This is a genomic window from Natronobacillus azotifigens, from assembly GCF_026805325.1.
Lineage (GTDB): Bacteria > Bacillota > Bacilli > Bacillales > Amphibacillaceae > Natronobacillus > Natronobacillus azotifigens.
The window spans coordinates 1-57671 of record NZ_JAPRAT010000018.1; the positions used below are offsets into that span (position 1 = coordinate 1).

A 57671-nucleotide genomic window follows, 5' to 3' on the forward strand; every position below is an offset into this window, starting at 1 on the left:
TCAATTCTGTCCGAATCAACCACTATTTCGGACAACCTAGTCTTACTTTTACTCAATTCTGTCCAAATCAACCACTATTTCGGACAACTTTGCCTTACTTTTATTCAATTCTGTCCGAATCAACCACTATTTCGGACAACTTTGCCTTACTTTTATTCAATTCTGTCCGAATCAACCACTATTTCGGACAACCTTGCCTTTCTTTTATTCATTTCTGTCCGAACCTCTCTTGCGTGTACTCAAATCCGACTTATCCTGCTCTTTCTCTATCTTAACGACTCTCACCATTGCTTTTCAAACCTTATAAAAGCTCTTAACCCTTGGTATATCAGCAAAAAACTTATACTTTTCTGGATAAGAAAAACAATAAGAAGCTTCTTCTGTGACGGACTGATGGTGACAAGCTGGCGTTTATTTGTTGAGAAGCAACCATCATCCCCTAATGTAGGAACCCAATTTTTTGATCCTTATAGAAAAAACACAACAATTGATACACTGTACTGGAGGCAAAAATCTTCCCTATACAACAACAAAAAAACAGTCCAATTAGCTGAAAATTGAACTGTTTTTTGCTTTGCCTGTTTCTTACTATGTTTTTTATCGTTTTTCTTCAATGATCGATTGGTCAATCATTTGAATGGTTGGTATCCCAACAATAGCTAAACTAGTGTCGAGATCGGAGAGTAAATTCTTCAATACGTCCGTAACTCCGGCCTCACCATTTGCTAAACCATACACATAAGGGCGACCGAGTAAAACGGCATCTGCTCCTAGTGCTATTGCCTTAATAATATCAGACCCTCGTCTAATTCCGCCATCTACTAATACAGGAATTTCCCCATTAACCTCTTCTACAATGGCAGGTAGTGCGGATAAGGAGCTTCTAACTCCATCCAGCTGTCGTCCACCATGATTAGAGACAATGATTGCATCAATGCCAAATTGTACAGCTTTTGCAGCATCATCTGCTCTCAAAATGCCTTTTAATAGAATGGGAAGCGATGTTTGTTCGCGTAACCATGCAAGCTTCTCCCAAGTCAGATTTTGTTTTAATAAAATGTTTCGAATGACAGGGATTAATTCGCTATCCTCTAACAAATCATCTGAATTGTACTTTGCTTGAAAAACTGGATCGGATACAAAATTAGCCATACCAGCTCCTGTTTCCATAGGGAAATAGCCGTTATGCAAATCTTTTTCTCGCCACCCTAATAAAGGGGTATCAACGGTTACGACAATCGCATCATAGCCGACCGACTCTGCACGTTTCACCAAACTTGTTGCCACGTCATCATCATTTGGCCAATATAATTGAAAATAATGAGGGGTGTCTTGCATTATCTTACTAACCTCTTCTAGAGCTACTGATGACACGGTACTTGTTATATAGGGAATATTTAATTTAGATGCACTGGATGCCGAAGCACGCTCTCCATCGGGGTGTACTACGGTTTGAAAACCAACAGGAGCTAACAAAAATGGTGCAGCTATTTTTCTGTTTAATAGATTAGTAGACAGATCCCGTTCTTCAACGTTCGTTAAGACATAGGGAAGTAGGTCCCACTGTGAAAAGACTTCCCGATTTTTTATTAACGTTTCTTCCGCACCAGATCCACTCTGTACATAATCAAATGCGCCTTTTGTTAATTTTGTTTTGGCTAATTCTTCCCATTGTTCATATGTAAATGGTTCAGAACTTGGCTCTAATTTTAAGATGGTCAAAGATGTCGCCTCCTAATTAGTCCTTCTTCGGTTTCGTAGCTAAAGAAATCCTAATGACTGAATATCATTAATGGTGTCTTACCAAGAAGTGATCAGCGAACCCTGAAACGTTTCTTCTACAAATTGCGCTACTTCTTCTGATTGATAAAGTCTAATTAATGTCTCAAGAACTGCGTCATCTTTATTTTCTTCTCTCACTACAATTATATTTACCCATGGTGAGTCAGCAGCTTCAATATAAATCGAATCTTCTGTTGGAACATAGCCATGTTCAATTGCAAAGTTAGTGTTGATCGCAGCAACCGCTAATTCATCCAATTGACGAGGAATTTGTGAAGCTTCTAATTCAATAAAGTCTAAGTTTAATGGATTATCAGCAATATCAAGCACGGTTGCTTGATCTGCAACCCCTTCTTCTAATGTTATTAATCCTGCTACTTCAAATAACATTAATGCTCGCGCTCCGTTTATCGGATCATTTGGTAAACCGACAGAATCGCCTTCTTCAAGTTCAGTGATATCAGATATTTGTGTAGAATAAATTCCCATAGGAGCATTAACGGTTGTTGCAACTTCTACAATATCTAGATTACGGTCCGACTTAAAATTATCCAAGTACGGTTTATGTTGAAAACTATTTACATCAAGATCACCTTCATCCAACGCAATGTTTGGCATTACATATTCCGTGAATACTTCAATATCAATAGTCAAGCCTTCAGCTTCTGCTAACTCGGCAACTTTCTCCATAATTTGTTCATGCGGACCAGCAGTTACCCCAACTTTTAAATGCTCTGATGATAATTCTCCAGAAGTATTTTCTGCACATGCGGTTAACAAACTAGCCACAAATAACACAAGTGCAAATGTGATGATTTTTTTCATTAGCCGCCCCCGCCTTTTTCTTCTATATTATATCTTCTTGCTTCCATCTTTAAGAAATTTTATTGTCTAACTCCTAATTAATCCTTCTTCGATTTCGTAGCTAAGATATTTCCTAAACTCTGAATCGCTTGAATCAAAATAACTAATAAGACAATCGTTACATACATCACATTTGGTTGGTAACGCAAGTGACCAAAGCGATAAGCAACGTCACCTAATCCACCAGCACCAACAAGTCCAGCCATTGCTGTTGCTCCAATTAAGCCGATCGTCGCAATGGTAAGACCTAAAATAATCGATGGTTTTGCTTCTTGCACCATCACATGCCAGATAATATGCCTTGTCTTAATGCCCATTGCTTCATAAGCTTCTAGTACTCCCTTATCTACTTCAAGTAATGCAGATTCCATCAGGCGCGCAATATATGGTGCAGTGTACACAACAAGTGGAACAATAACTCCTCTTACCCCCATCGAAGTACCGACAATAGACCGAGTGAACGGTAACAGGAAAAATAATAAGATAATGAACGGAATCGAACGAAGGACGTTAATAACAATATTGAGAAATTGATAGACATACTTATTATCCCAACTCTTATTGGGACGTGTAAGAACCAACAATACACCTAAAGGTAGACCAAAAATAACAGCGATTAGGAAGGAAATAGACACCATTTGAAAGGTTTCAATCGTTGCCTCCCAAATCAGGCCTCCCCAACGGTCATAAAATTCGATGATATTATCCATTGTTGCTCACCTCACTAACTTGGACTCCCTGTTCTACAAGATAGGCTAATGCCTTATCCGTTTCATCTTTTGGCCCCTGAATGTGGGCAATCAATTTACCGAATGGTTTATCTTTTAATTGCACAATATTACCTGACAAGATATTGGTATGCACGTCAAACTTTTTCGAGATTACAGATAAAGCGGGTTGATCAGCGGATGTACCAACAAAGGTTAGGCTAATGATCGGACCTTGTTTTTGTAAATCATCAAAAATTTCACTTGGGAACTCACTTGGAAATAAACTACTTACAAAACGCTGTGTTGTTTGTTGTTGCGGTGCAGAATAAATATCGATGACATTGCCTTGTTCAATTACCTCACCATTTTCCATAACTGCTACACGATCACATATTTTCTGAATCACGTGCATTTCATGTGTGATTAACAAAATCGTAATACCAAATTCCTTATTAATTTTCAGTAATAGTTCTAAAATGGAATCCGTTGTTTCTGGATCAAGTGCACTTGTCGCTTCATCACTTAACAACACATCCGGTTCGTGTGATAATGCACGTGCAATCGCCACACGTTGCTTTTGACCACCAGAAAGCTGATTAGGAAAAACATTTTTTTTATCTGCTAATCCAACGATAGATAAATATTTTTCTACGCGTTCATTGATTTCTGATGCAGCTAAGCCTGTAAGCTTTAGTGGAATGGCAATATTATCGTAAACTGTCGCTGTTTTCAATAAATTAAAGCCTTGAAAGATCATGCCAATATTCTGTCTTGCCTGTCTCAATTGATCTGTTGACATTTCGTTCAAATGTTCGCCATTAACAAAAACCTCACCAGAAGTTGGTTTTTCTAATAAATTCACACATCTTACCAACGTACTCTTCCCGGCACCACTATAACCAATCACACCAAAAATCTCGCCTTTTTTTACGTGAAGGGTGACATCTTGTAATGCCACCACTTCTTTATTTTTTTTGGACGAAAATGTTTTTGAAATATTTTTCAACTCAATCATTGTCATTACTCCTTACCGTGATCCATCATTGCTTTTCAGCTTACCATAGCTTCCTTCGCTATGCTAATTACCAAGAAACAACGATCGAACCTTGGAATGTTTCTTCCACAAATTGTGCCACTTCTTCTGACTGATACAGCCTAATCAATGTATCAAGTACAGCATCATCTTTATTTTCTTCTCTTACTACGATTAAGTTAACCCATGGTGAGTCAGAAGCTTCAATGAAGATAGAATCTTCTGTTGGCACATAGCCGTGTTCGATCGCAAAGTTTGTGTTAATCGTTGCTACTGCTAATTCATCCAACTGACGTGGAATTTGTGATGCTTCTAATTCAACGAAATCTAAATTTAATGGGTTATCCACGATATCAAGCACGGTAGCCTCAGCTCCAATGCCTTCTTCTAAAGTGATTAGTCCTGCTGCTTCAAATAGCATTAGTGCTCTTGCTCCATTTGTCGGATCATTTGGTAAACCAACGCGATCTCCTTCTTCAAGCTCGGAAACATCAGCTATCTGACTAGAATAGATCCCCATTGGGAAGTTAACCGTAGTTGCAACCTCAACAATATCTAAATTACGATCAGACTTAAAGTTATCCAAGTAAGGTTTGTGTTGGAAACTATTTACATCAAGATCTCCTTCATCCAATGCGATATTTGGCATTACATATTCCGTAAACACCTCTACTTCAATAGTTAAACCTTCATCTTCTGCTAATTCTGCGACTTTCTCCATGATTTGTTCGTGTGGACCTGCAGTTACCCCTATTCTTAAATGATCTTCTGATAATTCTCCGGAAGTGTCTCCTCCGCATGCCGCTAATACCCCAGTTACAAATAAAATAAGTGCAAATGTTATGAATTTTCTCATCATTGTCTCCCCTTTTCTTTTCTGTTTTATATTTTCTTGCTTCTTTATCTCTTATCAACTTTTTTCTTAACCATTGTTTGTCTAGTTACAATAGAATACAGTAAAAAGCCATCAAAAAACCTCTTCTAAAGTTAAGAAGAGGTCTGGTTAACAAATAAAGTCACTCTTCTTATCTTTCAAGCTTGTCGCTTGCTGGATTTGGCACAATGACTTCAAAAGTCTGTTGCCGAGGCTTCAAAGGGCCAGTCCCTCCACCTCTCTTGATAAGAGATAATGCTATGCAATTAATATTGTGATACTTACTTTACAACGAGACTGCTAGATTGTCAAACCTTTTTTTAAAAAAACGATTAAACAATCGATGGTTTTTTCATCCAATCTGATATTCTATTTTAGTCGATACAAATCTGGACGGCGATCGGTGAATACCGGGATGTTTTGACGCACCTTGTCTACTTCACTTAAAGCAATCTCTCCACTTAAGATCGTTTCCTGATCTTTTGCTTCTGCGATCACTTGCCCCCACGGTCCAACGATGATTGAATGACCTCCGAACACATTGTTCGGATCACTTCCCACTCGATTGCATGCGACAACAAAACATTGATTTTCTATTGCTCGTGTAATAAGAATCGACCTCCAATGGTCAATTCTTGGCTCTGGCCACTGTGCAACAACAAACAATACTTTGGTCTGATCAAACATGTGCGTTCGAACCCATTCAGGAAAACGAATATCATAACAGATAAGACCTGCACAAAGATAATCACCTAACTGAAATAGTCCATCATCATTTCCTTGAACCAAATGCTTTTCTTCATTCATCAAGCGGAACAGGTGTGCTTTGCTGTATTCTTTTAGCAGATTACCAGATTGATCGAAAATAAGCATCGTGTTCGTGAAACCAGCTACACTTTTTTTCGCAATCGATCCTGCTACGAAATACACTTGATATTTCTTTGCTAAATTGGCTAAAAAGGTGATACTTTCTTTTCCTTCAGGATCAGCAATCTGATCAAAAGCTTCTAGGTCATATCCTGTTGTCCATAATTCCGGTAGCACAATAACATCCGGATTCTTTGTATCTACTGCTTGTCTCACTTTTTCCTCTACCATTAGGTAATTTTTCTTCGGATTACCAAATGCAATATCCATCTGTATTAACGCTATACGTAAACCCAAGTTCTTCACTTCCTTGTCTTCTATTTTCCTCCGAAAGTCTCAACTAGCGAGTTTTAACTTGCTGTCTCACAGACCGGTGTAATCACTTCTTTTATTCAAAACAAACGTTTCCAATTCTTTCATCGCAATTAAGACAGCTTTTTCAGAAGAAGGTTCCATAAAATGAATCGATTCTCCCTGTTTGGTCGCGGCTTTTGCCACTTTTGCACAAGCCACTTCCAGTTGGGTTAAAATATTCAAATCCGTCAAAGATGCTGGTAATTGCAATTCCTCATAATAAGAGAGCAACTTCTCAATTTCATCAAAACGATCCTCTAATGCCAGTTGGACCAAGATACCGTAAGCTACTTTATCTCCATGAAGGATATCATGTGTCTCTGATAAAACAGTTAAGCCGTTATGAATCGAATGGGCTCCAGCTATTCTTCCGTACCGATCGCCAAACCCACCAACCATACCACCTGCCATAATTATCGTTTCCATTACTTTCACAAAAGCTGGTGTAACAGTCTGGTTAGCTAATGCTTCCATCGCAGAGGCACCATCCTGGATTAATACATCTCGACACAAACGTGCTGCGTGTAACGAAACATCGACCGCCAACGGTTTATGCTCTAAACCTTCTGCAAGAACGGCTGCTTCGTACCATTTTGCAATCGTATCGCCGATTCCAGCACGCAAGTAACTTTTTGGTGAATCAATAATGATCTGCGGATCAACCGCTACCATGAAAGCGTTTTGAGGGAACATTTCATAATGGGTAAATGCCCCTTCTTCATCATAAAAAACACTGAGGGGTGTCCACGGTGCGCAGTTAGACGCTAAAGTTGGCACTACAATGTATGGCAGTTGGATATTGTGGGCTGTCGCTTTTGCAAGATCAATAATCTTTCCACCACCAACCCCAACGATATAATCTACTTGACTCTTTTTTGCTACTTGACTGATTCTTTCTACTTCTTGTTTCGTGCAATCTCCTCGATATTTTACTTGTTCTGTATGTAAGGATACCGAATCTACATAGTTCTTTGCCACTTGCCATGATTTTTCCCCATGAATGATTAACCCTTTAGAAAAGTTTTGTTGTTTTATAAACACTGCCATTTTTTTCAGAGCACCCGACTCACAAACATAGAGATTTGGCGCACCTTGCACTTGTAATGTTTGCATCTTTATCACCCTCGCGATTCCTATTATGTCATCAAGATTAGCTTCGTTAAAACGAACAATAATTGATGAAAATTATGACACTAGCATACTGTTGTGTCAAGATTCGAAATTGTCGCACAATCTACTTTACAAAAGAATCGTGATTGACTATGATTAATACTAAACTTTTATTCTGTATATTCCGAGGTGTATTTATGACAACACATTTTCAACCATCCACCGCTTTAGAACGACTTCCCGAGCAATTCTTTGCTCAACTCGTAAAAAAAGCAAAAGCACTAACTGAAGCTGGTCACGACGTGATTAATTTAGGACAAGGAAATCCCGATCAGCCCACACCCGCTCCTATTATTGATGCCTTAAAGATTGCTGCCGAAGACCCAAACAACCATAAATATTCGCCATTTCGTGGTCATTCCTTTTTAAAAGGGGCCATCTGTGATTTTTATCAACGAGAGTATGGAGTTGCCCTTGACCCAGAAACAGAAGTAGCTATTCTTCCTGGTTCGAAAACGGGACTGGTTGAACTTAGTCAATGTCTACTGAATCCAGGCGATATGGCTTTATTACCAGATCCAGGATATCCAGATTATATGTCCGGCATTGCATTAGCTCATGCAAGAACAGCCTTCATGCCGTTACTTGAAGAGAATAATTTTCTTCCAAACTATCAAGAAATCGATTCATTCACATTAAATCAAGCAAAACTAATGTTCTTAAATTATCCAAACAACCCTACGAGCGGAGTAGCAACAGAAGCTTTCTTCCAACAAACCGTTGATTTAGCAAAAAAACATGATATTTTTGTTTGTCATGATTTTGCTTATGCATCAATCGGATTCGATGGCGAGAAGCCGAGAAGTTTTCTCCAAACGGATGGAGCGAAAGATATTGGAATTGAGATGTACACTTTATCAAAAGCTTATAATATGGCTGGTTGGCGTGTTGCGTTTGCAGTCGGCAATCCATCTGTGATTGAACATATCAACTTAATTCAAGATCATATGTATGTAAGTTTATTTGGTGCCGTTCAACAAGCTGCTGCAACGGCTCTAACTGGACCCCAAGATAGTGTAATTGAACTAACAAAAACCTACGAATCACGTAGAGATCAATTTATCTCTGCATTACAAGATGCTGGTTGGGATATCAAGGCGCCTAAAGGTACTTTTTTCGCTTGGTTACCCGTTCCAAACGGTTTCACTTCTCAATCATTTGCAGACTTTTTACTTGAAAAAGCGCATGTGGTTGTTGCTCCTGGGGTTGGGTTTGGCGAGCACGGTGAAGGCTATGTGCGTGTCGGCCTTGTTACGGAAACAGATCGACTGATCGAAGCTGCTACCCGGATCAAAAAATTAAATTTGTTCAGCTTCTTAGTCTAATCTAGAGCCCCCCTCAGATAGGTGATCGATCCTTCTATCGGAGGGGGTTCAATAAAGAGCACTGGTTTTTCTATCTATTGTTTCTTGAACCAGGTCACTGCCCCTTCCTTTTTTTAACTGCGAAAAAGTTCCTCTTTACTTGAATTCGATAAAAATAGAAAACTCTGCATCGTAGGTATCATTGTGCATCGAGATTGATTCAATCAAAAACTTCATCCGTACATCCTCATTTTCGTGCACGATTGTTGCATCATTGATTGATAGCGTTTGTCTATTCTGTCCGGAACCATTTCTGTCAAAAATAGTGTCAAATAACTGTTCTCCATCAAACTCGATCAATAGTTCTTCCTCACTATTTTTCAATCGGTACCAAAAGAATTCATTTTCCTGTTCTCTTAAAATGGTATAGCTGTTTCCTGATTGATCGGAAAGCTGTATCTCTATTTGTTCTTCATTGTCCCGATCAATTTGTTGATGCAACATCCAATCATATTGTGAAATGGAAAGAGAGTCTGATGGATTCCATTCTAAGTATGCAAAATATCTCTCGGTTCTTTCAGGTTGATCAATACCATCACGCGGTTCAAATCCAAAGGTTTCTTCAAATCGATTCGAATAAAATAAATTATTCGGCAACCACACAACATCCTCAGCATATCCCATTCGATCTAAGTATCTAACCAAATTCGTTATCTCTACTTGGTCTTTTACCGGAATTTCTACATCGGCAATGATAGATTCATTGGCTCTCATATCATGATTAATCAGTAGCTGATCCAATCTATTTACATGATTCACCCGACTAATCGTAAATGCATCTGTTGGTGGAACAATTGATATCCATGCGAAGATAATAAGGATCGGAGCGATCAGTCCAATTTTTTTCGAAAAAAAGCTAAAAATAATACCGATTATTGTAGCAAAAAAACCAAACATGATCACATAATAACGCCCATGTGTAAGTCCTTCCTCTTCGATCATCATTACCGATGCAATCGTTTGAAAAATAACAATCGGAACCAAAATTTTTGGAAAAATCTTTTGAAAATAATAAGTCATCTTATTTTCTATATTACTAGCTAATACATACACGATCAAAACGGTTATAGCAAAACTGATCAATAATGATTCAAGTAAACTCTCAGTCCATAAGTCACCACCAATATTAAGCAAGATATATAGTACAAGAATGAACGTGTAGACCACAGTTATCGGGATAATAACGTAAGAAAGGAGAACAGAAAGATTTTTCGGCACATCCGTAGCTTGCTTCACCTTTTCCTCTTTTCCTTTCCCTCCTTGATACAATGGGATAAAAGATAAAAAGAAAATCGGTGCAAACAAAGTTAACGTTACATTAATCATATGGGGAATCGTTGAATAATCCACTGAAAACAGCAACAAATCAACGGCCATTATAATCGCACTTATTCCCGCAATAATAATGATTGTAAACAAGATCGTAGTAAACAATCCCTTAAAAGCTGCCATAAAACTATTGTTAAAATGGATACGATGGCGGATCGTTGGAATCCAAATAAAAACGAAAAGGAGCGCTAAAAAAGCAATACTTGTTTTTGAACTTAATTCACTCGCTGATGTAGCTGGCCGCACAATGCCCCAATAATAACCTAACATCAATAGAAACGCTCCCCCCAACAACAAGAGACGGTATCTTTTCCGGGTGAAAAAGCGTTCATATACCTGTTGACCAACCAATCCGAGGCATGCACCAACAATTAATGTAGTTATATAGTTACGATAATTTTCAAATTGATCGTTGATTGCAAAAGCATTAGCAGCTGCCAAGATAACCAAAAGCCCCACTGTCAATGGATACCTTCTGGCAGCCTCAAGAATTCCCGTAAACTTTCCCCGAATCCACTTGAATACTTTCACTTAGACCTACCTACTTTCTAAGCAAGATTTTCTGTAAATTCCCTTACTAACCTCATACCCCTATTTGAACCCTACAACACAAATTACTACCTGTCACGTTCTCCCTCTAAATGTTCTTACTAGTGCGTTTATGTTTTAAAGAAATAAAAAGCGGTTATCGTACACTATAAGTTTATGTAAGAAATCTTATAAATACAATAATTGAGGAGGAATTTCGATGAATGTCATGCGTGCAAAAGAAATTAAAGATGACCCAATAATGAAAAGCGTATTATACAATGGGCGCTATGTTTATATTCATGAAGTAAATGACGAGACGCAAAAAGCTCTGGTTCATTACACGAAAAAGTCAGAAGATGCTTTTGAAGTAGACGTAACGGATTTGACAGAAGAAGATAATAACTAAGAACTACAATTCTATTATTAAACATAAGCCATAAGAGGTTGACTAATTGAGAGTTCCACTTCAAGTCAATCTCTTTATTTTTTTAAAGTGTTAACATCCAACGCAATATATACAGTACGTTTCATGCAAGAAATACAATGCATAAACTTTGTGGTAATCATCTTCTCTTTTCATAAAGGTCGGGAGCTTTTTTTGTCATTTCCTAGAGGGGATCAGCAACCTTGACGAGGTTTGATGCATTTTTCGGCCTTAACCTAGGCAAGATCAGCATTCTTGACGAGGTTAGCTGCTTTTTTCGACCTTAACCTAGGCAAGATCGGCATTCTTGACGAGGTTAGCTGCTTTTTTTGACCTCAACCTAAGCAAGATCGGCATTCTTGACGAGGTTTGATGCTTTTTTTGACCTCAACCTAGGCAAGATCAGCATTCTTGACGAGGTTGGCAGCTTTTTTCGGCCTTAACCTAGGCAAGATCAGCATTCTTGACGAGGTTTGATGCATTTTTCGGCCTTAACCTAGGCAAGATCAGCATTCTTGACGAGGTTAGTTGCTTTTTTTGACCTTAACCTAGGCGTAATTACTTCTTCCAATGAATTTCAAGCACTTCTTTCGGTCCAACTTAAACATAAGCAAGCCTTATGATGATGTTACAAACTTTTTGATCCATAATCCTCATGTGAACATCCTTAAAGTGACGAAGATAAAGTGAAACTTCAATCAGTGGGGGTTTTTAGTTATTCCCCCACTGATTGTTAGCCCTAAAGGATGACCTAAAGGCCTTTGAACCATTTGGGGTGCTAGCGTCCGTTACTCCCACTTAAACAACTTGATATTCTTGTTGTTTTGAAGTGGGAGTCTTACGGACGGTTGCTCCGGGACAAATCATTCACCACACTGTTCGTGTCTATGAGATTCTCGATCCTTGCGAAATGGTTATTGCTATTTTGAAGAATATACCAAACAGCCCGTTTAACAACTAATTTTTCAACACTCTCTTTTGTAGGATTTCTATTCTAAAGAATTCCTTCGCGCACAGCTACCTCACTTTTCGACATTTCATGACCCTGTTGTCTGCTTTTGATTTTTCCATTTCTCATATAACTTCTTGACAAAATTCAGATTCAATTTATTTTCAGCAATACAGAAGTAAATCACTACAATAGAAAAAATGTTAAAACCAAATACAGTGAAAATTACTATCCTAACAAACCACAGTGAATTAAATACATTTTGATAAATCCATGTCTCATACAATCTCTTTGTCCCACTTTCTATGTAGTCTATACATAATTTTCCCTCTTCTTGGTCATAATTATACTAATGACCTAAAGATTAAGAGGGATGTTATGCAACTTGAAGAAAAATTAGAACAAGATTTTTTTTCGTGTCTACAACAAAACGTAACAGAGATAGAATCTATTTTAGGTTCCCCGAGCGACCTTGTGAAACGAGATTTTACAATTGTGGAGCAGGTAAACTTAGATGCTAGTTTGTTGTATATAGATGGATTGGCAGATAGTGATGTGATTGAAAATACGATCCTTCGACCACTATTAACCAATGAAATGAACGAATCTATTACCGCTTTATCAAGTGAGCAAATAAAACAAGTATTAACCAAAAAAGGATTACAGGTCCCTTCTATCTCGATAGTAGCTAACTTTAACGATGGAATTGATGCAATTTTAGCAGGTAATGCTTTACTATTTGTTGATCAATATAAGCAAGCTTTCTCTTTATCTGTTCAAGGATGGGAAACCCGCGGTATAGAGGAGCCACAAAGTGATACGGTTCTACGCGGACCTAGAGATGGTTTTGTTGAGTCTATTCGCACCAATACTGCTCTAGTAAGAAGAAGAATTCGTGATCCTCGCTTTCGAATCCAATCGATGCAAATTGGAAAAAGATCAAAAACTGATATAGCCATCACTTATATTGAGGGGTTAGTTCGAGAAGATCTGGTGGATGAAGTTTTGCAACGATTAAACAATATTGAAATTGATGCGGTGTTGGAAAGTAACTATATTGAAGAGCTTATTGACGATTCACCTACCTCTCCCTTTCTAACGGTGCAAGGGACTGAGCGACCTGACAAAATTGCGGCAGGTATGTACGAGGGGAAAGTAGCTATTTTTGTGGATAATACGCCCTTTGTTTTAATTGTTCCTACTCATTTCTGGACATTTTTTCAAACAAGTGATGATTATTATACGCATTACACAACTGCTTCTTATTTTCGTTTTATTCGTTACATCGCTTTTATCATCAGCTTAACACTTCCTTCTTTTTTTGTCATGTTGGTTAGTTTTCATCAAGAAATGATTCCGACTCAATTGGCGTTAACAATCGCTGCGGGACGAGAGATTGTTCCTTTACCTGTTTTAATTGAGGCATTGCTAATGGAAACCGCATTTGAATTAATGAGAGAAGCTGGTATTCGCATGCCAAAACCAATTGGACAAGCGGTAAGTATTGTTGGTTCATTAGTCGTTGGACAAGCAGCCGTAGATGCAGGGATCGTATCTCCAATTATGGTCATTGTTGTTGCTACAACCGGAATCGCTTCTTTTGCTATCCCTGATTACTTAGCATCTGTTTCCATTCGATTAATTCGTTTTCCGATCTTAATCGCATCTGGCTTTTTGGGATTGTTAGGGTTTGCAACTACATTTGTTTTGCTTGTCATCCACGCAATCTCCTTGCGTTCATTCGGGGAACCTTATATGGCTCCATACTTTCCTTTTAATAGTAGAGACCGTCAAGACACCATGATACGAAAACCATTTTGGGCGATCGAAACCAGACCAGCAGATGTGAAGGGAAATGAGCAAAGAGCAGGTAAAAACCAAAAACCATCTCCAAATAAAAGGAGAAAAACACGTTATAAGAGGTAAAATACGATGCGAATTATTCCAATTATTTCTATAATCTTCTTTGTTTTAGTTACACTAACTGGCTGTTTAGGAAAAGAAGAAATTAGCGATCTAGCTCTTGTTACTGCTGTAGGAATCGATAAAGGAGAGCAAGAAAATATCCTTATTACTGCGCAAATCGCTCGACCTGCAGAAGCTAGAGGAGATGCAGGGGCTGGTGGCGGGACTGGTGAACCGATGTGGACCGCAATTGCAGAGGGAAAAACCATCTTTGAAGCGATTCGAAACCTTGCAAGATTTTCTTCTCGACGAGTCTACTGGGGACATAATATGGTCATTGTCATTAGCGAGGAAATTGCTGAAGATGGCATTGTTGATGTGATTGATTTTTTCACTCGAAATAACGAACTGCGGATGAGGACTTGGATACTTGTTACTGAAGAAAAAGCACGAGACCTCATTCCTGTAAAAACAGGGATTGAAGTGTTACCAGGTGAGTCAATCGATCATTTATTCCGATATAGCCCGATTGTAGCTGAGGCACCAAAATCAGACGCAATGTCCTTATCCATGGGATATCTGAGAGAGTATACCCATCCTTATTTAGCTTTGGTTAACTTAAAATCGAGAGGGATTGCAGAAGGGGAAGATATGCCGGAATTCGGAAACCTTCCACAAGCAGAATTATCTGGCACTGCACTATTTCGAGATGACAAAATGGTTGGAAAGCTCAAGGATCGAGAAAGCAGAGGGTTTCTTTGGTTTATTGGTGAGGTTGAAACAGCGATTATACCGATTGAATTTCCAGAAGGAGATGGCAATGCAAGTATCGAGTTAAGAGATAATTCCTTTCAACTTACACCGAAATATGAAAATGGTGAAGTGAGTTTTGATATTACGTTAGAAACTGTTGCAGATCTTGTTGAGTTAGGCGTTCCAACAGGTAAGAGCTACGATGAGCTATTCACACTCTTAGAACCTATTTTAGAAGATTATATTCAAGAAGATATCGAAATGCTATTAAACAAACTTCAACAAGAGTATCAATTAGACTCGATTGGACTTGCTACTTACTTTCGGGCGAAGTTCCCACAATATTGGGATGACGTCAAAGATGATTGGGATGAGCTTTTTCCTGACATGGCTATCGTTGTTAATGTTTCAGCAGAGATTACAAACCCACAATTATTCAGGCTTCCTACAAAGCCTGTGAAGGAATGATTTAGATGAGTACACAAATCAGAACACAAATCTCAAATAGTATACTTTTGGCGATTGTGATTAATATTGTCTATGCAAAAGCAATAGGCGTTACTCAAGGTGCCATCGCGAGGCAGGTAGGGGCTGATATGTGGATCGTTACCATCTTATCGATTCTTTTCGCCTTGCTGATGATGTGGGTCGTTGTAATAATTATTAAACGTACTCCAGAAAAGAATATACTCGAACAATCCAAAGTTCTATTTGGAGCCTGGGGAGAAAAAATTTTTTCTGCTTTGTTTTTTCTATTTTTCTTAGGTGCCTATGGTGGGGTAATGATTACAATCGTTTATCATTTGATGGATTATTTCTTACCTGACGTGCCGACCGCAATCTTTATTATCGCAACAACAGGAGTTGGGCTATATGGCCTATCCAAAGGCATTGAGGTTATTGGTAGATTTGCTGTATTGGGTTTGTTTTCTATTAGCATCTTAAATATTCTAATTTTGTTCGGTTCCTTGGATAATTTTCATGTGCATCATTTTTTTCCTGTCATGCAAAATAACCTATGGAGCAATCTCCAAGCAACGAGCCATCATAATAGTGATTGGGCGATGGCTATTCTTATGGTTGCGATTCTCTTACCGATGGTAAAACAAAAAGAAAAGTGGAATAAATACACACAAAAAAGTGTACTTATAGGTGGCGGTTTAATTTTAATGTGGCCCCTTTTACAAGTTGGCACACTATCTCCAGAGGTTACCGGGCAATACATCATATCCTGCATGCAAATGGCCAGAAGCGCCGAAATTGGATTATTTGTTCATCGCTACGAATTAATAATGATTGTATTTTTCTCCATTTCAGCCTTAGTACAGGTGATGAGCTGTTTAATTTGCGCTTCGATTTCTGCTAAACATGTGGTGGGAGCAAAAAACATTAATAAACTTTATATTCCAACCGCGTTACTATTGGGCGGATTCGGGTATTGGATAGTGGATGATCACATGAGAGCGATGCACTATTTAGAAGATTATTGGCCGATCTTATCAATGTCAATTATTATCGGCATTACTGTATTGGTTTTATTATTTGGAACAATTTTTAAAAGGAAATTGGTACAAAGGAAAGGGAAATAATCGTATGAAAATACACAGGAAAAGCCAAACTAGAGGTAGTGATTTTTTATTCTCAAAAAAATAAGTAATTGAGAAAAACAACAAATAAAAATATCGTTATTCGTGAGCATATTTGTTTATTTCTCCCTTTATCTTCTATACAATGATACATGAAAGAACGGATTTACATGAGGAAAAATACCGGTTTGTCTGAAGGGTGATAATTTTTTTCTCGTTTCTCAATCATCTCTCTTGACAAAATAATCACTGGTATATAATAATAGGTATTGAATTAGAATTATTATAGCTAAGGAATGTTTCTACTTCTTATCAAGCTTTATAATTCTCAAAACCAAAAACACTAAGGAGGAAATTTATTATGTCTTTAATCGGAACTGAGGTACAACCATTTCAAGCACAAGCTTTCCAAAACGGAAAGGACTTTTTTGAGGTAACAGAGGAAAATTTCAAAGGTAAATGGAGTGTTGTTTGTTTTTATCCAGCTGACTTTTCTTTTGTTTGCCCTACTGAATTAGAGGATTTGCAAAAAGAATATGCGGCACTTAAAGATCTTGATGTAGAAGTATATGCGGTATCAACAGATACTCATTTTGTACACAAAGCATGGCACGAACATTCAACTGCAGTAGGTTCGATTGAATATATTATGATCGGTGACCCTTCTCAAACCATTTCTCGTAACTTTGATGTACTTGATGAGGAAGCTGGATTAGCGGATCGCGGAACTTTCCTTATCGATCCAGATGGTGTTATTCAGACGGTAGAAATTAATGCTGGCGGAATTGGCCGTGATGCAAGCACAATTATTAATAAAGTAAAAGCAGCGCAATATGTTCGTAAAAATCCTGGTGAGGTTTGCCCAGCTAAATGGGAAGAAGGTTCTGAAACATTGAAACCGAGCCTTGATATTGTAGGAAAAATTTAAGGGAGGTCACTAGCTGATGTTGGAAAAAGAGATAAAAGCGCAACTGAGTCAATACCTTGATCTACTAGAGGGCGATATCCAAATTAAAGTTAGCGCAGGAACAGATAAGGTATCTGAAGAAATGCTAGCTTTAGTCAATGAGATTTCTGACATGTCAGATAAAATCTCCGTTGAAAAAGCAGATTTACCAAAAACGCCTAGTTTTAGTGTCAATCGCGTCGGTGAAGATACCGGGGTAACTTTTGCTGGTATTCCTTTAGGTCATGAGTTTACGTCACTCGTGTTAGCGTTGCTACAAGTTAGCGGGAGAGCTCCTAAAGTTGAACAAAGTGTAATTGATCAAATCAAAAACATCGAAGGCGAATATCACTTCGATTCTTATATTAGTTTAACTTGTCATAACTGTCCTGACGTTGTGCAAGCATTGAACTTAATGAGTATACTTAACCCAAATATCTCTCATACCATGATTGATGGTGGGGCATTTAAGGAAGAAGTAGAAAGCAAAAACATTATGGCAGTTCCTACTGTCTACCTAAATGGAGAGGAATTTAGTAGTGGACGTATGTCTATTGAAGAAATTCTAGAAAACATGGGTAGCGGTTTGGATGCTTCAGAACTAAACGAAAAAGAACCTTATGATGTTCTTGTCGTTGGTGGTGGACCAGCTGGTGCTAGTGCTGCGATCTACGCTGCTCGTAAAGGAATTCGCACAGGTATTGTTGCTGATCGATTTGGCGGACAAGTGATGGATACATTAGGTATCGAGAACTTTATTAGTAACACATACACAGAAGGACCAAAACTAATGGCAAGCGTAGAAGCTCATGTGAATGAGTATGATATTGATGTCATGAAACAACAACGTGCGCAACGTTTAGAAAAGAAAGACTTTGTTGAACTTGAGCTAGAAAATGGTGCTGTACTAAAAAGTAAAAGCATTATCCTTTCTACTGGTGCGCGTTGGCGTAATGTCGGTGTTCCTGGTGAACAAGAGTTTAAAAACAAAGGGGTAGCATACTGCCCACACTGTGACGGACCATTATTCGAAGGAAAAGATGTAGCTGTTATTGGTGGAGGAAACTCAGGAGTTGAAGCGGCAATCGATCTTGCTGGTATTGTTAAACACGTAACTGTTCTTGAATTTTTACCTGAACTAAAAGCAGATGCCGTTCTTCAAGATCGCCTTCACAGTTTACCAAACGTAACAGTAATCAAAAATGCACAAACAACAGAAATTACTGGTGATGAAACAGTCAATGGAATTAGCTATAAAGATCGCGAAACAGAAGAAGAGCATCATATTGAACTTGCGGGAGTCTTCGTTCAAATCGGTCTTGTTCCTAATACCGATTGGTTAGGTGATACGGTTGAACGTAACCGCATGGGAGAAATTGTTGTTGATTCTCATGGCGCTACTACCCTGCCAGGTGTATTTGCTGCAGGTGACTGTACAACCAATCCTTACAAGCAGATTATTATCTCTATGGGATCAGGTGCTACAGCAGCATTAGGTGCATTTGACTACCTCATTCGAAACTAAATTTTATGTTATATGTAAAGCATCAAGCCTAATAAGGGCTTGATGCTTTTTTAGGTGGTGTATGATTCTTTTGCTGAGGATTGCTTTGTTATTTTGAACCAGCATACACAAGACCAAACAACCACATACTCTCTGCGATATAAGATAAAGTGAAATTTCAATCAGTGGGGATTTTTAGGTATTCCCCCACTGATTGTTAGCCCTAAAGGATGACCTAAAGGTCTTTGAACCATTCGGGGGGCTAGCGTCCGTTACTCCCACTTAAACAACTTGATATTCTCGTTGTTTTGAAGTGGGAGTCTTACGGACGGTTGCTCCGGGATAAATCGGGAAAACCACCCGATCATTTTAAAAAACAATAAGAAGCTATATTTTGCAAGGGTTGATGGTGACAAGCGAATGCTTGACATGTCACGCTATAGCGTGACACTTTCCAATAAGCAACCATCAGACCCTACTGTTATACTAGAAAATTTTTTGCATCTATTTAAAGATAAGACACCAAAAAAACCGGATAGAGCCAAAAACTCTATGCTTTCTTATCTTTCAAAAAAGCCACTCAACCGTTTAACCGAGTTAAGTGACTTTATACCAAAAATATTCACTGCTCTTTCCCCACCTCGAATTTCACCAAAACATAAGAGGTAATAAACGCAGTAATCGGAATAATGAGCGCAACACCAATGCCAGCACAGAGAATCGTTACCATTTCTGCACGAAACACTTTTGCATTCATGATTTGACCAAAGCTATAATTTAAATCTTTGAAACGAATAAGCAAAGCTAAGTAGCCTCCAAAGAAAGCAAAAAATAACGTGTTCGCACTTGATCCTAGTAAATCTTTTCCGATCCGTATCCCGGATAAAAATAATTCTTTTTGACTGAGATGCGGGTTATGACGATAAATCTCAAACATTGGAGAACTTATTGAAATAGCCTCATCCGCTACAGCACCAATTGTACTCATGATGATTACAGAGGCTGCAATTTTCACAAAATCTACCCCAAGATAAAACGAGAAAGTAGTTAACCCTTCAATTTCCTCATCAGCAAATCCCTGAATCATCGTTCGTTCTGTAATAAATGCAATAAAAAACAGTAAAAGCACTGTAGTTAAGATCGTGGACACAAATGCGGTCTTCGTTTTATGATTCACTTCATTAATAAAAAACAGTGTCGTGCAACTAATTAGTATACAGGCAATAATCGTTAACAAGATTGGGTTAGCACTTGGGTCTGTCATGATTAACACCGTAATTATGAGAACAATAAAATTAATGAACAAGGCAACAAAAGAACGTACGCCTTTTTTTCCACCAATAATGGTCATAGATACAAAGAGAATCAATGTTAAGAGAACTAAAGCATTCATACTTTCACCCGCTTTCGATTCACAAAGAAAATCGTGGTGTATAATCCGATCGGTATCGTTAACACTATGCCAATCCCACCAGCCAAGGCACGAGTTAACTCTAAGGAAAGATTCATGGATAACGCAAACCCAAGTGGAGCATCATTCATAAAATAGAGCAGCAAGGAAGGAATTGTCCCACTAACGTATGCGAAAAACAAAATATTGGTCATCGTGCCCATAATATCTTTACCAATTTCCATGCCCGAACTCTTCAGGTCTTTGTTAGATATCGAGTGATTTTTTTCATATAACCCAAAGAGTGATGAGGAGATGGTAACAGCAACATCCATAACCGCGCCTAAAGATCCGACAAGCAAACCAGCGACAAACACTGTTTGTGGCGGACGTGTAAGAAACGCCATTTCTTCATAACGAAGTCCCTGTTCTTCTGTTAACCAAAGAACGAACACCGCAATTAATAACAAAAGAAATGTACCTAATAAGGTAGCTACGATCGCTGCATAGGTCCTTTCATGAAAACCACTGATTAGCAACAAAGACAAGATTGTCATCAAAATTACCGCAATACCCATCATCAATAACAGACGAATATTCGATGTATGGATGTAGACATCTAATGCATAAGAGATAATGACTGCATTTACAAACAGGCTTATAACCGCAAGAAAACCTTGCCTCTTACCGACAATTAACAAAACGAAAATAAAAACCCAAGCAAGGAACAGTAAATCTTGATCTCGTTTCACATCAAGAATTCCTCCGGTTAACATTTCACCTGCTAAAGGTTGATCGATCACAACAAACAATTCGTCTCCCACACTGAATTCGGGGTGATAAACTCCGGACGCTGTATATTCATGAACTATATAGATCGATTCTCCTTTATAATCTCCATTCCTCAATTCCCCCAAAAGATGTTGAGTAAAAATGATATCTTGATTATCATAGCCATCCGTAACTTCCGTACGATCTTCTAGCGACGTCTCAACAATCTCAACAATTGCATCTTCGTAGAAAGAATGGTTATGGTAGACAAAAAGCATGGAGCCAACAAAAGCAAGGAATAAAAGCAGGAAAGAGACCCGTATGCGCCATAGACTGGCTAACTGTTTCTTTAAAGGCAACCGACACACCTCCCATTCTAGTGCAGCTTTTTTTATGTACTAGGGTGATACAACTTGAAATTTCTCTTTAGTTGAAATCCACCCACCGTTAAATCGCTAACATCATAAAGATAATCCCAACAATAGGTAGGACTACCCAAGCGATCCGCTGAATATCTAAATACAACTCTGAAGGCTCCGGGTTGCGCACCGATAGACAATGTTCTAGTTTAAAGAAGAAGAGCGGAAATTTATAATCAATCGCCGTAAAAACAAACAAAAGTAATGCTATCCCCAAGAAACCAAAATTACCTCGTAAAACATCATGCTGAAACTGAGCAACTTCATACACATGCTTTACAGGCACCTGATAATTCTCATTATAAATAGACCCTCCGTCATAGGTTATCACAAAAAACTCGTTACTCTCCATTCCCCCTGGTGCGAAACTTAATGGCTCATCAATAAACGCTCCTTCATAAATAATTTCTCCATTTTGATTTTCCAAATGTTTTATTTCGCTGTCCTGGTTATGACCACCATTAAATTGGACCGTATATTGACGGTACGTTTCATTAGGCAATGAGTAAACAACTTGTACCCGGCTTTCCTGTTCATCTTCTGTTACAGAAACAAGCATATCCTGTCCTTCAGCTCTTCCTTTATAGTGAACACCCACATCATCTAACTCTCTTTTTAAAAAATTATCATGCAAATAGATCGCGGTGGAAAAAAACGCCCTGAAATAAAAAAACACGATAACGACGATTGTTAACAAAAGGATAAAACGTAGGATTTTATTTTCTTTCCAATGTATTAGCACCCATCAGCCCCCCTAACACTTCCCCATATTATAACAAAAAATCATAAGCTTAGTTACGAAGACTTGATGCTTCCTGTAAAATGATAATCAGTACGTCTTCACAAAATACTTCTTTCTCAAATTAGATTCTTTGATTTTTTTGTTATGACACATCTGATCTAATTAGATTCTTTGATTTTTTTTAATAAAGTGAAAGCTAAATGCTTACTACAAATGTCTAATGAGTAGAAAGACAACAACAAATAGGAAATGAGAAGTAAACAATGAAGCTCTTGGATAAGGAAAGGTGTTGGTTCTTTGATTGAATTGGTTAAAAAAGCTCAAAAAGGTAATGAAGCAGCATTCATTACCTTATTTCAAAATTACGAGAAAGATATATATAGAATTGCTTTTGTATATGTGAAGAATCAAAATGATGCACTTGATGTCGTTCAAGAGACAGCATACCGCTCCTTTAAAACCATAAAAAAACTAAAAGAACCTTGCTTTTTTAAAACATGGTTAATAAAAATTGCGATCAATTGTTCCCTAGATCTGCTCAAAAAGCAACGTAAAATTGTACAACTAAAACCAACATTTGAAGAATGTATTCCGAGTGAATTGGATTTCGATATTGATTGGCAATTAACTCTTCACGATTTAATCGGACATTTAAATGAAATAGAGAAAAGTGTAATTATATTAAGGTTCTATGAAGACTTAACTTTTGAAAACATTTCCAACATCCTTGATATTCCTTTAGGCACGGCAAAAACAATTTTATATCGTGCGTTAAAAAAACTTCGTATCGATATGAAAGGAGATCATTTGAATGACTGATAAGATTAAACAGGCAATAAACGAAATTGATATTCCAGCAGAGTTAAGTGACCGAAGTGTAAAGGGAGTTCATCAAGCGAAAGCGAAGTTTCTATTTTATATCTTTCTAATCATACTTTTACTAATAAACTCTTTACTTTACAGAGCTTTTTCGTTATACATGTTTGGTGTGATTCCAACAAATTGGATCGGCTTTATGAACATATCGGTTATTATCATTTATCTCTTCGTGGTCATCCCCGTATCCGCATATTTAGCAGAGCAATTAGCAATACAAACGAGAAATAGAAGCGTTATTTTTCCCATTGCAATAATAGGCGTTCCCATTCTTGTTTTTTCTCTTCATACCATCAACGAATATAAAGTAAAGGGATTAGATGATATCTTAGATTATCATTCCTCAAAAGTGGAACTGTTAGTTATTAATGGAGGCCATCCTAACGATGAATGGAGTACGGATAATCGAGAACAGATAGAACAAGTCACCCACTTTTTCAGTCAATATCAAGGGAAAAAGATGAAAGATCGTGATTGGGATGGTGATGTTTCCAATGAAAACGGCTTTAAAGTTTCTGTTTACACAGAAGATAAAGTGATCGTAGCTTCTATCTACGAAGAACGTATACTAAGTTTGAATGCCGGCGCTTATTGGATTGTCGGTGAACCAGTTGATGTAGATTGGGTTCTCCGTTATATTGAGCAGAACGAACCCTAATCCAAACAAAAGCGCCCATTTTCATAGGCGCTTTTCAGTTTCACTATATGTGTTTTTACAATTCTTCACCATTTGTTGCAATAACGTTTTTATACCACTCAAAGGATTTCTTCTTTTTCCGTTCTAATGTTCCATGACCATAATCGTCTTGATCGACATAAATAAAGCCATACCGTTTCGACATTTCTGAAGTGCTCGCTGAGATAAGGTCGATACAACCCCAGCTTGTGTAACCAATTAAATCAACGCCCTCTTTGATCGCTTCTCCCATTTGGTCAATATGTGCACGTAAGTAATCAATCCGATAATCATCGATGATTGAACCGTCTTCTTCCACTGTATCGTAAGCTCCTAAGCCGTTCTCTACAATAAACAATGGTACTTGATAACGATCATACATTTTCTTCAGCGTCACACGCAGACCTTTCGGATCAATCTGCCAGCCCCAATCAGAAGCTTCCAAGTAAGGATTTTTCACTCCACTAAAGAAGTTTCCTTTTTCCCTCTTTTTGTCTGGAGACCCACTGGCTACCATACTCATGTAGTAACTGAATGATAAGTAATCAACCGTATGTGTTGCCAGAATTTCTTCATCACCTGGTAGCATCTCAATTTCAATATTGTTTTCTTCAAAATAACTTAGCATAAAACTTGGATAGTATCCTCGTACCTGTACATCCGTGAAGAACAAGTTCTTTTGATCTTCCTCTAAAGCAGCTAAAACATCATCTGGATTACATGTTTCTGGATAAACTTCCATACGTGCCAGCATACAGCCAATCATTGCATCCGGAATAATCTCGTGACAAGCTTTTACCGCTAGTGCACTTGCAACGAATTGGTGATGCAATGCTTGATAAATCGCTTGCTCTTTGTTCTCAACACGATCAATGAGCATACCGCTTCCAATGTATGGAGACAGTGTTGAAATGTTAATTTCGTTAAATGTTAACCAATACTTCACTTTATCTTGATAACGGTGGAATACCGTTTCTGCATAGCGTGTAAAGAATTCCACTACACGACGATCTTCCCAACCATTATATTTTTGCACCAAATGAAGTGGTATTTCATAGTGAGATAGTGTTACTAATGGTTCAATTCCATATTTCAACAATTCATCAAATACGTTATCATAAAAAGCTAGCCCTTCTTCGTTTGGTTCTGTTTCATCACCATTTGGGAAAATTCGTGGCCATGAAATCGACATTCGAAATGTTTTGAATCCCATTTCTGCAAACAAAGCGATATCTTCTTTATAACGATGGTAAAAATCAATCCCTCGACGTTTCGGGAAGTTTGCACCTTCATCCGCGTTTAATAATTCTTCTAATTCTGTTTCACTACGAACGTCCATTTCAACACTCTTTGTTCGCTCTTCTTTCGGAACAAATTCAACCATATCAAAAATAGATAACCCTTTCCCACCTTCGTTATACGCACCTTCTAATTGGTTGGCAGCGGTTGCTCCTCCCCATAAAAAACCTTCCGGAAAACGACTGTTACTCATATTTATTTCCTCCTCATTTATTGCTAATATTTTTTCTTATTCCTGTTTTTCCTGCCATTCTTTAATCATTAAGACTATATTTAGCATAAAATGATTTGGTGAACTTGTATAGAGCATCTGACTAGCTTGTTTTTAATTACACCGGTAGTAATTTGTGTCAGAGTTGTAACACTGTGTTTTGTGTCAAAAGGATCCGTACATGGAAGAACCTCCAAATGATTAAGGAATTTTCGGTCTAACAAATAATGGGAAGCTTAAAACCTTCAGTCACTTTATGATATAATCAGCATAACAACAATCTAAAGTAGGTGAAAGAATAGCCATGTTTTCTAACGATATTATTGCTTCTTTTAATGAACTAGAAACGTCTATCTATAATTATATTTGCAAGAACAGCGAAAAGGTTACTTATATGCGAATTCGAGAATTAGCAGATGAAACCCATGTTTCCACGGCAACCATTTTGCGTTTTTGTAGAAAAGTAAATTGTGAGGGTTATTCTGAATTTAAAACCAAACTGAAAATGCATATTAATAAAAACAAAGATACTCCCCCTCCACTCAAAGGGGTTCAACATTCCATCATTGAATTTTTTGAACGAACCCTGACCGGTGATCATGATGCAAAAATAAAAGAGGCGGCCGAAGTAATTGCAGCGGCCGACAACGTGATCTTTCTTGGAAACGGAAGCTCTGGTATTCTTGGAGAATATGGCGCACGGTATTTTTCTAATTTAGGGACATTCTCTACATACATTAAAGATTTTTCTTACCCTGTTCACTCAAAGCTTCGAAATAATAGTGTTGCAGTTGTGTTATCGGTATCAGGAGAAAATCCATTTACTGTCTCTCAATTAAACCAACTAAAACAAGAAGGAAGTAAGATTGTTAGCATCACAAATAATCGACTTTCTAGTATTGCAAAAATTTCTGATGTCAGCATTCCCTATTATATGTCAGAAGAGTTTTATGAAAATACGAACATCACTACGCAAGTCCCCGTCGTATACATTTTAGAATCTGTTGCTCGGGAAGTGCACAATCGATAAAGTGAAACTTCAATCAGTGGGGGTTTTTAGGTATTCCCCCACTGATTGTTAGCCCTAAAGGATGACCTAATGGCCTTTGATCCATTCGGGGTGCTAGCTTCCGTTACACCCACTGTAACAACTTGATATTCTCGTTATTTTGAAGTGGGAGACTTACGGACGGTTGCTCCAGGATAATACAAAAACAACCTTAGTTTCTCCTAGTGACAGACTAAGGTTGTTTTTGTATTCTTGCTTAGTGACGGTACATCATCCAAGTTCCAATGTCCTGAAACCCAAGCTTCTTATAAATGCTACCTGCCGATGGGTTATCATAAAACAAACAAAGTTCTTTTCCTTCCTGAACCAGATCCAGAATCAGTTTAGCTAAACATAACGTAGCATAACCTTTTCCTTTATAGCGGTTATCCGTTGCAACTGCGACAACCATCGCAGATTTACTATTTTCTGCAGTTGTGGATGCGGAAGACACCATTTTACCATCTTGTTCGAGATAATAACTACGTCCGACTTTTTGTTCAATACTGCGTTTTTTCGATGCTGCATTAGCAGCGGATTCATCTGCAAACTCAGGGATTCCATTGATAAATGCAACCCAGCGATCAATATCATCTATCGTAAGTAATTTCACTTCCTCTAAATCGGTATAAGGTAAATGCCATGTTGTCGTACATTTGGCATAGAAAAGTTCTCTCGTACTCGTAAAATCTGTTCTTAGGTGTGGGATGATTTTTGATGTAATTTCCTTTAGACCAGATAACATTGGTTTATTTTGATCTCGATTCAGAACTTCTGCAAAACCTGACGCATCAAAATCGGTAAGCGCAAATGGAATATAATTTTCTTCATACCGTAACAATACAGCTCTCAATTGATCCTCTTGCGTAAAATCCCCCCAAACCTCTTGGAAACTTTGACTATATCCAAATGCTTCAATATCACCAATTAGAAAAAGATTTTCTGCCGGATTTGTCATAATTAGTGCTTGTACATCCGCATCATCTGCTTGCGTTAACTTTCGTATCATTTGTCTCGATCCCTTCTTCACTCGTTAAAGCCATTATACCATCTCACATTGATTTTACTGTTTCGTTTTTTATCTTTTTCCCACGTAACTTTTGCTGAAAATTTATTTCCATGCGCCTGTTTAATTTGTGGTAAGATTTAAGGATGTAGGAGGCTAAAAAATGAATAAAAAAGATATTGCAAACATTCGAAAACAATTCAAACCAGATAATGATCTATTAAAAGTTAAAGAAATTTTTAATGTGTATATCATGAAAGAGTCTAGTGAGATTTATCATCAACAAAGTCAATTTTTTGATCGTTTAGATCCTGACGAACAAGAGCTGTTTATCCATAATTTCAAGAAAGTGTTAACAGGAACTGTCGACGAAAAACTATTTGCGTTAAAATTCCAAACCAACGTAGAAGATCCAACCCAATTGATCCTTCATCAAGGCTTATTAAGTGAAGAAGCAGATAGCTGGAAGGACTATATGTTACGTGTTGTTGAAAAAATGCTCAATGACAAACAGTACGAAATGGATGTTGTTGTTACTTTTGTTCGAGGTGAATATTTAAAACCGATGAAACGAAAAAATGAAGAAAGTGAAGAAAGTGAAAGAGATGCTGTTTACTCTCACTCTTTTATTCTTTGTAGTATCAATAAAACACAAGATCCAAAGAAAGAGTTGCATTTTGATTATGTGGAAAAAGCATTTAAGTACAATGTTGTTGTTGATCCTGTGATCAATTTAGATGCACCCATTGGTGGCTTTTTATTTCCGTGCTTTACAGACAATGCAGCTGATGTTAACCATATTCTATACTCTGCTGGAAAGGCAAATGAACCTGACCCACAGTTTATTGAGGATGTCTTAAATGCTGAAGAATCCGTAACAGCGAAAGAGGACAAAATTATCTTTGAAGAAATAGTCCGAGATGCTGTAGGACACCAGTTAAACACGTCTACGCTTGCCAATGTCTATGAAGAAATTAACCGTGTAGTCGAAGAAAATGAAGACGACGATGCACAAAAGCTCGATTATAAAGATGTGGAGAGAGTTTTAAAACATAGTGGTGTCGAAGAAGTGAATACCGAAAAAATTCAAACAGCTTTTCACAACGTTCTTGACGATGAAAGCTATGAGCTTAAAGCCAAAAATATAGTACCAAGATATAAGTCAAAATCAATCAAAATTAACACGAAAGTTGCTAATATCTCTGTCAGCCCTGAAGATCTACGTCACGTAAAACAAATCCACTTCAATGGGCGAAGGTACCTCATGATTGAGGTAGAAGAAGACACCGTCATTGATGGATTTACTATGATTCCTGAAGCATTTGGGAACAGAGATGTTGATTAGTAAGTTGTTCATCTAAAATAAGAATTAAGTAGAACCTATTTGTCTCAATCAATAACAGAAGAACATTTAAAGAAGTAGGAAGATTTATGATTCTTCCTACTTCTTTATAATCAAATGGGCTAATATCGTTAAATTAATAAAGTGAACACAAGAGTAACAAAATCTTTTTATACCCTCAACATTTTCTTTTCCAGTTTCTCTATACCGAAAACTGAGAGAGTACCAAAACAGCGCGAGACAACCTATTGTAATAGGTTTAGTTTCTCTATACCGAAAACTGAGAGAGTACCAAAACAAAGGTTTGCAATAACTTTGTAACTCCTGAGGTTTCTCTATACCGAAAACTGAGAGAGTACCAAAACGTGTTACGGTGGGAACCTCCCACGCATCGGTTTCTCTATACCGAAAACTGAGAGAGTACCAAAACTTTGATAACGCTGTATTAATTAACTTTGTTGTTTCTCTATACCGAAAACTGAGAGAGTACCAAAACAGAAGGTCAAATTCTCACAAAGTCGCCTTGTTTCTCTATACCGAAAACTGAGAGAGTACCAAAACCCCCACTACATAACACCTCGCCCCCTCTATGTTTCTCTATACCGAAAACTGAGAGAGTACCAAAACAGGATAACGAATTTGATTTTGGAGAAAAAAGTTTCTCTATACCGAAAACTGAGAGAGTACCAAAACATGTCCACTAAAGTAGTAATTACTTGTCGCGTTTCTCTATACCGAAAACTGAGAGAGTACCAAAACCGTTAAGCAAAGACGTGGCGATTATCGCAAGTTTCTCTATACCGAAAACTGAGAGAGTACCAAAACAACAGTAACCTCCCATCTCACATAATAACAGTTTCTCTATACCGAAAACTGAGAGAGTACCAAAACTCTTATAACCTCATCTAATTCCATTCCTAAGTTTCTCTATACCGAAAACTGAGAGAGTACCAAAACAGATGTGAGGGTAGAGTTTAACCCTAATAAGTTTCTCTATACCGAAAACTGAGAGAGTACCAAAACTATTGTAAATTCTTATAAACCGCACCTGCGGTTTCTCTATACCGAAAACTGAGAGAGTACCAAAACTTCCGCCATTAGCTGTATTGCTGGCAGGAAGTTTCTCTATACCGAAAACTGAGAGAGTACCAAAACTTAAGTGATCGACTGACCGCCTGCTTGGGCGTTTCTCTATACCGAAAACTGAGAGAGTACCAAAACCCTTAACTGCACCATATGTTGCAAGGTTCTGTTTCTCTATACCGAAAACTGAGAGAGTACCAAAACCTCATTTTTTATTATACCACACCCAGTTTCAACTTCACACTTGTGATTCAATGTAATTTCTTAGGTTAGGTGTGAACCCAGTCACATCAAGGTTTAGTGGTATATCTAAATGATTAAACACTGTATAAAGAACTACTTTTTTTGCTTGTTCCATTTCAGAAAGGGTAGGGAGGATTTCACTCTTAAAATTGCAGTTATCCACAAGCTCTAAAATTTGGTCTTCAACTTCTTCGTATAAACCTTCTTCACATACAAATGGAAGCTGGCTCTGTACTTTTCGTTTCATCATTTTCAAACTAGCTTTATGAATGATTTGATTTTCAAACAGATAGTTGCTAGTTTGACCAAGATTTTTTTGCGTAACAATTATAAAATGATAACCTATTTTGGACAACTGAGAGATATGTTCCATAAACTGATTTATTGCACCCACGTCTGCATACAACTCTGGAAGTTCTATGATAATTAGTGTCTTTTTATTCATCGCTCTTTCCGATAACAATTTTAAAAAAAGTAATTTATAATCATTTGGTGACATGAACGGTTCTAATGGTTGAAAGAACAAAGATTGCTTCATTTTTTTAGAATCAAACGCTTCTAATTGTAGGGACAATTTATATTTATCCAACTTTCGATTAGCAAATTGTAATTCTTCGTTTAATTCACTCCATACACTCAATAACTCTTGATAGGCAGGTGAAGCAACAATATCTTCACACAATTCATCCATTAAAGGATTTAATGGTGATTTAACTTTAAGTTTGTCCACTTGAAGATGCGCATCAAAAGGAATAAAGTGACATTCCCAATCTTTTTTTTGAATAATCTGCTCACCTTCAACTATCTTTACGTTCGATTGTTTATTTGTAAAGTAATCATCGATTAATCTAATTAATTTATACCAGATGAGGTTCGAGTCCTTTAATACTGTGATTGTATCAACTTCAATTTCCCATTCAGTAGATCCGTCTGTGATTTTCCACAAATTCATAATATCACCATAGGATCTTCTGTTATAACTTCTTCTTGTATGGTTTTTCCGCCAACCAATATTAACATTTTTTCATATTGCTTTTCCGTCACAGCCATCAATCGAACCGAACCTTTGGATGGGATTTGTCTTTTCAATCCCTCTATATATTGAAACAGACCTGCTCTGTTTGGAAATATTTTTACGTACACAGAAAATTGAATCATTGTAAATCCATTTGTTATTAAATATTTTCTAAATCGGGAATATATTCGACGTTCTTCCTTTGTATTCATAGGGAGGTCAAAAAATAATAGTAATCTCATAATTCTATACGGCGATGCCATCTCTGGGATACACCAACTTGTCCAGATCTTCGTTATTCATAGATTTAATAAAAGATTGTATATATAAATCAATGGCATTTAATACAGTATGTCTTTCTCCCCCAATAGTAACCTTTGCACTTAAACGACGAATTAAATTTTGTTTCATTTCCCTATCTAAGAAGTCTGTGTCACTAACCGTTAGATATACCCAAAGATCGATTACAGGTCTAAATATCTCCATACAATCATCCGCTAAATTGAACGCATTAAATTGATTACGGTGTCCAATTCCATACGCAGGATGAAGACCATAGGCTACAATTGTTTTAGTAAAACAAGCCCTTAAAACTATATAACCATAATTTAATGCAGAGTTATACGCATCAATGGCACTCTGTTGACGGTGAAACTGATCTCCAAATAATGCATTGAAATATACTTTAGCTGCATGTCCTTCTCTGTTTGTTTCATCCGCAAAAGCAACATCTCTTGATAGCGCGTTCATTTTCCCAATTGCATCTTTGTCTTTGTCCAAGTATTCTAAGATAGTCATTTGATTATGAATCTTTAACTTAACTATCTTTTTCCACATTTCTCCTCGCAGATGTTCATCCCATTTCAATTGTTGATTCAATACACCATAAACGCGATAATGGCTATACATGCCAAGTGAGAATACATTAGGCTTATGGGATTCATCACAAAAGATTAATAGAATGTGATAATCTGTTAATTTATTCATTAACCGCCCTGTTACGACTGTTTTAGAATTATCCACGATAATCGTATGGATGTCGGATAGTGGGATCAACACTTCTTGGTCCTCTTTGACGACTTTTAAATTATCTAAATACAATTTCATTTCTTCTGCTTCTTCAATATAGACAATTCTCCAACTCAATCTTATTCTCTTCCTTTCTATAAAAGTTATAGAAAAAGGAAAAAGCCCCATTAAAATGGGGCTGAGTTCGGGATAAACCCTTGTTTTGATAGGTTCTTCCCAGTTTTCGGTATAGAGCGATAGACGTCTCTATCGCTACCATTATTTTACCCCACTTAATTATTGATGTAAAGTATTTTTGAATTTTTCTTTTTCTATTTTATAAGTATTGCCTAGAACATCAACATTATACTTATAAATTCTTTGGATTGTCGATGGAGCTAGAAAGCCTTCTTTTTGTTCTTGTTTTTTTCTATTAACAAAATCGACTTCTATTTTATTTTGTCTAGGATTATTATCTCCTCTAAACACACGTTCAAAAACCTCTCCATTTTTTTCATAGGAAAATCTGTCATTCTTATAGAGGCTTAGTTGAAAGGTATAGCTATCATCAATTTTTTTATAACTTTTCTCTTTTTCTTCATTATATTTTTTCATATCTAAAAAATACTCACCATCTTTTTTTCGAAACCAATGATAAGGTACACCTAAATACTTATATCTTCCCTCTTGGTTTCTATAAACATCTACCCGCACACTTTTTACACTCAATAAAACAACCTCATTCTTTGCGTTTGGGTATTTTTCTGTTATGCTCATATGCACACCTAATCTTTGATCATAATACTTTAATCTTTTAACAGGTACTTTTCCATCTTTTAAAATATAGCCATGGGCATCATAAAAAGCTTTAAACGGATTATCTGCATCAGCGTGTTCTTTTACAATTTTTTTAATCAAGGTTAGTAATTCCGGGTTGTGTTTAGCAATCAAAAACTTAGTAGGTTCTTTCTCTAAACGTTTTAATACAGATTTGATACCTTTTTTGTCTAATTGATAAATATTAGCTGTTCTACCCAAGTAATATCTATCACCATCTTTTTCCCTAGTTCCATAAATAGTTTGATTGGACATCGATCGATTAACTTTTCGATCTACTTTGTGGGAGTATTTTATTTCAGCTTCATACTTCATAATATTACGTAAAAAAACAATAAAGTTATTAGAAAAAAACTCCTTTTCCTCTAATATTTCCCCTGTGTCTTTATTAACAACAACTCCTTGTTCGTCCATCCTAAACTCATTGAAAAACTCAAAAACTGGCATACGTCCTATAGCCGCCACAATTAGTGCATCAATTGCATGATGTGCATAACTATCATCACGGTCTTTGTTCATTTTTGCACGCCGACGCAACGCTGCGGTAAATGATCCCCTGATCGAGAGTACTCTTGTGTTGATATTCTGGGATTTAAAAAATGTTCGTAATGTCATAGAAAAGCTCCGCATAGCATATTGTGTATCTACTAAATTCCGATTGATAAATTCTCTTTGTAGTTCATCATTATAGGCAATATCTCGTAACTCAAGTAAATAATCTTTCTTTTTACTAGAAATCTTTTTACTTTTATACAAATTTAATACCTCTACTTTAAATTGCTCAAAAGAACGCGAGGCCTTCCCTGAATGAAAATACTGAAATGGTGTTAATTGTCCTTTGTTTTGGTTCTCACTATGTCTACAAAGCACTTTATTTTGTTGACTATCATCAAAGGACAATGATACTGGTAAAATATGATCAATTTCGAACGAAGAACGATCATTGACAATATCATTAATCAATATACTTTTTCCAGAATATATACATTTCCCGTCCTGTGATTCCCATAATTTTAAAGCCAAATGCTGTTTTCCGTTCAGGTGTAATTCAGCTAACTTCTTCACACCTAATAATTTTGCCATTTCCTTTTCATGTTTTCCTATCTTTCTTTGAAAGTCATTATACTGCTTCCGTTTCTCATCGCTGTTTTTTTCACGAGCTGTTTCAACAACGATAGCCTCTAATTCTCCATACTTCTCACGAATAGAATTTACAATCTTAACCGCTTCACGATGCGCCCTTTTCGCTACCGTACTTAAGATTGCGTCCTCATCAAAGACAATCTTATCCTGGCCTTTCAGCTTTTCTAATCTTTTTTGTTCAAAACCTCTCTCCGCAAAAAGCTCCATTTGGTTTTTATTTGTGTGCATTAAATCATCTAGTATAGAACTAATCGCTTTCTTTGAAAGTGCATGATACCCAACAAAAGCATTATTTTCTTTAAACGCACTTACAAGTCTGATTTTCATATCATCTTCATAATCAGAAAATAATGATCGAAGTTGCTCTTCCCTCCGAGTTAATGATTTTTCAGCTGTTAATATTTCAACAACACCGTCCAGCAAATCTATTTTTTCTAAAATATTAATAGGCAAATTGTTTTTATCTACAATCTTCTTTAATTCTTTATAGCCTTTAAACTCTGTAAACGTTGGTTTATCCGTCTTCATATCACGTCTATACCCGGTGACGATCGCATTTTCGTTCGCCCCTTTATACTTTAGAATTTGTAGGAGAGTGATATTCTTACCTTTTTTGATCAAATTTTCGATAAGATACTTTTTATCTTCAGAGGTAAGATAAGCACCATCTATCTGTAGCTTATTTAAATCTCCGCTCAACAAATTATATAGGTCTGCCGTGAAAGACATCTTAGCGATTCTTAATTCATCGGGAAAGTAAGTACATTTACCACGCATTTTATTTATCATCGTAGTTTCGATTAACTTACCGCTTTTATCAATGGAATATGGTCCATAAGGTGTTGGAGACTTTTTTGATCCTGGTCCTTCATAATACTCTCTTCTAGTTTCCATTAGATCAATTAATTGTTGAGAAAATTCCTCTGTTAATATTGAATACACCTGTTTCTGTTTTTGCAAAATAGCTTTTGCTTCTTTTACATAATCCGCAGTTCGAAAACGATTCTGATGGTTGCGCATTTTCTCTTCACTATTACCTATACGTTCCAATTGAATCTCACAGATATATTTCTCCTTTAATAATTTATTGTTTTTTTTAAGCTGTTCTTTCGTAGAGAGTTCATTTCCAACAGTTTTATCATCCTCAGTTGAATCAAGAACTGTTCCTCTTTTTTTGATTAAATGATAAAATGCTGCAACCAATTCTTCTAATGATACAGACCCATTTATCGCTTCATATCTAGCTTTATATGGATCTATCTTTCCAATCCCTGATACAGGTAAGTTATATGTATTAAAAAGTTGGTATGCTCTCTCTAGCCGATGGCTTCTTCTTCTTTTTAATCTTCGCGCACCACGAAACCCACGTCGATCTTCATTTGCATTCCTTGTTGATTCTTCAAATAAACGTACGCCCGCATCAATAATTTCACCAGAATCTTCATTTATAATACCCCACCCCACCGAAGAAACACCTATATCCAAACCAAGTACCTTTCTCATAGAACAACCTCCTGTTATTTAATAGAAATACTGGGAATCTTTAAACTTATAATACCATATCTCTTACTACATTTGTGAGTAAAATTAGGTACTTCATTATCATAAAGAGAGCTGCTACCTATACATTAATAGAGTTAAGAGTTTAGTCTGCTAGAGATGGTTTAATGCTAACTTACACATTTTCGGTTCGTATTAAACAGGAGAATTGTTGTACTCATTTTACATTGGATAATTCACGATTTAACAAAATATGATATAATTTTAGATAAAAAATTAGGAGCATCTTATGAACATCTATCATGATATTACACCAATAAATAGTACATTAAGATTGATTATTACATACCGATATGTTGCCTTTATCCTTGCAGCTGGTGTACTTTGGATTGACCGTTATTATCACTATGAATTGAATTTGTTTTTTGTTTATACAATGGTAATGATATTACTTGGAAGCATTTATAAAAATAACGCAGTTTTGCTTTTACAAAGTGGCCTTGTAGCTTTAACAAGATATGTCTTAGATCCAAGTAGTTTTGATATTTTCTTATCATTTTGGTTTACCTTTTTCATTTTCGGTTTCACGACATCATTAATGATCTCCAACTATATTAACCAAAACAAATCAAATATTGAGTTAACCAAAACACTGGTTAAACTACTTGATTCAAGAGATCCCTATACGGCTACACATTCAGAAAATGTCGCCAATTACTCAAAAGAAATTGCAAAACAAATGAAATTATCGAAAAAGAAACAAAATACCATTTACATGGGTGGTTTATTGCATGATATTGGTAAAATCGTCATTCCCGAGTCCATCGTAAACAAACCCGATAAACTTACCGAAGAAGAATTTGATATCATTAAACAACACCCGATAATTGGCTACAATGCGATGAAGCATATTCAACCATATCAAGACAATGGCATACTAGACATGGTATTGTATCATCATGAACGCTATGACGGTAAAGGGTATCCTCACGGTCTAGCTGGAGCAAATATACCTTTAACAGCTAGAATCATGACGGTTGCAGATGCCTTTGATGCAATGTCCTCTCAACGGGTTTATCGTAATGCGAAAGATTTAGAAAACATAATTGCGGAAATAGAAAAGAACAAAGGCACTCAATTTGATCCAATTATTGCAGATCATTTTTTAACCTATTTACATCATAACAAGCAGATAATTTTAGAGAAAATCAAACAATCGAATTAGTCGTGAAAAAACTTTTCTCGACTAAATACCGAACTTTTTTCATAAAACAGACTGACACAACTTAACAAGGTAGTGAAATTTGATTCAGTGCAGGTTTTTAGGGGCCCCACCCAGATTCTTAGTCCTAAAGAATGAGCGAAAAGCCCTTGAAGACTTTCGGCGAATCCAAGAGTTACTCCCCATTTAACAACTTTGATCTTATTGTTGTTTTATGGGGAGCTCGCCGGACGGGCGCTCTAAGATAAGCATTAGTTCAAGTGATTCTTTTTTATCGATGTGAATTCGAAGCATTTTGTTCTGTTTGTTTCACAAAATCAATAGCAACAACAAGTGATAGAATCATATGTTCATAGGCTTCATTCTCAATGTCAATTTCATAGGTATCGCCCCATGTGAACCATTTTTCATTAACATGCCCCACAACTGTTCCACGTGCCAAAATATCGAAGTGCTTATCCCACCAATCACCTTGGACCCGAATATCTTCTCCGTCCATCCGATAACGTGCTTTAAAGAAAGAGAACTCTTTATGAATCGTGACCACTTCTTTTCCATGAACCTCCACATAAAACTTTGGCAACAAGCTAAAAACCTTCTTAGTGATCACACCTACTTCTTGATGATCCGCATCTTTTATCGTAAAGGTTTTCGGCACCTTGAAAAAGCTTCCTTCAATAAAATACTTATCCACATCGCTTTGATCTTTCACCGTGAATTTTTCCCCTAAACTAAATACCTTTTGCTTCATATATAATGTACTCATTGTTTATTCCTCATTTCCGCTTTTTCTTACTTTCTATTATAATCGTTATTGCACTTTTTTCACAGATCGAGTGAAATTTCAATCAGTAGGGATTTTACTAATCCCTACTGTATGTTGAACCTAAAGAATGTTCAACATTCTGTGAGACATTCGATTACCAGCGTCTGTTGCTCCACGGAAATCATTTGAAATGAGAGTCCTTCTAGCGATTGCTCTAAGATTAACCATTATCTTGGTGGAGTTTATTCCCTGCAATACTAAGTTACGAAGTCTTCACTAGCTTTACTGCTTTGAACATTTTTCTATTTTTCAAGACCTAGATCGATCGGTTACCAATCACCTAGATTTTTTAGTATAATTAAAGCGCTATCATTTTTTTATTAAGGGGGATAACGTTATGGTGAAAAAACTTCAAGAAGATAAGATAAAACTAGGGGTCTGTTATTATCCTGAGCATTGGCCTGAAAGTTTATGGGAAGACGATTTTAAGCGGATGAAAGAGTTAGGATTTACCTACGTTCGTGTTGGAGAGTTCGCTTGGAGTGTTTTCGAGCCAGAGGAAGGTGCTTTTTCTTTTGAGCTTTTTGACCGTGCAGTAAACTTAGCAGACAAGATTGGTTTAAAGATAATCATGGGGACTCCTACTGCCACACCACCTGCTTGGTTAACAAAAAAATATCCTGATGTGTTAAATGTTACACAAGAAGGTATTACTATCCACCATGGAGAACGACGACACTATAACTATAATTCAGAAAATTATCGTAAATTATCCTCGATTATTGTTCGGGAGATGGTGAAGCATTACAAAGAACACCCGGCCATCGTCGGTTGGCAAATCGATAACGAGTTAAACTGTGAACGAGATGTTTTTTATTCAGAATCAGATCATTTTGCATTTAGAGAATGGGTAAAGAAAAAGTATCATACGTTAGAACAAGTAAATGAGGCTTGGGGTACGGTCTTCTGGAATCAAACGTATTCAGACTGGGATCAAATCTATTTAACACGAACAACCAATCAGGGCTCTCCCAATCCACACCATGCTTTAGATGAGAAGCGATTCATCTCGGATAGCGTCATTTCCTATGCAAGATTACAAGTTGACATTATCCGTGAACATACAACAAAGCAATGGGTCTCTACAAATGGCTTATTTGGGCATTTAAACAGTCATCAATTAACGAATGAATTGCTCGACTTTTTTGCTTATGACTCCTATCCTAATTTCGGAAGTGTAGCAGATGATAAGTCCGAAAAACCACTACGAGATCGAAAGTGGAGTTGGAATTTAAGTGTAGTACGAAGCATCTCACCAAACTTTGCAATTTTCGAACAACAGTCAGGTCCTGGTGGTTGGGTAACAAGAATCGGTCAACCCTCACCAAAGCCAGGACAACTTCGCCTCTGGACATATCAATCCATTGCCCACGGTAGTGACATGGTACTGTACTTTAGATGGCGTACAGCTACGAAAGGAACGGAAATTTACTGGCACGGAATTAATGATTATCATAATCAGCCAAATCGGCGGGTTCAAGAAGTCGATATCGTTGGTAAGGAAATCGAAAAAATTGGAGAACAGATTGCAGGTTCGGAGTTTTTTGCAGAGGCCGCCATTGTTATAAATTATGATAATGATTGGGACGGAGAGCTTGATGAATGGTACGGACCATATGCATCAAAAAGCAAGAACGATTGGTTTAAAGCTTTTCAATACAGTCATGTGCCTGTAGACGTCTTCCATTTAACCGGAGATACAACGGTAGAAGACTTGAGAAAGTATAAAGTATTGATTTTACCTCACATGGCAATCGTTGAAAAAGAAACTGCTAACGTGTTAACAGACTATGTAAAACAAGGTGGTAAAGTCGTTTTTGGTTGTCGAACTGGATACAAAAACAAGACTGGTCAAACGTATACGTTGCCTTTTCCAGGGTACTTAGCTGACCTAACGGGGATTACTGTAGAAGATTTCACAAGAGCACAACCTTTTGACGATATTACGCAAATTCACATGAAGAACGGCAAAGCTTTTGCGGCACATGATTTTAACGAATCCCTTCAATTAAATGGCGACCATCTTGAAGTTATGGCTACCTATGCGAATTCTTATTTAGAAGGAAAACCTGCACTAGTGAAGTGTACCGTTGAAGAAGGAATCAGTTACTATTTCGGTGGTGTCTTTGATTTAGAAATCGCCTCTATGATGATCGATGAATTAGCATTGAACAACTATAACCATTTACTTGCATTGCCTGAAAATGTTGAACTGTCGATACGAAGGAAAGACGGTGAAAATTATATCTTTCTATTGAATTATTCCGACAAAGAACAGGAGATTATTTTGAAACAAAATATGCAGAATCTATTAACTGGTGAAGTCATCTATGAAAAAGTCTTGATGAAACCTTTTGATGTACTTGTTTTGAAATAGGTAGAGCGTTTCGTTTGTACATTATAAAGTAGAAAATAGCGGCATACTTACTAACTAATGTTAGTGGTTGCCACTATTTTTTTCTATTACAATCGACAAATTCCACCAAAAACCGGGCGGTGCCAGGCACCATGTTTATTCTCCGTTTGTTACAGGGTAAACATAACCACATTATACTTTAGGAGGCGGGTTTTTATCATGGAAAACAACTACCAAAAGGACAGTATTACGCTCATAGGGGCAGTTGGTCTTGGTATTGGAGTGATGATTGGGGCAGGTATATTTGCGTTATTAGGTCAAGTTGCTCAAATAACCGGTGCATTATTCCCATTCTCTTTTATCGTTGGTGGTATGATTACTGCTTTTAGTGCTTATGGTTATGCGAAAATGGCCAATGCATATCCATCTGCAGGCGGAATCGGGATGTTTTTCGTTAAAGCATATGGTAAAGGAACAGCCACAGGCGGTGCCGCGCTTTTAATGGCCGTTTCTATGGTGATTAACCAAAGTTTGATCGCCCGTACTTTCGGGACTTATACATTACAATTGTTCGGCGTAGGTCCTGATACCTTTATCGTACCCATATTAGGTGTTGGCCTAATCATCTTTGCTTTTCTTATCAACCTAACCGGGAACAAATTGATTCAGACATTTACATCGATTGTTTCGATCTTAAAAATTGCAGGCATATCAATCTTTGCCCTTGCCGCCTTATGGGTTTCAAGATTTTCTTTTGACGGTGTTTTATCCGGAGACATTCCAGAACAAAACGCGTTAGGGGGATTTATCGCTTCGTTAGCACTTACAATTTTGGCATTTAAAGGTTTCACAACGATAACCAACAACGGTTCAGAGATCGTCAAACCACACAAAAACGTCAGTAGAGCTATAGCCATCTCCATCTCGATTTGTTTGGTTATATATTTACTCGTCACCTGGGCTGTTTCTAGCAATCTTTCAGTTTCAGAAATCGTTGCTGCAAGGGACTATTCCTTAGCAGAAGCTGCTCGTCCTACTTTAGGTGATTATGGTTTATGGTTTACAGTAGGCATTGCAATTTTAGCGACGATATCAGTCATTATCGCTAGTATATTTGCTGTATCTCGTATGACAGCCATGTTAACAGAGATGAAGTTAATTCCTCATAAACACTTTGGTTTACCTGGCAACCTTCAACAACATATGCTCGTTTATATTGCTACGATCGCGATATTTCTAACAGTATTCTTTGATTTAAGTCGCATCGCTACACTCGGGGCAATTTTCTATCTAACAATGGATATTATGTTTCATTGGGGTATATTAACACGACTAAAAAAGAAGATTGACGCAAAAATTTCTATTATTGTCGCAGCACTTGTCTTTGATGTAGTTGTACTCGGTGCATTTATCTGGTTTAAGATTACAACCGATTTATTGATTGCCATTCTTTCTATCGTTTTTATGAGCATTATTTTTGTCGGGGAATATTTTTATTTGAAGAAGCGATCCTTCGATGAAGATGATGAGGCTACTGTTGAAACACATAGCCATTAATCTTTAGTGATTTATATGATGATGTGTGAATTCATCTTTCTGACTAATTACTCACATATTTCGCCCAATACACATAAGGAACCTGTCACCGCCCGACCTCATTATCTTTCGACAAGAACAGACAAAAAACGGGCGGTGACAGGCACTTAATCTACTTTCTTGAATTTTGCTACGTGGTTAGATAATTCATCGACTATCTCTTTATTTTGATCTGCTTCATCAGAAATACTAGTGATCGATTCAAGTAATTGATTTGTATTTTCGCTAGAATCGACAACAACGCGAACACTCTCATCAACGGCTGATGCGATCTCATTAATTCCTTCAGCCATACTCGTTGTAATCAATTTTAGTTCTCCAGAACTTGTACTAAATCGGTCAAGCATTTGTTTGATGACGTCAACATCCTTTTTGTAGACATCTGCTGCACCCACAAATTCATCATAATCATTTAATACATTTTCCGTGATGTATGATATCACATGATTTGCATTATCTACTAATTCATCGACTGCTTTCGTTACGACTATACTAATACTTTGAATATCACTTGCCGTTTCTTTGGTGTTTTCTGCAAGTTCTCGGATCTCATCAGCGACAACAGAAAAACCTTTACCAGCACTTCCGGCTCTAGCAGCTTCAATCGATGCGTTTAAAGCAAGCAAATTGGTTTGTGCAGAAATTTCTAATATATTTGATGTAAGGATATTTATTTTTTCTACTGATCGACTATTTTCTATCGATGACTCCATTGTTTCCGTAATTCTTTGAACAATCTCTTCCGTTTGGTCTTTGCTTTGAATTGACTGTTCCCGTACAGTATCCGCACGTTCTACAATGGTTCCTACATGAATAGCATTTGATTCAGCATCCTCAGCAATACCATTCGCAGAGGATAACACGCGTTGAGCGCCATCATCGATGTTCTGTAATGTACTACTGATTTCTTCCATACTAGCTGACAATTCATTCAAAGAAGTAGAAATATTAGAAGTGGAGTCTTTACTTTCCAAAATATTACCTCTCGTATTTTCTGTCGACTGATATATTAATTTTGAGCCTGATTTGATCGAGATCATCACATGTTGTAAAGTATCTAGGAATCTATTAATTCCCTGTATCATCTGGCCGATTTCATCTTTAGAAAAGCTCTCAATTCGAGTCGTTAAATCACCCTCATCTTTTTCTAACTTACTTATGATGTCTCTTAAGCTTTTATTTCCTCTTACCAAAGGATTTATAATTGTCTTTACCGTGACCCAGAAGGCTACAATAGCAGATACAACAAATATAATTGCCATTGTCCAAATGATGATGGTCGATCTATTTACTCGAGAATTTATCAGATTCACTTCATGATTGATACTAGCACCCAATACTTCTCGAAAATTACTTTCCGATGTTTGTACCTGATCTGACAATGCCCGTAAGGACTGATAACTTTCATTTGCCCTCACGCGATTATCTTGTCTAATATGTTCTGCAATAGCCGTAGCTTCTTCCACATACATCTCCATACTTTCTAAATAAGGGGCATAAGCTTCCTGTAAATCATTGTTCATTGCTCGTTCAGAAAATTCAGCTGTTATATCAGCGATTTCATATATACTATCTGTTGCCACGATAACACTATTTGTTACGGTTTCTGATAGTTCTATATTATTCGATTCATCACTTAACACATATTCTTGAATAGATAATTCGATTTGCCCTACTTCTTCTGCTAAATTCACTTGCTCATTTTGTAAGTTAATGAAAGAATTCGAGATCAAATTCGATGATAATTGAACTTGTAAATTAGTGATCCCACTAAAAACAGTGTTTACTATGAAAATCATTGATAGAGCTATTAAAATAAATAGTATTCGTTTTGCTATCGAGTTACGCATGTAGTTCCCTCCTTATTATCAAACTATCCCTTTCAAATCATTATGTAATAGGATGATAATTTTGCTTTTTATAGTATATTTTTTCAAAAAAACTAGTCTTTTAAAAATGAGCGTACGAAGAAAAGGCACTCCATTAGACGAAAGCCTTTATTAAATCCCCACGACCATACGTGACACTTGAATTTTGTTACTAGAAAAAGCGAGAACATCATCGATGCTCTCGCAATATGTTTCTAATTAAACCCAATCATTTTTTGAGATACTTTGTATGCACCTACTGAAATGCGACGGCCAAACCAACCAGGCAGATTGGTTAAATGACCCAAAAACCCAAATCTAATATTTTGGTAAAGCAATGGATCTTTTGCTTTAATGTATCTCATTAATTCTTTTTTCTTTTTTAAATTCTCTCTTGTTCCTGAGCGAATCAAAAATATCGAAGAAATAACGGTGACAATTTCCAATTGGTGTAACATATAATCGTAAAGATTAATATTCTGAATCGACCGTAGTTCCACACTTTCCACCATTAACTTGTTAACCTTAATTTGTTGATCAATTCTCCTGATCATTACACTTTCATTGATAGACTGATCGTCTCTTCCAATAAAATAGCGATAAAAGTCAACATTCAAATAGTACATTTTCTTCACAAAAGGAAGGGGTTGATAGACATATAGATTATCTACATAAAAAGTATGCTTCGGAAGCTCAAGTCCACAGTCTTTTAACAACCTTGTTCTGTATATAATGGAATGCATCATCAAATATTGACTTTTGCCAAATTCTTTTATATCATCCCACGTAAAAACAACATCTTCAGGAAGGACATCGTCATATTTCATTACTTTTTTATACTTTGAACCTTCTTTTTCATAAACAAAATTACTAACCAACATATCTATCGACACTGTCTCTTCGTCAAAATCACGTAACGTCTGTAAAACCTTGAGATAAGCTCTAATGTCTACCCAATCATCGCTGTCTACTACCTTGAAATACTTTCCTGTTGCATTTCGAATACCTGTGTTAACTGCTTCGCCGTGTCCTCCGTTTGGCTGATGTATCGCTCGAACGATAGTAGGATACCTTCTCGCGTAATCATCAGCAATTTCCGCTGTTTGATCAACAGACCCATCGTTGACTATAAGTAGCTCAACATCCTCCCTACCGGGTAACAGGGATTCAATGCAATTTCTCATATACGCTTGAGAATTATAGCAAGGAATAACTACTGATAATAATTTCATTTTTCACATCACCTTTTCTAGATTTTTGGCTCTTCAGGTACTTGTTTAAAAATAATTTTAAAGATAGGGAAGAACACCCAGAATGATATTGCACTATTTATAATCATTGTCACGATATCTGCTGCTGTTTCTCCAGCGGATCCCCAACCCAAAGTATTCATGAAGAAGTTATACACTGGTGTTTGATAGAATCCTAAAGCGGCTGCTGCAACAATGGTAATTATAATATAAGCAACGAAGTACCAGAAAGCTGCTTTCCATACACTACTATTCGATTTAAACGTAATACTTCTTTGCGCAAAAAAGTTAATAATCTGTGCAACAGCAATACTAATCTGTACTGCTAGGAAAAAAGCGAGACCTCCGCCGCCACCTTCAGAGATAGGTCCGGCCGCAAAGTCAAAAATATAATTGGGACTACCATCCACTGTTGTTCCAACTTGCCAGATTTGAAAGTTCATATTCACTAATGCTGTTTCTGCAAAGATGCTTCTGAAAAGAGGCATTAACACCAATTGAAGCACCGTTACACCATTACTCAACAGAAAGAACATCAAAAATTGAGCGCTATTCGGGTATTTTTCTTTGATCCCTTTCCAGAGACCCGTGACTCCAGAAGAGGAACTCGTTTTATTTACATTTCCTTTACTCATAATACCTCTCCTTTGTCATCTTTTACAGTGTTAATTGTTCCCTCAGCCTTTTTTTGTGCTTTTACTAATTTTTTTCTTTCTCTTAGCACATGGCGTAACCCTTTAAAGAAGTTTCCATTAACGATTATTAACATTCCATCTACCATTGGCATATTAATGATACCACCCGTCATTCGGGCATAACCTCGAAACGGCATATGATAAACAGACATCATAATAAGGTTTGCTGTATCTCTTTTTCCAATCTTCCATAAAAAGGAGTGAGAAAACTTGATCAATTTGAATGCAAATCGAGCAAATAGGCCTTTTGCATACCTACACTGAGCAATGGTGTCATTATAACCAAGTGGTCTTGTTCTGTCCCATTTGCTTTCCGGTAACTTATGACCAAGAAGTGCCTCAAATTCTTCAACACTAACTTTGTTTGCTTTACCAGAATAGTAGGAAGGTAATTTCTCCTTTCGATAAGGATACGGTACATTTGTCCCTTCGATAAAAATAGCACCTTCTAATCGTATATCCGCAATCGATGTACCAATCATTATGTTGTAATTAGCTGTTTCAATTTCCCATCGGTTCGTTATCACATTAAAATAACGGAAGGTTTTATCGTCAAAAGGAATGGTAACTGTTTTAGTTTCACCAGCATTTAAAAATACTTTTGTAAAACCTTTAAGCTCCTTCTTTGGTCTAAAGATGGCTTCAGATTGGCAACCTACATACAATTGAGCTACTTCCATTCCTGAGACTTCCCCAGTGTTCGTGATGTTGAACTGAACTTCGTCTTTATTCACTTGAATATCAGAATACGCAAACGTTGTGTAACTTAATCCATAACCAAATGGGAAAAGAACATTCACATTCGCTGTATCATAATAGCGATAGCCGATAAATGGACCTTCTCTATACTCAACACTCACTTCCTTACCTGGAAAATGATGATATGCTGGTGTATCTTCATAGCGAAGAGGATACGTTTCTGCTAATTTCCCTGATGGATTTACTTGTCCAGTAACAATTCTTTGGATCGCCTTCGCGCCAGCTTGACCACTTAAATAAGCATGCACTAAGCCTTTCACCTTATTAATCCATGGCATTTCTACCGCTGCACCACAAGAAAGGATAGCTACAACATTAGGATTTACCTCGTGTAACGCATGGATAAGCTCAATTTGATTCTCTGGAATCCCCATGCTTTGACGATCCAACCCTTCAGCTTCTGTAACCTCATCCAAACCAATATACAATAGAACAACATCTGCTTCTTTTGCTAGTGCACAAGCTTTATCTATTTTTTTCTTGCTTTTTTTCCCATATCTATCAAAACCTTGTTCAAAACCAATACTATTGATCCCAGATTCCTTTAACGAATCTAATGTATTATCTAAGAAAGTTGGATTAACAATAGAGGAACCTGCTCCTTGATACCTTGCTTCTTTTGCAAAATCACCAATGACAGCAACTTTTTTATCCTCTTGAAGCGGAAGAATGTTCTCTTCGTTTTTCAAAAGAACAATCGACTCTTCTGCAACCTTCTGCGCCATCTGATGATGTTCCTTTTTATCGATGGTTTTTGATTCTTCTTTAAAGGCTTTCTCGGTAGTAAAAACTAAATCAAGCAGTCGGTCTACACATTCATCTAACACTTCTTCACTGATTTTTCCACTTTCAATTGCAGAAACAATTTCCCGATTGGTTTCTCCTGCTGTTGTCGGCATTTCTAACTCGTTGCCTGCAACTAAACCAGCAACGCGATCATTACTTCCGCCCCAGTCAGTGACAACAACACCTTCGTAATCCCATTCATTACGCAAAATCTCTTTCATTAAATGAGTATTTTCATTCGTATACTCTCCGTTTAACATGTTATAAGCGGACATTACCGTTTTTGTTTTACCCTCTTTTACTGCAATTTCAAAAGCAGTCAAGTAGATTTCTCTTAACGTTCTTTCATCCACAATCGTATCGATGGACATTCGTCTTTCTTCTTGATTATTTACAGCAAAATGCTTTACACAAGCAGAAATTCCGTGGAATTGAATTCCTTTTATCATGCCAGCTGCGAGCTTACCAGCAAGATAAGGATCTTCACTAAAATATTCAAAATTACGTCCAGCTAAAGGACTTCTTTTCATATTGATTCCAGGACCAAGAAGAACATTGACTTTCTGGGCAACCGCCTCTTTACCTAGGTATTCCCCCATTTGTTCTCCAAGCTCCGTGTTCCAACTATTCGCCACTGTTGCAGCAGTCGGAAAACATGTTGCTGGAATACTTTCGTTAAGTCCTAGATGATCCGCCGCTTCGGCTTGTTTTCGAATACCATGTGGACCATCTGCAAGAAATATATTAGGAATTCCCAACCGTTCAACATCCATCGTTTGCCAAAAATCTTTCCCTGACATTAAGGACGCCTTTTCTTCTCGTGTCATTTTGTTAATTATCTCTTTGTATTTCATGGACATCCCTCTTTTTTGAAATTGGTGGTACTTATAAAAAGTACCACCAACGTGTTTTTCGGATCATGATTCAACAATGTCTTGACACACTTTCACAAGCGTTTTTCTATCTCATATCGTTTTATTTGTTTATTTACGCTGCTGTTACTTCGTTGTTATTCTTTTTTTTACGAAATGTGAAATAGAAACCAGCTGCAATTGCTAAAATCAATAGAATATCAACAATAATTGTAATAACAACCCATGTTGGCATTTCAGTACTTAAATCATCATCAACACTTCTACTATTAGCAACTGTATATAAAATGTTGTGCGATGCATCACGCATTGCCCACAAGTTATCATTGCTACTCGTATCAGCTTCTGGTACCCCCATTGGTGCAACACCTGTTAACATCATGTCATTTCCGTTACGGATTGCTTTTTCATATACCATGTACGGATAGAAGTCGCCGATATACATATCCGTAATAACTGTGCCACGGAAGCCCCATTCGTTTCTTAATACTTCTTGAAGCAGACTTGGATTGGCACCAGCCCAAACCGTTCCGATACTGTTAAAGCCAGACATCATACCACTTGCTCCGCCTTCTTTTACTGCAATTTCAAAAGGTTTCAAATAAATATCTCGCATTACTTGTTCATTACTCCAAGTTAAAACCGCATTCGTTCTGTTCTCTTCTTGGTCATTTAAAGCAAAGTGTTTCATGTATACGAATCCACCTTGGCTTTCGTAACCACTAACTGTTCCTGCTGCCATTTTCCCAGAGATTAATGGATCTTCTGAATAATACTCAAAGTTTCTTCCACTAAATGCTGTACGGTGAATATTCGCACCGGGAGCATACCAACCGGTTGTACCATAAGCCACACCTTCTGCACCTACTGCTTCACCCATTCTTTCTGCAAGCTCGATATTCCAAGTAGAAGCAAGTACTACTCCTGCTGGGAAAGCGATACCTGATACTGGTGAATTAGAAATATATGCTGTAATTCCAGAAGGACCATCATAGTCTACTGTTGCTGGCTTACCAACTGATTCAATCTCATACGTTCTGTAACCACCTAATGTAGTCAAGTTAACTAGATCATTGACAGACATTTGATCTAACAGGTCTTCCCACATCGGATCATCATAGTCTACGTCCGTAAAATCAGTAAGCGTCAATCCATTATCAGCATCCGTTGTTGGAGCATCAGATTGTGTATCTTCTGGCAGGTTATATCTAGCTGTATTAATTACATCTACAAAGCTAGGATCTATTATTCTACCTCTTAATACTTGTACTTCTCCATCCTCATTCGTAACTGTAAATTCTTCGTGATTCACTAGTTGATCAAAGTTTTCAAATCCATTTTCTCTTGAAAGATAAGTAGCAATACTTCCCTCACCCATTACATACTCATCGAATTGGTTTACAGGTGCTTGCTCATCCGTAGATCGTCCTGAGTCAAAAACTACTTGAGACAAATCTCTTGAATCTACTTCTTCAATTACTTCATGTGAGTTTTGCATGAGATAAACTCCATACTCACCTTCCTCAAGTACATAAGCACCGTCGTTACTGTAAACACGATCATAATCATAAACAGCCATATCCTCTACTTGATAAGAAATAGTAATTGTTTCAGATGCGCCTGGCTCAAGCATATCTGTTTTCGCAAATGCTGCTAAATCTCTAGCAGATCGTTCAATATTACCTGTGTATGGAGCGGAATAGTAAACTTGTACGACTTCTTTTCCTGCCACATCACCAGTATTCGTTACCGTTACATCAAACGAAATTTCTGTATCATCCCATGATAAGCTTCCGTCCACTACTTCTTGTTCGAAAGTTGTGAAACTTAACCCATAACCAAATGGGAATTGTACTTCATTATAGTAATCAATGATCCCTTCTTCTGCAGCGGTTTCATAATATCGATATCCTACATAGATACCTTCTGTATAATCTACATATTTTAAAGGAACACCTGCTTGATCGAAGGCTTGTTCATAAGATCCATCTTCGTTTTCAAGGATATAATTAAAGTCGCCAAAATTCGTTATCGCAGGCGCATCTAAAAGATTTCTTGTGTAGATATCTACTGTTCTACCAGAAGGATTCACTTCACCAGCTAATATTTTTCCTAGTGAATTGAAACCACTTTGTCCCGGACCTCCAATAGAAATAACACTCTTAATTTCATTGTAATCGTCTACCCAGCTAAGTTCGAAAGTGTTACTGCTGTTAACTACTAGAACGACATCTTCAAAGTGTTCCGTAACGATATCTACCATGTCTTGCTCTCGATTCGTTAATTGTAAATAATGTTTATTTGGATCTAAGTCATCTTCATGACCGTAGCGACTACCTGTTGCACCGAAAGCGCTACCTTGTGGGTCAAACGTATCTGGACCATCCATTACTCTTGGAAGGTCAGCACCTTCACCACCAGAACGAGCAATAAAGATTACTGCTGTATCTGAAAATTCTGTTGCTTGTTGCATTCTCTCTGCTGTATAGAAGTCAGCAGCTATCGGTTCTGTAATCGACCAGTCTTGACCATCCATATCGATTAGTGGACGTTCCATTCCTAACGATACGTAATCTTCATACAACTGTTCATTAATCTCAAAACCTGCATTTGCAAACCCATCTCTAGGTGTAATGGCTGTATCCGCATTCACGCGACCGGAACCAGTTCCCCCATACACAGGATCTGTGAAACTCCATCCAAAAACATTTACTCGATTTCCATCTGTCGACAATGGTAATAGATCTTCGTCATTTTGTAGTAAGACTATACCTTCATCTGATATTTGCTCCGCAATGACTTGTGAATGCTCCCGAGCTTCAATCGCTTCAGGACTTTCAATATCAATCTCATTGAAAAATGCTGTAATAACATCTGAATAGTATGCTAGTGCCACGTTTCCGGCAACTCCTATTAGAAGAAGTGTGGATAATACGACACTCATTATAATTCGAAATTTCTTCTTACTTCTTTTTCCTGACATTTTTTTGCCTCCTCAATATAATTCTGATAAATAATTTCTTTACTTTGACTTATCTATACCTATCTAAAACAACCAATCTTTTTTGGAAGAATGCCAATATAGTAAACGCAATCATAAAATAGAAATCGAATCAGAATTCAAATGTTAACGTTTACTAAACTTCCCTAAGAACTTTTTTCATTCTCGATTGAATAAATTACTTAGAACGGTTGTGTCAGAAAATATAGATACACACATCGGATTGAAAAGGTATTCATTTCATAAAAGAATTTCTCCTCGATGTGATTTATGAAAAAATTTTAACATATCTTTTGCTTTATGCAGATAACTTGCATGAACGGTAGCGATTTTTGCACAACGTGTAAAAATAAAGTGAAACTTCAATCAGTGGGGGTTTAGTTATTCCCCCACTGATTGTTAGCCCTAAAGGATGACCTAAAGGCCCTTGAACCATTCGGGGTGCTAGCGTCCGTTACTCCCACTTAAACAACTTGCTTTTCTCGTTGTTTTGAAGTGGGAGTCTTACGGACGGTTGCTCCGGGATAAAAGAAAAAAAGTTTGGATATGCAGCGATAGCTATCCAAACTTACTAAAAACGCTATTAGTTATTTACTTCTACTTTTCTTTTTGGGTCAGCATGGGGATCAGAATCTTTAACTCAAACCAATTGTTTTTCTGGTCGACCTTCGCCACACCGTCATATTTTTGTACTGAATAACGAATACTCTTTAATCCATAACCATGATAATATTTGTCTTTCTTTGTTGTTAACGGCAAATCTCCTTCAAGCTCTAGGTTGCCTTCAAAATAATTTTCTACTCTTATCATAAAGAACGTTTTTTGAGCAAATACAGAAACATGAATTAACCTTTTTTCTTTGTCTTCCACCTTTTTTTCGTACTCAATTGCATTGTCTAAAGCATTACCAAAGATCGTACATATATCCATAACATCCATTCCGTTTAACAGTGTTCCGTCTGCAACACAAGTTAACGTAATTCCATTTTTAATACAGTACATATTTTTGCTTGCTAGTAATGTATCCAAGACTTTATTACCCGTTTTATACTGTGCTGCAAATGCTTGAATATCTTCTTCCATCTTGGTCAAATACGCATTTCTCTTCTCCGGATCTTCTTCGGCTCTTAGTGCAATGATCTGGTTCTTTAAATCATGATACTTATAATTAATTATTTCAACACTTTCTTTTGATTGCTGATATTGAAGGTATTGATTTTTTAATATGTTTTGGACTGCTTCAAGTTCGCGCTTTATTCGTATTTCGTTTATTTGTATATGATAAGCAAATAAGATCGCAAATCCACCTAAGTCTACTAGTGTTCGAATATTAAGGATCTCCTGGGCATATTGTCCGCTAAATGGGGTTCTGGATGTTACAAAACTTAAATTACTAATCACAAATACTGCCACACCGATAACGACAGTAGCCCTTAATTCACGTTTATTCACATTCAACCTTCCATTGTCTGGAATATGGCGTTTTTCTAACATCCAGATGACAAAGAATACACCACCATACATGATAATTAATAAAAGGACTTCTAAAAGTAAATTGCTATTCGTGTCATACCATAAGTAATACTGTACTTGCCATTGAAAGGAAGCAACTAATTCTGCTGCTACAAATGCTTTTACAGTAAAATAACCAGCTTCTGTAATAGTTATATCACAACTTAAATATATCAGTAAAAACATCATTCCAATAGCTATAATCATACTTGGAATCCAAAAAGGAAGTGGCAAATCTCTTGTTACAACTAAGAAAGCAGACTGAAGAACCAAACCACCGACTAAAAAGGCACCCAGTCTCCATCCAACTATTTTCCTTCTCAATATCGAGATATAAACAAGACAAGCTAGCCATTCTGCTAATGCTGTATATATTCTAGGGATATCAGGGAAAATATCGGTCATTTTATCACCTCTCCCCAATAGTTTGCTAATGCTTCCATGAATTCTTTTCGCTTATTACGACTAACTGGTATGTCTTCTCCATTTACAATAGCACTACTATCCTTCATACCATCAACATGTTCTAGATTGATTAAATAACCTTTATGACCACGAAAGAAAGGGTACTTTGCTAACTCATTTTCTAGATCCTTCATTGTTCCGATCGAAATTAACTCCTCTTCTTTTGTATAAAAAACAAGCTTATGTCTCTGACTTTCCACATAATAAATATCGGAAATGTCGATCCGTCTCACTCCATCTTTCAGTTTAATCGTAATATAGCTCGACTCTCGCTTTTTCATTCTTTCCATCGCTCGATTCAGTCGTTCAGAGAATGAGAAGTAAGAAATAGGTTTCAAGAAATAATCCAATGCATCAACAGCATATCCTTTGATCGCATACTGAGCCATACTCGTAATAAAAATAATGACTACTTCTGAATCAATTTTACGGATCTCTTCTGCTGCAGACATACCGTCCATTAACGGCATTTGTACATCCATGAAGATGATGTCAAATTGAGCGTTATAGTTTCGGATAAAATCATCACCATCAGAAAATATTGCTATATCAAAACTTTCCCCTTTATCTTGCTCAAAGGCCTTTAAAAAATTGCTCAATTCTTCTTGATAATGTTTTTCGTCTTCAACGATTGCAACGCGGATCATTGTACCACCTCCTCTTTGGAGTTGCTTTAGCAAATATTTTTATCGAAAATTTAATTTTAACATGTACCGAGACGAATCGCACAGGATAATATCATTTTAAGAACGCATGATTTTTTTCTCTTCATCTACTCTGATAATTCGTTTATCTAGTGAATACTTTCTTGTTAATTATATCGGTTAGAAAGGCGGTTTTCTCTACTTTTTACGAAATAAATCAAATGGTAACTTCATCTTTCCTGTCAATATTTGTTGCTAAATCTTTATTGTTATGAAAAAATAAACAAAATAAGAGAACAAACAATAGAAGGAGACCTATCTATGTATGATTATTTAATCGTTGGTGCCGGATTGTTCGGATCTGTATTTGCATATGAAGCAAATAAACTAGGGAAGAAATGTCTTGTTATTGATAAACGAGACCATATTGGTGGTAACGTATATACGGAAAATGTAGAAGGAATACATGTCCATAAATATGGGGCACATATTTTTCACACAAATAATAAACAAATCTGGGATTATATTAACCAATTTGCTGAATTCAACCGGTACACCAATTCACCCGTTGCAAATTATAAAGGAGAAATCTATAACCTTCCATTCAATATGAACACTTTTAATAAATTGTGGAATGTAATTACACCGGAGCAAGCAAAACAAAAAATTGAGGAACAAAGAAAAGCAGCGAATATTGCAAAACCAACCAACTTGGAAGAACAAGCAATTTCGTTAGTTGGAACGGATATTTATGAAAAATTAATTAAAGGATACACCGAAAAACAATGGGGAAGGCCTGCTACAGAATTGCCTGCTTTTATCATTAAGCGATTACCCGTTCGGTTTACTTATGACAATAATTACTTTAACGATAAATACCAAGGAATTCCGATTGGTGGCTATACTGCAATCATTGAAAAAATGCTGTCTGATATTGATGTGCGATTAAATGTCGACTTTTTTCAAGAAAAGGAAACGTTCGAAGCACTTGCAGATAAAGTTATTTTCACCGGAATGATCGATCAGTATTACGATTACCAATTTGGCGTACTTGATTATCGGAGTTTACATTTTGAAACGAGAGTAGTAGACAACACAGACAACTTTCAAGGAAGTGCTGTCGTCAATTACACGGATAGCGAAACCCCCTATACAAGAATCATAGAACACAAACATTTTGAATTCGGAAAGCAAGATAAAACTATAATTACTGAAGAATATCCAAAAGAATGGAAACCTGGGCTAGAGCCTTATTATCCCATCAATGATGAGAAAAATAATACAACTTATAAAAAATACAAAGCGCTCGCCGAAAAAGAAACAGATGTTATTTTTGGAGGAAGATTGGCTACTTATAAGTACTATGACATGCATCAGGTGATTGGAGAAGCGTTATCTGTTGTCCGTAATGAATTACTAACATAGAACGACGCTTTGGTAAAAACAAGGAAAAGGGAAGATGAAATATGCATAAGCAAGTATTTAATCCATTCTTACCTAGTTACGAATACATTCCCGACGGGGAACCTTATGTATTCGATGATCGATTATATCTATATGGTTCCCATGACCGATTTAACGGGAAACTTTTTTGTTTGAATGATTATGTCTGCTGGTCAGCACCCGTGGATGACCTAAGTGACTGGAGATATGAAGGGGTTATTTATCGGAAAAAGCAAGATCCGTTAAATAGGTTAGGTTTCTACCAAATGTTTGCTCCCGATGTTGCGAAAGGTGTGGATGGGCGGTATTACTTGTACTATACACTTGGGTTTCGAAGTATTATTGGTATTGCAGTAAGTGATACACCAGCGGGAGATTATGAATTCTATGGCTATATAAGTGACAAATTTGGTGATAAATTATGGAACCAAAGCGGAGATCCTTTTTTATTTGATCCAGGTATCTTTGTTGATGATGATGGAAGTGTTTATTTATATTCTGGATTTGCACCAAAGAAAGGGGTCCCTTCTTTTTTAACAGGATGGAAGAAGCGAACGTACGAAGGTGGATATGTGATCCCATTAGAACAGGACATGAAAACTGTTAAAGAGGAGCCAAAGTTAATTTTCCCAAAAGTCGGACATGCGCAAGGAACGGGTTTTGAAGGACACGAATTTTTTGAAGCAAGCTCGATGCGAAAAATAAACGATACCTATTACTTTATCTATTCATCCATCAACGGTCATGAACTTTGTTATGCTACCAGCAAAAGTCCTATTGGTCCGTTTACATATAGGGGAACGATCATTAGCAATGGGGATCTCTACATCAATGGTCATACGAAAGACAATGAAGCTTATAACTATATTGGCAACAATCATGGTAGTCTCGTTGAGGTGAGAGGGAAATGGTATGTTTTCTATCATCGACAAACGAACAGACATCATTATTCCAGGCAAGCTCTCGCTGAACGTATTGTGGTTAAGGATGATGGCTCCATCCCCCAGGTAGAAATGACGAGTTGTGGACTAAATAATGGTCCATTAGATGGATCTGGAACATATGAAGCTCGGATTGCTTGTCATTTGATGTCAGCTAATGGTGCTGGAAGGTATGGCGTTTATTTTGGAAATATTACATTCAAGGATCACCCTTACTTCACACAAACAGGGAAAGATAGAGAAGAAAATCCAACCCAATATATTGCGAATATGCAAGACGGGGCGGTTGCCGGGTTTAAATACTTTCAGCTCAAGAATTTGCAAGAGATCTCGGTCTTTGTTCAAGGCAATGCAAATGGCGTGATGCTTCTATCCACCTCCCTTGATTCAGAAGCTTTTGCCAAAATAAAGATTCAACCGAGTCGAACGTTCACCAGCTTTGGTACAGAAGTAAAAGGAAAAGACGGAAAGCACGCACTCTACTTCACCTTTAAGGGGACGGGCAAGTTAGATTTTCAATCGTTCACATTAAAGTGAGGAGGGGAAACCAATTCCCCTCCTTTTCATTCGACATATTTCATCAAAAACCGGGCGGTGCCAGGCACCTAATTACTCGTTGGTGATTAAAGACCCAATATTTTATCTCTTATTTTTTTGGCTAGCATTCCGCTGTAGACTAGTCCGTTATCTCCATAGGCAAACAAGAAATAGCAGTTAGGAAATTCCTCGTATTCACCAATCATCGGTAAGCCATCGTGCGTCCCTCCATAAAATGCCCCGAGATAATATTCCGGTTGAACATCTATTGTCGGGAAAAGCTTGTTGAATTCCTCAATCAACTGATTTTTTTTATGAATGATTTTTGCGTCACGCTTTTCAGGATTCGTGGTGGTTTCATCTAGCCCTCCGATAATGATTCGGTTATCTTTCGTTGTTCGCATATAAATATATGGTCTTGCAGTCTCCCAAATTAATGTGCGTTTGTACCAATCATCAAAATGTTCTACGGGGTTGGTCACAACTGCATACGAACTGGAAAGCACAGCGTTTCTTTCTTGTTTTATTTCTAAACCTTCGTATCCACAAGCAAAAATGACATGTTGCGCTTCAATAGAATAACCATTTTCCGTATAGAAAGTTGCTTTCTCTTTTTCTAACTTTTTTCCATTGATTCTCGTTTGCTCGTAAACACGAACCCCTTTTTTATAAGCCTCCTGCAATAATCCATGATTGTATTTAATCGGGTTTAGCTCAGCGTCATCATAGGTGTACAAAGCTAAATCTGTTTTAAATGGATACCTTTCACTGATTTGTTTTTTATTTAGCAGATCTGCTTTAAATCCATGCTTTTTTAAATAAAAATATTCCTTTTTCAACTTTTCCACACCAGCTTTGTCACTGGCATAATAAAGCGTATCTCTACGGGTAAACTCCGAATCGATCTCCATCTCAATCGACGCTTTTTCGATATCATTCATTGTCTCTTCACATAACTTTGTATGTACTATTGCTTCTTCTTCTCCAAAGCTATTTACTAGTTCAAACAGCATTTTATCCCCTAAATATTGAATAAGTGCCGTATTAGAGCTCGTGCTACCAGATCCTACTGCCTGCTTGTCAACAACGACAACACTAAGGTCCGTATCACTTAATAAGTGCGCGCATTGAGCGCCAGAACTCCCACCACCAACTACCAACACATCACATTTTATATTTTCCTCCAATGCAGGATAAGTAGGTTTGTTAGGAAATGTGGTAGGCCAATATAAATTTCCGCTTTGTACATCCATTTCTCCAACTCCTCATATTTAATCATGTTATAGTATGAACCATTAATGATTACTTATTAGTTGGATAAGAAAAAACTGTCACCACTCGTTT

The 57671-nt window shown here is 37.0% G+C and carries 42 protein-coding genes, 1 CRISPR repeat array and 1 riboswitch; of the genes, 16 read left to right on the forward strand and 26 right to left on the reverse strand.

Annotation, left to right across the window (positions count from 1 at the left end; all coding sequences use genetic code 11):
• Positions 1–597: 597 nt before the first annotated feature.
• The 7 genes from OWO01_RS09805 to OWO01_RS09835 form a co-directional block, all read right to left on the reverse strand.
• Positions 598–1722 (reverse strand): alpha-hydroxy-acid oxidizing protein, encoded by a 1125-nt coding sequence (locus tag OWO01_RS09805; protein WP_268780276.1) that lies wholly within the window; start codon positions 1720–1722, stop codon positions 598–600.
• Between the two features lie 78 nt (positions 1723–1800).
• Positions 1801–2607: a MetQ/NlpA family ABC transporter substrate-binding protein gene (locus OWO01_RS09810; RefSeq protein WP_268780277.1), complete on the reverse strand. Its 807-nt coding sequence runs from the start codon at positions 2605–2607 to the stop codon at positions 1801–1803.
• 77 nt (positions 2608–2684) lie between these two features.
• The gene (locus OWO01_RS09815) at positions 2685–3356 is read right to left on the reverse strand and encodes a methionine ABC transporter permease (protein ID WP_268780278.1); all 672 of its coding nucleotides are present in this window, start codon (positions 3354–3356) and stop codon (positions 2685–2687) included.
• Complete coding sequence (locus tag OWO01_RS09820) at positions 3349–4371, reverse strand: methionine ABC transporter ATP-binding protein (protein WP_268780279.1); 1023 nt, start codon at positions 4369–4371, stop codon at positions 3349–3351. The genes OWO01_RS09815 and OWO01_RS09820 overlap by 8 nt, the downstream gene beginning before the upstream one ends.
• Before the next feature lie 67 nt (positions 4372–4438).
• Positions 4439–5245 (reverse strand): MetQ/NlpA family ABC transporter substrate-binding protein, encoded by an 807-nt coding sequence (locus tag OWO01_RS09825; RefSeq protein ID WP_268780280.1) that lies wholly within the window; start codon positions 5243–5245, stop codon positions 4439–4441.
• A 166-nt stretch (positions 5246–5411) separates the two neighbouring features.
• Positions 5412–5515, reverse strand: a riboswitch (SAM riboswitch).
• A 117-nt stretch (positions 5516–5632) separates the two neighbouring features.
• A complete protein-coding gene (locus OWO01_RS09830) occupies positions 5633–6427 on the reverse strand; it encodes a carbon-nitrogen family hydrolase (protein WP_268780281.1) in 795 nt (264 codons plus the stop codon).
• Positions 6428–6493: 66 nt separating this feature from the next.
• Positions 6494–7597: an iron-containing alcohol dehydrogenase family protein gene (locus tag OWO01_RS09835; RefSeq protein WP_268780282.1), complete on the reverse strand. Its 1104-nt coding sequence runs from the start codon at positions 7595–7597 to the stop codon at positions 6494–6496.
• A gap of 194 nt (positions 7598–7791) precedes the next feature.
• On the opposite strand from OWO01_RS09835, the gene OWO01_RS09840 reads away from it, so the two are divergent.
• On the forward strand, positions 7792–8979 hold the full coding sequence (locus tag OWO01_RS09840) for a pyridoxal phosphate-dependent aminotransferase (RefSeq protein ID WP_268780283.1): 1188 nt from the start codon (positions 7792–7794) through the stop codon (positions 8977–8979).
• Between the two features lie 135 nt (positions 8980–9114).
• Here the strand turns inward: OWO01_RS09840 and OWO01_RS09845 are convergent, their stop codons facing one another.
• Positions 9115–10878 (reverse strand): DUF4153 domain-containing protein, encoded by a 1764-nt coding sequence (locus OWO01_RS09845; RefSeq protein ID WP_268780284.1) that lies wholly within the window; start codon positions 10876–10878, stop codon positions 9115–9117.
• A 217-nt stretch (positions 10879–11095) separates the two neighbouring features.
• Here OWO01_RS09845 and OWO01_RS09850 point away from each other — a divergent pair, with 217 nt between their 5' ends.
• The 6 genes from OWO01_RS09850 to ahpF all read left to right on the forward strand — a co-directional run bounded on the left by OWO01_RS09850 (position 11096) and on the right by ahpF (position 18966).
• Entirely contained in the window at positions 11096–11284 is a 189-nt protein-coding gene (locus OWO01_RS09850) for an H-type small acid-soluble spore protein (RefSeq protein ID WP_268780285.1), read from the forward strand.
• Positions 11285–12629: 1345 nt separating this feature from the next.
• Positions 12630–14177, forward strand: a complete 1548-nt coding sequence (locus tag OWO01_RS09855; protein ID WP_268780286.1) for a spore germination protein — start codon at positions 12630–12632, stop codon at positions 14175–14177.
• 6 nt (positions 14178–14183) lie between these two features.
• On the forward strand, positions 14184–15377 hold the full coding sequence (locus tag OWO01_RS09860) for a Ger(x)C family spore germination protein (protein WP_268780287.1): 1194 nt from the start codon (positions 14184–14186) through the stop codon (positions 15375–15377).
• 5 nt (positions 15378–15382) lie between these two features.
• On the forward strand, positions 15383–16498 hold the full coding sequence (locus tag OWO01_RS09865) for a GerAB/ArcD/ProY family transporter (protein ID WP_268780288.1): 1116 nt from the start codon (positions 15383–15385) through the stop codon (positions 16496–16498).
• A gap of 358 nt (positions 16499–16856) precedes the next feature.
• Positions 16857–17423 carry an alkyl hydroperoxide reductase subunit C gene (gene ahpC / locus OWO01_RS09870; RefSeq protein ID WP_268780289.1) on the forward strand — a complete coding sequence of 189 codons (567 nt, stop codon included), beginning with the start codon at positions 16857–16859 and terminating at the stop codon, positions 17421–17423.
• 16 nt (positions 17424–17439) lie between these two features.
• Positions 17440–18966, forward strand: coding sequence for an alkyl hydroperoxide reductase subunit F (ahpF, locus tag OWO01_RS09875; RefSeq protein WP_418936213.1), 1527 nt, complete (start codon positions 17440–17442; stop codon positions 18964–18966).
• 601 nt (positions 18967–19567) lie between these two features.
• Here the strand turns inward: ahpF and OWO01_RS09880 are convergent.
• The 3 genes from OWO01_RS09880 to OWO01_RS09890 all read right to left on the reverse strand — a co-directional run bounded on the left by OWO01_RS09880 (position 19568) and on the right by OWO01_RS09890 (position 22267).
• Positions 19568–20338, reverse strand: a complete 771-nt coding sequence (locus OWO01_RS09880) for a YibE/F family protein (protein WP_268780290.1) — start codon at positions 20336–20338, stop codon at positions 19568–19570.
• On the reverse strand, positions 20335–21465 hold the full coding sequence (locus OWO01_RS09885) for a YibE/F family protein (protein ID WP_268780291.1): 1131 nt from the start codon (positions 21463–21465) through the stop codon (positions 20335–20337). The genes OWO01_RS09880 and OWO01_RS09885 overlap by 4 nt, the downstream gene beginning before the upstream one ends.
• 88 nt (positions 21466–21553) lie before the next feature.
• On the reverse strand, positions 21554–22267 hold the full coding sequence (locus tag OWO01_RS09890) for a DUF6199 family natural product biosynthesis protein (protein ID WP_268780292.1): 714 nt from the start codon (positions 22265–22267) through the stop codon (positions 21554–21556).
• 297 nt (positions 22268–22564) lie between these two features.
• On the opposite strand from OWO01_RS09890, the gene OWO01_RS09895 reads away from it, so the two are divergent.
• Entirely contained in the window at positions 22565–23086 is a 522-nt protein-coding gene (locus OWO01_RS09895; protein WP_268780293.1) for a sigma-70 family RNA polymerase sigma factor, read from the forward strand.
• Entirely contained in the window at positions 23079–23801 is a 723-nt protein-coding gene (locus tag OWO01_RS09900) for a hypothetical protein (RefSeq protein WP_268780294.1), read from the forward strand. The genes OWO01_RS09895 and OWO01_RS09900 overlap by 8 nt, the downstream gene beginning before the upstream one ends.
• Positions 23802–23856: 55 nt before the next feature.
• Here OWO01_RS09900 and OWO01_RS09905 read toward each other — a convergent pair whose 3' ends face one another.
• On the reverse strand, positions 23857–25311 hold the full coding sequence (locus OWO01_RS09905) for a glycoside hydrolase family 1 protein (RefSeq protein WP_268780295.1): 1455 nt from the start codon (positions 25309–25311) through the stop codon (positions 23857–23859).
• 322 nt (positions 25312–25633) lie between these two features.
• On the opposite strand from OWO01_RS09905, the gene OWO01_RS09910 reads away from it, so the two are divergent.
• Positions 25634–26359 carry a MurR/RpiR family transcriptional regulator gene (locus tag OWO01_RS09910; protein ID WP_268780296.1) on the forward strand — a complete coding sequence of 242 codons (726 nt, stop codon included), beginning with the start codon at positions 25634–25636 and terminating at the stop codon, positions 26357–26359.
• Between the two features lie 235 nt (positions 26360–26594).
• Here the strand turns inward: OWO01_RS09910 and OWO01_RS09915 are convergent, their stop codons facing one another.
• Positions 26595–27386, reverse strand: a complete 792-nt coding sequence (locus OWO01_RS09915; RefSeq protein ID WP_268780297.1) for a GNAT family N-acetyltransferase — start codon at positions 27384–27386, stop codon at positions 26595–26597.
• A 160-nt stretch (positions 27387–27546) separates the two neighbouring features.
• Here OWO01_RS09915 and OWO01_RS09920 point away from each other — a divergent pair, with 160 nt between their 5' ends.
• Entirely contained in the window at positions 27547–28728 is a 1182-nt protein-coding gene (locus OWO01_RS09920; RefSeq protein WP_268780298.1) for a DUF4317 domain-containing protein, read from the forward strand.
• A 193-nt stretch (positions 28729–28921) separates the two neighbouring features.
• Positions 28922–30012: direct repeats of the CRISPR family, unit length 36 nt; unit sequence GTTTCTCTATACCGAAAACTGAGAGAGTACCAAAAC.
• A gap of 34 nt (positions 30013–30046) precedes the next feature.
• On the opposite strand, the gene OWO01_RS09925 is transcribed toward OWO01_RS09920, so the two are convergent.
• From OWO01_RS09925 to cas9, 4 genes are all read right to left on the reverse strand, one after another.
• Positions 30047–31003 carry a hypothetical protein gene (locus OWO01_RS09925; RefSeq protein ID WP_268780299.1) on the reverse strand — a complete coding sequence of 319 codons (957 nt, stop codon included), beginning with the start codon at positions 31001–31003 and terminating at the stop codon, positions 30047–30049.
• A complete protein-coding gene (gene cas2, locus OWO01_RS09930; RefSeq protein WP_268780300.1) occupies positions 31000–31329 on the reverse strand; it encodes a CRISPR-associated endonuclease Cas2 in 330 nt (109 codons plus the stop codon). Before cas2 ends, OWO01_RS09925 begins: the two co-directional genes overlap by 4 nt.
• Positions 31313–32212, reverse strand: coding sequence for a type II CRISPR-associated endonuclease Cas1 (cas1, locus tag OWO01_RS09935; protein ID WP_268780301.1), 900 nt, complete (start codon positions 32210–32212; stop codon positions 31313–31315). The genes cas2 and cas1 overlap by 17 nt, the downstream gene beginning before the upstream one ends.
• A gap of 159 nt (positions 32213–32371) precedes the next feature.
• Positions 32372–35557 carry a type II CRISPR RNA-guided endonuclease Cas9 gene (gene cas9, locus OWO01_RS09940; protein ID WP_268780302.1) on the reverse strand — a complete coding sequence of 1062 codons (3186 nt, stop codon included), beginning with the start codon at positions 35555–35557 and terminating at the stop codon, positions 32372–32374.
• A gap of 286 nt (positions 35558–35843) precedes the next feature.
• Between cas9 and OWO01_RS09945 the strand changes: the two genes are divergently transcribed.
• Positions 35844–36779 (forward strand): HD-GYP domain-containing protein, encoded by a 936-nt coding sequence (locus tag OWO01_RS09945; RefSeq protein ID WP_268780303.1) that lies wholly within the window; start codon positions 35844–35846, stop codon positions 36777–36779.
• Between the two features lie 268 nt (positions 36780–37047).
• On the opposite strand, the gene OWO01_RS09950 is transcribed toward OWO01_RS09945, so the two are convergent.
• Complete coding sequence (locus tag OWO01_RS09950; protein WP_268780304.1) at positions 37048–37542, reverse strand: LURP-one-related/scramblase family protein; 495 nt, start codon at positions 37540–37542, stop codon at positions 37048–37050.
• 397 nt (positions 37543–37939) lie between these two features.
• Here OWO01_RS09950 and OWO01_RS09955 point away from each other — a divergent pair, with 397 nt between their 5' ends.
• Positions 37940–39979 carry a beta-galactosidase gene (locus OWO01_RS09955; RefSeq protein WP_268780305.1) on the forward strand — a complete coding sequence of 680 codons (2040 nt, stop codon included), beginning with the start codon at positions 37940–37942 and terminating at the stop codon, positions 39977–39979.
• A 198-nt stretch (positions 39980–40177) separates the two neighbouring features.
• Positions 40178–41515, forward strand: a complete 1338-nt coding sequence (locus tag OWO01_RS09960; protein ID WP_268780306.1) for an APC family permease — start codon at positions 40178–40180, stop codon at positions 41513–41515.
• 146 nt (positions 41516–41661) lie between these two features.
• Here the strand turns inward: OWO01_RS09960 and OWO01_RS09965 are convergent, their stop codons facing one another.
• The 7 genes from OWO01_RS09965 to OWO01_RS09995 all read right to left on the reverse strand — a co-directional run bounded on the left by OWO01_RS09965 (position 41662) and on the right by OWO01_RS09995 (position 53409).
• Entirely contained in the window at positions 41662–43404 is a 1743-nt protein-coding gene (locus OWO01_RS09965; protein ID WP_268780307.1) for a methyl-accepting chemotaxis protein, read from the reverse strand.
• Between the two features lie 233 nt (positions 43405–43637).
• A complete protein-coding gene (locus OWO01_RS09970; protein ID WP_268780308.1) occupies positions 43638–44654 on the reverse strand; it encodes a glycosyltransferase family 2 protein in 1017 nt (338 codons plus the stop codon).
• 17 nt (positions 44655–44671) lie between these two features.
• A complete protein-coding gene (locus tag OWO01_RS09975) occupies positions 44672–45307 on the reverse strand; it encodes a hypothetical protein (RefSeq protein ID WP_268780309.1) in 636 nt (211 codons plus the stop codon).
• Positions 45304–47766: a beta-glucosidase family protein gene (locus tag OWO01_RS09980; RefSeq protein WP_268780310.1), complete on the reverse strand. Its 2463-nt coding sequence runs from the start codon at positions 47764–47766 to the stop codon at positions 45304–45306. Before OWO01_RS09980 ends, OWO01_RS09975 begins: the two co-directional genes overlap by 4 nt.
• Before the next feature lie 133 nt (positions 47767–47899).
• Positions 47900–50767: a glycoside hydrolase family 3 protein gene (locus OWO01_RS09985; protein ID WP_268780311.1), complete on the reverse strand. Its 2868-nt coding sequence runs from the start codon at positions 50765–50767 to the stop codon at positions 47900–47902.
• A 615-nt stretch (positions 50768–51382) separates the two neighbouring features.
• Positions 51383–52702 carry an ATP-binding protein gene (locus tag OWO01_RS09990; protein ID WP_268780312.1) on the reverse strand — a complete coding sequence of 440 codons (1320 nt, stop codon included), beginning with the start codon at positions 52700–52702 and terminating at the stop codon, positions 51383–51385.
• Positions 52699–53409: a LytR/AlgR family response regulator transcription factor gene (locus OWO01_RS09995; protein ID WP_268780313.1), complete on the reverse strand. Its 711-nt coding sequence runs from the start codon at positions 53407–53409 to the stop codon at positions 52699–52701. The genes OWO01_RS09990 and OWO01_RS09995 overlap by 4 nt, the downstream gene beginning before the upstream one ends.
• A 318-nt stretch (positions 53410–53727) precedes the next feature.
• Between OWO01_RS09995 and glf the strand changes: the two genes are divergently transcribed.
• On the forward strand, positions 53728–54831 hold the full coding sequence (glf, locus tag OWO01_RS10000; RefSeq protein ID WP_268780314.1) for a UDP-galactopyranose mutase: 1104 nt from the start codon (positions 53728–53730) through the stop codon (positions 54829–54831).
• Between the two features lie 41 nt (positions 54832–54872).
• Entirely contained in the window at positions 54873–56327 is a 1455-nt protein-coding gene (locus OWO01_RS10005; protein WP_268780315.1) for a family 43 glycosylhydrolase, read from the forward strand.
• An 86-nt stretch (positions 56328–56413) separates the two neighbouring features.
• Here the strand turns inward: OWO01_RS10005 and OWO01_RS10010 are convergent, their stop codons facing one another.
• Positions 56414–57580: an NAD(P)/FAD-dependent oxidoreductase gene (locus OWO01_RS10010; RefSeq protein ID WP_268780316.1), complete on the reverse strand. Its 1167-nt coding sequence runs from the start codon at positions 57578–57580 to the stop codon at positions 56414–56416.
• Between the last annotated feature and the right edge of the window lie 91 nt (positions 57581–57671).

Coding starts and splice junctions, on each gene's coding strand:
- OWO01_RS09810 (WP_268780277.1), bottom strand. CDS start 2,607: ATGAAAAAAATCATCACATTTGCACTTGTGTTATTTGTGGCTAGTTTG.
- OWO01_RS09815 (WP_268780278.1), bottom strand. CDS start 3,356: ATGGATAATATCATCGAATTTTATGACCGTTGGGGAGGCCTGATTTGG.
- OWO01_RS09820 (WP_268780279.1), bottom strand. CDS start 4,371: ATGATTGAGTTGAAAAATATTTCAAAAACATTTTCGTCCAAAAAAAAT.
- OWO01_RS09825 (WP_268780280.1), bottom strand. CDS start 5,245: ATGAGAAAATTCATAACATTTGCACTTATTTTATTTGTAACTGGGGTA.
- OWO01_RS09835 (WP_268780282.1), bottom strand. CDS start 7,597: ATGCAAACATTACAAGTGCAAGGTGCGCCAAATCTCTATGTTTGTGAG.
- OWO01_RS09840 (WP_268780283.1), top strand. CDS start 7,792: ATGACAACACATTTTCAACCATCCACCGCTTTAGAACGACTTCCCGAG.
- OWO01_RS09850 (WP_268780285.1), top strand. CDS start 11,096: ATGAATGTCATGCGTGCAAAAGAAATTAAAGATGACCCAATAATGAAA.
- OWO01_RS09855 (WP_268780286.1), top strand. CDS start 12,630: ATGCAACTTGAAGAAAAATTAGAACAAGATTTTTTTTCGTGTCTACAA.
- OWO01_RS09860 (WP_268780287.1), top strand. CDS start 14,184: ATGCGAATTATTCCAATTATTTCTATAATCTTCTTTGTTTTAGTTACA.
- OWO01_RS09865 (WP_268780288.1), top strand. CDS start 15,383: ATGAGTACACAAATCAGAACACAAATCTCAAATAGTATACTTTTGGCG.
- ahpC (WP_268780289.1), top strand. CDS start 16,857: ATGTCTTTAATCGGAACTGAGGTACAACCATTTCAAGCACAAGCTTTC.
- ahpF (WP_418936213.1), top strand. CDS start 17,440: ATGTTGGAAAAAGAGATAAAAGCGCAACTGAGTCAATACCTTGATCTA.
- OWO01_RS09880 (WP_268780290.1), bottom strand. CDS start 20,338: ATGAATGCTTTAGTTCTCTTAACATTGATTCTCTTTGTATCTATGACC.
- OWO01_RS09900 (WP_268780294.1), top strand. CDS start 23,079: ATGACTGATAAGATTAAACAGGCAATAAACGAAATTGATATTCCAGCA.
- OWO01_RS09905 (WP_268780295.1), bottom strand. CDS start 25,311: ATGAGTAACAGTCGTTTTCCGGAAGGTTTTTTATGGGGAGGAGCAACC.
- OWO01_RS09910 (WP_268780296.1), top strand. CDS start 25,634: ATGTTTTCTAACGATATTATTGCTTCTTTTAATGAACTAGAAACGTCT.
- OWO01_RS09915 (WP_268780297.1), bottom strand. CDS start 27,386: ATGATACGAAAGTTAACGCAAGCAGATGATGCGGATGTACAAGCACTA.
- OWO01_RS09920 (WP_268780298.1), top strand. CDS start 27,547: ATGAATAAAAAAGATATTGCAAACATTCGAAAACAATTCAAACCAGAT.
- OWO01_RS09925 (WP_268780299.1), bottom strand. CDS start 31,003: ATGAATTTGTGGAAAATCACAGACGGATCTACTGAATGGGAAATTGAA.
- cas2 (WP_268780300.1), bottom strand. CDS start 31,329: ATGGCATCGCCGTATAGAATTATGAGATTACTATTATTTTTTGACCTC.
- cas9 (WP_268780302.1), bottom strand. CDS start 35,557: ATGAGAAAGGTACTTGGTTTGGATATAGGTGTTTCTTCGGTGGGGTGG.
- OWO01_RS09945 (WP_268780303.1), top strand. CDS start 35,844: ATGAACATCTATCATGATATTACACCAATAAATAGTACATTAAGATTG.
- OWO01_RS09950 (WP_268780304.1), bottom strand. CDS start 37,542: ATGAGTACATTATATATGAAGCAAAAGGTATTTAGTTTAGGGGAAAAA.
- OWO01_RS09955 (WP_268780305.1), top strand. CDS start 37,940: ATGGTGAAAAAACTTCAAGAAGATAAGATAAAACTAGGGGTCTGTTAT.
- OWO01_RS09960 (WP_268780306.1), top strand. CDS start 40,178: ATGGAAAACAACTACCAAAAGGACAGTATTACGCTCATAGGGGCAGTT.
- OWO01_RS09965 (WP_268780307.1), bottom strand. CDS start 43,404: ATGCGTAACTCGATAGCAAAACGAATACTATTTATTTTAATAGCTCTA.
- OWO01_RS09970 (WP_268780308.1), bottom strand. CDS start 44,654: ATGAAATTATTATCAGTAGTTATTCCTTGCTATAATTCTCAAGCGTAT.
- OWO01_RS09975 (WP_268780309.1), bottom strand. CDS start 45,307: ATGAGTAAAGGAAATGTAAATAAAACGAGTTCCTCTTCTGGAGTCACG.
- OWO01_RS09980 (WP_268780310.1), bottom strand. CDS start 47,766: ATGAAATACAAAGAGATAATTAACAAAATGACACGAGAAGAAAAGGCG.
- OWO01_RS09985 (WP_268780311.1), bottom strand. CDS start 50,767: ATGTCAGGAAAAAGAAGTAAGAAGAAATTTCGAATTATAATGAGTGTC.
- OWO01_RS09990 (WP_268780312.1), bottom strand. CDS start 52,702: ATGACCGATATTTTCCCTGATATCCCTAGAATATATACAGCATTAGCA.
- OWO01_RS09995 (WP_268780313.1), bottom strand. CDS start 53,409: ATGATCCGCGTTGCAATCGTTGAAGACGAAAAACATTATCAAGAAGAA.
- glf (WP_268780314.1), top strand. CDS start 53,728: ATGTATGATTATTTAATCGTTGGTGCCGGATTGTTCGGATCTGTATTT.
- OWO01_RS10005 (WP_268780315.1), top strand. CDS start 54,873: ATGCATAAGCAAGTATTTAATCCATTCTTACCTAGTTACGAATACATT.
- OWO01_RS10010 (WP_268780316.1), bottom strand. CDS start 57,580: ATGGATGTACAAAGCGGAAATTTATATTGGCCTACCACATTTCCTAAC.